The 44,374-nt window shown below is 70.2% G+C and carries 34 protein-coding genes, 1 tRNA gene, 1 rRNA gene, 1 other RNA gene and 1 pseudogene; 18 read left to right on the top strand and 20 right to left on the bottom strand.

Annotated elements, in window-relative coordinates; translation table 11 throughout:
* The 7 genes and pseudogenes from MKK49_RS06525 to MKK49_RS06495 form a co-directional block, all read left to right on the top strand.
* Positions 1-606, top strand: a pseudogene (locus MKK49_RS06525) (sugar transporter); the annotation flags it as partial.
* A 223-nt stretch (positions 607-829) separates the two neighbouring features.
* Complete coding sequence (locus tag MKK49_RS06520) at positions 830-1,912, top strand: branched-chain amino acid ABC transporter substrate-binding protein (RefSeq protein WP_244027237.1); 1,083 nt, start codon at positions 830-832, stop codon at positions 1,910-1,912.
* Positions 1,913-2,039: 127 nt separating this feature from the next.
* Complete coding sequence (locus MKK49_RS06515) at positions 2,040-3,149, top strand: TRAP transporter substrate-binding protein (protein WP_244027234.1); 1,110 nt, start codon at positions 2,040-2,042, stop codon at positions 3,147-3,149.
* 419 nt (positions 3,150-3,568) lie between these two features.
* Complete coding sequence (locus tag MKK49_RS06510) at positions 3,569-4,966, top strand: deoxyribodipyrimidine photo-lyase (protein WP_244027233.1); 1,398 nt, start codon at positions 3,569-3,571, stop codon at positions 4,964-4,966.
* A 70-nt stretch (positions 4,967-5,036) separates the two neighbouring features.
* Positions 5,037-6,359 (top strand): chloride channel protein, encoded by a 1,323-nt coding sequence (locus MKK49_RS06505; RefSeq protein WP_244027232.1) that lies wholly within the window; start codon positions 5,037-5,039, stop codon positions 6,357-6,359.
* A gap of 102 nt (positions 6,360-6,461) precedes the next feature.
* Positions 6,462-6,641 carry a DUF1328 domain-containing protein gene (locus tag MKK49_RS06500; protein ID WP_091974905.1) on the top strand — a complete coding sequence of 60 codons (180 nt, stop codon included), beginning with the start codon at positions 6,462-6,464 and terminating at the stop codon, positions 6,639-6,641.
* Between the two features lie 4 nt (positions 6,642-6,645).
* Entirely contained in the window at positions 6,646-7,530 is an 885-nt protein-coding gene (locus MKK49_RS06495; RefSeq protein WP_244027231.1) for an SDR family NAD(P)-dependent oxidoreductase, read from the top strand.
* A 291-nt stretch (positions 7,531-7,821) separates the two neighbouring features.
* Here the strand turns inward: MKK49_RS06495 and MKK49_RS06490 are convergent, their stop codons facing one another.
* On the bottom strand, positions 7,822-9,492 hold the full coding sequence (locus MKK49_RS06490; RefSeq protein WP_409565025.1) for a lysine--tRNA ligase: 1,671 nt from the start codon (positions 9,490-9,492) through the stop codon (positions 7,822-7,824).
* A 195-nt stretch (positions 9,493-9,687) separates the two neighbouring features.
* Between MKK49_RS06490 and MKK49_RS06485 the strand changes: the two genes are divergently transcribed.
* Positions 9,688-10,845, top strand: coding sequence for an MFS transporter (locus MKK49_RS06485; protein ID WP_244027229.1), 1,158 nt, complete (start codon positions 9,688-9,690; stop codon positions 10,843-10,845).
* On the opposite strand, the gene MKK49_RS06480 is transcribed toward MKK49_RS06485, so the two are convergent.
* Positions 10,832-11,761 (bottom strand): transporter substrate-binding domain-containing protein, encoded by a 930-nt coding sequence (locus tag MKK49_RS06480; RefSeq protein WP_409565024.1) that lies wholly within the window; start codon positions 11,759-11,761, stop codon positions 10,832-10,834. The genes MKK49_RS06485 and MKK49_RS06480 overlap by 14 nt on opposite strands.
* 44 nt (positions 11,762-11,805) lie before the next feature.
* Between MKK49_RS06480 and MKK49_RS06475 the strand changes: the two genes are divergently transcribed.
* Complete coding sequence (locus MKK49_RS06475) at positions 11,806-13,659, top strand: glycosyltransferase family 2 protein (protein ID WP_244027228.1); 1,854 nt, start codon at positions 11,806-11,808, stop codon at positions 13,657-13,659.
* A gap of 3 nt (positions 13,660-13,662) precedes the next feature.
* Here the strand turns inward: MKK49_RS06475 and MKK49_RS06470 are convergent, their stop codons facing one another.
* The 11 genes from MKK49_RS06470 to MKK49_RS06420 form a co-directional block, all read right to left on the bottom strand.
* Entirely contained in the window at positions 13,663-14,241 is a 579-nt protein-coding gene (locus MKK49_RS06470) for an SCO family protein (protein ID WP_244027227.1), read from the bottom strand.
* Positions 14,242-14,323: 82 nt separating this feature from the next.
* Complete coding sequence (cysG, locus tag MKK49_RS06465) at positions 14,324-15,835, bottom strand: siroheme synthase CysG (protein ID WP_244027226.1); 1,512 nt, start codon at positions 15,833-15,835, stop codon at positions 14,324-14,326.
* A gap of 39 nt (positions 15,836-15,874) precedes the next feature.
* Positions 15,875-18,550, bottom strand: coding sequence for a nitrate reductase (locus tag MKK49_RS06460; RefSeq protein ID WP_244027225.1), 2,676 nt, complete (start codon positions 18,548-18,550; stop codon positions 15,875-15,877).
* Between the two features lie 183 nt (positions 18,551-18,733).
* Complete coding sequence (locus MKK49_RS06455) at positions 18,734-20,335, bottom strand: sulfite reductase subunit alpha (protein ID WP_244027224.1); 1,602 nt, start codon at positions 20,333-20,335, stop codon at positions 18,734-18,736.
* Positions 20,332-22,119, bottom strand: a complete 1,788-nt coding sequence (locus MKK49_RS06450) for a NirA family protein (RefSeq protein WP_244027223.1) — start codon at positions 22,117-22,119, stop codon at positions 20,332-20,334. The genes MKK49_RS06455 and MKK49_RS06450 overlap by 4 nt, the downstream gene beginning before the upstream one ends.
* Positions 22,120-22,130: 11 nt before the next feature.
* The gene (locus MKK49_RS06445; RefSeq protein WP_244027222.1) at positions 22,131-23,360 is read right to left on the bottom strand and encodes an NAD(P)/FAD-dependent oxidoreductase; all 1,230 of its coding nucleotides are present in this window, start codon (positions 23,358-23,360) and stop codon (positions 22,131-22,133) included.
* 15 nt (positions 23,361-23,375) lie between these two features.
* Complete coding sequence (locus tag MKK49_RS06440; protein WP_244027221.1) at positions 23,376-24,170, bottom strand: ABC transporter ATP-binding protein; 795 nt, start codon at positions 24,168-24,170, stop codon at positions 23,376-23,378.
* Between the two features lie 10 nt (positions 24,171-24,180).
* A complete protein-coding gene (ntrB, locus tag MKK49_RS06435) occupies positions 24,181-25,047 on the bottom strand; it encodes a nitrate ABC transporter permease (RefSeq protein WP_244027220.1) in 867 nt (288 codons plus the stop codon).
* Positions 25,047-26,336 carry a CmpA/NrtA family ABC transporter substrate-binding protein gene (locus tag MKK49_RS06430; protein ID WP_244027219.1) on the bottom strand — a complete coding sequence of 430 codons (1,290 nt, stop codon included), beginning with the start codon at positions 26,334-26,336 and terminating at the stop codon, positions 25,047-25,049. Before MKK49_RS06430 ends, ntrB begins: the two co-directional genes overlap by 1 nt.
* A gap of 457 nt (positions 26,337-26,793) precedes the next feature.
* Positions 26,794-27,810, bottom strand: a complete 1,017-nt coding sequence (locus MKK49_RS06425) for a CmpA/NrtA family ABC transporter substrate-binding protein (protein WP_244027218.1) — start codon at positions 27,808-27,810, stop codon at positions 26,794-26,796.
* Between the two features lie 13 nt (positions 27,811-27,823).
* Positions 27,824-28,411 carry an ANTAR domain-containing response regulator gene (locus MKK49_RS06420; RefSeq protein WP_244027217.1) on the bottom strand — a complete coding sequence of 196 codons (588 nt, stop codon included), beginning with the start codon at positions 28,409-28,411 and terminating at the stop codon, positions 27,824-27,826.
* A 292-nt stretch (positions 28,412-28,703) separates the two neighbouring features.
* Between MKK49_RS06420 and MKK49_RS06415 the strand changes: the two genes are divergently transcribed.
* The 6 genes from MKK49_RS06415 (at position 28,704) to pgl (ending at position 38,421) form a co-directional block, all read left to right on the top strand.
* Positions 28,704-29,303, top strand: coding sequence for a hypothetical protein (locus MKK49_RS06415; protein WP_244027216.1), 600 nt, complete (start codon positions 28,704-28,706; stop codon positions 29,301-29,303).
* A gap of 143 nt (positions 29,304-29,446) precedes the next feature.
* Positions 29,447-31,333: a glycoside hydrolase family 15 protein gene (locus tag MKK49_RS06410; protein ID WP_244027215.1), complete on the top strand. Its 1,887-nt coding sequence runs from the start codon at positions 29,447-29,449 to the stop codon at positions 31,331-31,333.
* Positions 31,334-31,451: 118 nt separating this feature from the next.
* Positions 31,452-33,527, top strand: coding sequence for a transketolase (tkt, locus tag MKK49_RS06405; RefSeq protein WP_244027214.1), 2,076 nt, complete (start codon positions 31,452-31,454; stop codon positions 33,525-33,527).
* Between the two features lie 230 nt (positions 33,528-33,757).
* Positions 33,758-36,613, top strand: coding sequence for a bifunctional transaldolase/phosoglucose isomerase (locus tag MKK49_RS06400; protein WP_244027213.1), 2,856 nt, complete (start codon positions 33,758-33,760; stop codon positions 36,611-36,613).
* 64 nt (positions 36,614-36,677) lie between these two features.
* The gene (gnd, locus tag MKK49_RS06395) at positions 36,678-37,652 is read left to right on the top strand and encodes a phosphogluconate dehydrogenase (NAD(+)-dependent, decarboxylating) (RefSeq protein ID WP_244027212.1); all 975 of its coding nucleotides are present in this window, start codon (positions 36,678-36,680) and stop codon (positions 37,650-37,652) included.
* A gap of 46 nt (positions 37,653-37,698) precedes the next feature.
* A complete protein-coding gene (pgl, locus tag MKK49_RS06390) occupies positions 37,699-38,421 on the top strand; it encodes a 6-phosphogluconolactonase (protein ID WP_244027211.1) in 723 nt (240 codons plus the stop codon).
* A gap of 15 nt (positions 38,422-38,436) precedes the next feature.
* Here pgl and MKK49_RS06385 read toward each other — a convergent pair whose 3' ends face one another.
* Complete coding sequence (locus MKK49_RS06385) at positions 38,437-39,099, bottom strand: hypothetical protein (RefSeq protein WP_244027210.1); 663 nt, start codon at positions 39,097-39,099, stop codon at positions 38,437-38,439.
* 376 nt (positions 39,100-39,475) lie between these two features.
* On the opposite strand from MKK49_RS06385, the gene MKK49_RS06380 reads away from it, so the two are divergent.
* The 3 genes from MKK49_RS06380 (at position 39,476) to MKK49_RS06370 (ending at position 41,277) form a co-directional block, all read left to right on the top strand.
* Positions 39,476-39,646: a hypothetical protein gene (locus MKK49_RS06380; protein ID WP_244027209.1), complete on the top strand. Its 171-nt coding sequence runs from the start codon at positions 39,476-39,478 to the stop codon at positions 39,644-39,646.
* Between the two features lie 467 nt (positions 39,647-40,113).
* A complete protein-coding gene (locus MKK49_RS06375) occupies positions 40,114-40,500 on the top strand; it encodes a hypothetical protein (protein ID WP_244027208.1) in 387 nt (128 codons plus the stop codon).
* Between the two features lie 123 nt (positions 40,501-40,623).
* Positions 40,624-41,277, top strand: coding sequence for a hypothetical protein (locus MKK49_RS06370; protein ID WP_244027207.1), 654 nt, complete (start codon positions 40,624-40,626; stop codon positions 41,275-41,277).
* Between the two features lie 173 nt (positions 41,278-41,450).
* On the opposite strand, the gene ssrA is transcribed toward MKK49_RS06370, so the two are convergent.
* From ssrA to rrf, 6 genes are all read right to left on the bottom strand, one after another.
* Positions 41,451-41,816, bottom strand: a transfer-messenger RNA (tmRNA) gene (gene ssrA, locus MKK49_RS06365).
* Between the two features lie 23 nt (positions 41,817-41,839).
* A complete protein-coding gene (locus MKK49_RS06360; RefSeq protein ID WP_244027206.1) occupies positions 41,840-42,157 on the bottom strand; it encodes a hypothetical protein in 318 nt (105 codons plus the stop codon).
* A 7-nt stretch (positions 42,158-42,164) separates the two neighbouring features.
* Positions 42,165-42,344: a hypothetical protein gene (locus MKK49_RS06355; protein ID WP_244027205.1), complete on the bottom strand. Its 180-nt coding sequence runs from the start codon at positions 42,342-42,344 to the stop codon at positions 42,165-42,167.
* A 184-nt stretch (positions 42,345-42,528) separates the two neighbouring features.
* Positions 42,529-43,932, bottom strand: coding sequence for a DEAD/DEAH box helicase (locus MKK49_RS06350; protein ID WP_244027235.1), 1,404 nt, complete (start codon positions 43,930-43,932; stop codon positions 42,529-42,531).
* A 96-nt stretch (positions 43,933-44,028) separates the two neighbouring features.
* Positions 44,029-44,105: transfer RNA gene (locus MKK49_RS06345), tRNA-Met, on the bottom strand.
* A gap of 71 nt (positions 44,106-44,176) precedes the next feature.
* A 5S ribosomal RNA gene (gene rrf, locus MKK49_RS06340) occupies positions 44,177-44,292 on the bottom strand.
* Between the last annotated feature and the right edge of the window lie 82 nt (positions 44,293-44,374).

The raw sequence follows: 44,374 nt of genomic DNA, 5'->3' as shown, positions 1-44,374 counted from the left end.
CGCGTGCCCCTGTCCGGCAAGGGCGACCGCCTCCTCGACGTCGTCGCCACCGCCGGCGGCGTGAAGGCGCCCGTCAACGAGACCTTCGTCCGGCTCTCGCGCGGCAACCTCACCGCCACGGTGCCGCTCACCACCATCGTCTCCAACCCGCGCGAAAACATCTTCCTTCGGCCGAGCGACGTGCTGACGCTGGTGCGCGATCCCCAGACCTTCCTGGCGGTGGGCGCGCTCGGCAATTCCACCGAGATCCCGTTCCAGGCCGAGGGCATCACGCTTGCCCAGGCGCTGGCCAAGGCGCGCGGCCTCTCCGACTTCCAGGCCGACCCCGCCGGCACCTTCATCTTCCGGTTCGAGCCGGCGGCCGTGGTGCGCCGCCTCAAGCCCGGCAGCCCGCTGCTCGGCACGCCGCTGGTGCCCGTGGTCTACCGGATCAACATGCGCGACCCCAACAGCCTGTTCCTCACCCAGGCCTTCCGCATGCGCAACCGCGACCTCGTCTACGTCTCCAACGCCCCCTTCACCGAGGTCCAGAAGGTGCTGTCGGTCTTCTCCACCGTCACCGCGCCCGTCTCGGCGGGGGCCTCCCTCTACGCCACGGCGCGCTGAGCGACGGCGCCCCCGCCGATCGCCGTCCGGCGATCGGCTCTTGCGTTCTCGTGCGGCATCCCGCACGGGTCGGTCGGTCCGGGGACCAAGTGCCCCGCGTTGTCTTCGAAAGATCCGCTGAAACCTTCCTGAGGTCGAACGAGGCGTGAGACGGGGCGAGACGAGGTTCAGACGCGCGACCCGGCGCCTCGGGCTCAACGGGCGGTCGACGGCCCGCCTTCTCCTGCCGGGCCTTCTGAGCCTCGTGCCGGTCGGGTTCGGTGCCGCGCGCGCGGACGTCGTCATCGGCGTCGCCGTGCCGCGCTCGGGCGCCTACGTCGGCGTGGGCGAGCAGGTCCTGCGCGGCGTCCAGGCGGCGGCCCGCGACGCCAACGCCAAGGGGGGGCTCGACGGCCAGTCCATCGTCCTCGACGTGCAGGACGACGCCTGCGATTCCAACAAGGCCGTGGCGGTGGCCAACCACTACGCCGCGCAGGGCGTGCGCCTCGTGGTCGGGCATGTCTGCTCCAACGCCTCGCTGGCGGCCTCGGAAGTCTACGCTGCCAACGGCACCCTGATGATCACGGCGGCGTCCGTGGCCGCCAAGCTCACCGATCGCGGCCTGCCGACGATCTTTCGCGTGTGCGGACGCGACGACGACCAGGCCAAGCTCTCGGCGACGGTGCTGGCCGAGCGCTTCCGCGAGAAGCGGATCGCCATCCTCAACGACCTGACGCCGGGCTCGCGCAACCTCGCCGCCGCGACGAAGGAGAACCTCAACCGCATCGGCATCAACGAGGCGGTGGCCACCGCCTTCGCGGCGGGCGACGCCGACGACGCGGCGCTCGCCGACCGACTCAAGGAGGCCGGCATCGCGGTGGCGTATTACGGTGGCGACGCCCGCGAGATGGGGCGCCTCGTGCGGATCTCCGCCGAGCGGGGCTTCAAGCCGCAATGGTTCGGCACCTCGGCCATCGCCACCCAGGAATTCGCCACCATCGCGGGGCCGGCGAGCAACGGCGTGCTGATGACCTTCTACCTCGATCCGCGCCGCAAGCCCGAGGCGGCGGCCGTGGTCGCGGCCTTCAAGGCCGAGGGCGTCGAGCCCGAGGGCTCCACGGTCTACGGCTACGCCGCCCTCCAGGCCCTGGTGGCGGCGGGCAACTTCGCCCACAGCCAGGATTCCAAGCGCCTCGCCGCGACGCTGCACGCCGAGCGCTTCGACCTCGTGCTCGGCTCCGTCGGCTTCGACGCCAAGGGCGACGTCACGGCCCAGGGCTATGTCCTGTACGTCTGGAACGACGGCACCTTCAGCTACGCTAAATAGGGCCGCAGCGACGCCGAATAGGGCCGCCCGGGATCGTTTCGGGCGCGTCCTCGTTCGTGAACCGACGGCCGGACGGGCCGCCCGCGCCGATCCCATGGCGCGTGGATCGACATCGAAGCGAGGCGTCATGGCCCAATCTCTCCCGCGACGTGCCCTCCCGCGACGTGCCCTCCTGGCCGCCGGCCTCGGCGGTGCGGCGGCCGTCGCCGCCCCTGCCCTCGCCCAGAATGCGCCGGAGCTGCGCTGGCGCCTCGCCTGCGCCTACCCCAAGACCCTCGACATCCTGTTCGGCGGCGCCGAGACCCTGGCCCGCCTCGTGGCCGAGGCCACGGACGGGCGCTTCCAGATCGGCGTGCAGGCGCCGGGCGAGCCGGTGCCGGGGAGCGGCGTCCTCGACGCGGTGGCCGCCCGCACCGTCGAGATGGGCTACGCCTCGGCGACCCAGGGCATGGCCAGGGACCCCAGCTTCGCGCTCGCCGCCGCCGTGCCGTTCGGCCTCAACGCCCGGGGCCAGAGCGCGTGGTGGCTCGACGGCGGGGCCGCCGACCTGTTCGGCGAGATCTTTTCCCGCAACGGCCTCGTGGCGCTGCCCGCCGGCAACACCGGCGCGCAGATGGGCGGCTGGTTCCGCAAGGAGGTGAAGACGGTCGCCGATCTCCAGGGGCTCAAGCTGCGCATCGCCGGCCTCGGCGGTCAGGTCCTGGCCAAGCTCGGCGCCGTGCCGCAGGCGACCCCCGGCCCCGAGATCTACGCGGGCTTCGAGGCCCGGACCCTGGACGCCGCCGAATGGATCGGCCCCTATGACGACGAGAAGCTCGGCCTCCAGAAGGTCGCGCCGATCTATCACTATCCGGGCTTCTGGGAGGGCGGGGCGCTCCAGCACGTCTGGTTCAACGCCGAGGCGTGGAAGGCCCTGCCCAAGACCTACCAGGCGATCCTGCGGGCCTCCGCCGCCCAGGTCCACGCTGAGGTCCAGGCCCGCTACGACGCGCGCAACCCGAAGGCGCTCCGCCGTCTTGTCGCCGCCGGGGCGCAGTTGCGCCCGTTCCCCCAGGACGTGATGGAGGCGGCCCTGAAGGCCGCGACGGACGTCTACAACGAGATCGCGGCCAAGAATCCCGACTTCAAGCGGATCTACGAGGCGATGCGGACCTTCCGGAACGAGGAATACCTCTGGTTCCAGGTCGCCGAGTACACCTACGACAACTTCATGATCCGCGCCCGCGCCCGGGGCTGACGGGTTCGAAACAGAAAAAAGGCCGCTCCGAAGAGCGGCCCGAAGTCTAGGGAGGAAACGCCCAAGAAGGGCAGCGGGAGCGCGACGCCATCGCGTTCCCGCAATGCACAATCTGATCCTCCCACACGGAATTGCAAGGTCATTGGGGCAGCACCCCTGTCGCTTTTCGTGCCGGTGCGCACATTCGGACGATTCTGTATCCAAAATGACGCAGGCGCTTTCGGCTGCTCGAAGCCGGTCCCGATGCGTTCGCGGACCCGGGTGAGATGCGCGCAAAGCCTTGCGGGAGAACGATTTTCGGACGCCTGCCCGGAGACATCCCCGGATGTCCGCCGGAACGGATCTGCGGCCATCCATCACCGCCCGCGCGCGGAGCGACGCCCTACTTTTTCAGCACCACAGGAAAGCGACGGCCACCGATGGCGATACAGGCGGGACGAATCAGGGTCCTCAACGACGTGGCGCCGAACGAAGGGGGGACCTACGTCCTCTACCTGCTCCAGCAGGCGAATCGCGCGCATTTCAACCCGGCCCTGGAATACGCCGTCACGGAGGCCAACCGCCTCGGCGTGCCGGTCCTCGCCTGCTTCGGCCTCCTCGACGGGGCCAACGGCTTTCCCGAGGCCAATGCCCGGCACTACGCCTTCCTGCTCCAGGGCCTGGCCGACGTGAAGCGCGGCCTCGACAAGCGCGGGATCGGCTTCTGCCTGCGCAAGGCATCCCCGGCCGACATCGCCATCGATCTCGCCCGCGACGCCGCCCTCCTCGTCCTCGACCGGGGCTACCTCGCCATCCAGAAGCGCTGGTACGGGGAGATCGGGAAAACGGTGGAGACCCGCATCGTCCAGGTGGAAGGCGATGTCGTCGTCCCCGTCGAGGTGGCCTCGGGGAAGCACGAATACGCCGCCCGCACCCTGCGCCCGAAGCTCAACCGCCTGTTCGACAGCTACATCGTGGGCCTGTCCGAGCGCACGGTGAAGCACAGGGCCGGGCGCGGCCTGCCGGAACCTGAGATCGACATCTCCGATCCGGACGCGGTGCTCGCCGGCATGACCCTCGACCGGGACGTGCCCCCGGTGAGGCGCTTCACGGGGGGCGAGACGGAAGCGCGGCGGCGTCTCGCGGCCTACCTCGCCGGTCCGTTCGCCACCTACGGGACCGAGCGCAACAGGCCCGAGGCGGGGGCGGCCTCGCACATGAGCCCCTACCTGCATTTCGGACAGATCTCGCCCGTGGAGATCGCGCTCGCGGTGCGCGCCGCCGGGACCGGCGGGGACGAGGACAAGACCGCCTATCTCGAGGAACTCATCGTCCGGCGCGAGCTCGCCATGAACCACGTCCACTACACGAAAGGCTACGATTCCTACGCGGACGCCGTGCCCGAATGGGCGCGCAAGACCCTCGCCGAGCACGCCGACGATCCCCGGCCCCACACCTACACCGAGCGCCAGCTCGCCGAGGGCAAGACCCACGACACCTATTGGAATGCCGCCCAGGCCGAGATGCGCGAGACCGGCTACATGCACAACCACCTGCGCATGTACTGGGGCAAGAAGATCCTCGACTGGTCGCCCTCGCCCGAGGAGGGCTTCGCGCGCACCCTGCGCCTCAACAACCGCTATTTCCTCGACGGGCGCGACGCCAACTCGTTCACCAACGTCGCCTGGGTCTACGGCCTGCACGACCGCCCCTGGGCCCGGCGCAAGGTGTTCGGCACCGTGCGCTACCAGAGCGAGAACTCCTTGAGGAAATTCGACGCCAAGGCCTACCTGAAGACCGTCGCGAACCTGTGCGCGGCCGAAACGAAGGAAGGGTGACGACGCGCGGCCCGGCACCGGGTATGCGCCTTGCGTGAGACGCCGTCAGCGCCGTCGCCGGAACCCGATCATGCAGCCCCGCCTCCGCGACCGCCCCGCCATCCAGCGCCTGCGTGGCGGGGCGGCCGACGCCTTCGCCCTCTGGCGGCGGCGGCTCATGTTTCTTCTGGGCGGCATCGGGGTCGGCCTCGCCGCGGTGGGGATGGCCAAGCTCGCCGATGCGGCGCAGGAGGGGTTTCGCGCGGCCCTGTCCCTGTCGCCCTGGGTGGCCCTCGCGGTGACGCCCCTGGGCTTCGGCCTGTGCACCCACCTCGCCCGCACGGTGTTCCCGAATTCGCAAGGGTCGGGCATTCCCCAGGTGATCGCGGCGCGCCACACCGCGAACGTGTCCCTGCGCCGGGCCCTGGTCTCCCTGCGCACGGCCGCCGGCAAGATCGTGGTGATGGCGCTCGGTCTCCTGTTCGGTGCTTCCACGGGGCGCGAGGGGCCGACCGTCCAGGTCGGCGCGGCGATCATGGCCGCCGTCGGCCACCTGACCCCGCACCGCCAGCCCGGCCTCATCCTCGCCGGAGGGGCCGCCGGTGTCGCCGCCGCCTTCAACACGCCGATCGCCGGGATCGTCTTCGGCATCGAGGAGCTCGGGCGCGCCTACGAGGCCCGGACCGGCGGCCTCATCGTGGCGGCCATCGTGGCGGCGGGCCTGACCGCCCTGGCGATCACCGGAAACTACACCTACTTCGGCACGTCGGGCACGACCCTGCCGTTCGGCCCCGGCTGGCTCGCCGTGCCGGTGCTGGGCGCCCTCGGCGGACTGGCGGGCGGCCTGTTCGCCCGCATCGTCATCCTGTTCGCGCGCGGGCTGCCCGGACGCCCCGGCGCGATCATCGCGCGCCGGCCCGTCGCCTTCGCGGTGGCCTGCGGCCTCGGCGTCGCCCTGTGCGGCCTCGCCTCGGGCGGCGCCGTCTACGGCACCGGCTACGAGGAGGCCCGCGCCCTCCTGCACGGGACGGGTGGAGGGACCCCCGACTTCGCGCCCCTGAAGTTCCTCGCGACCCTGTTCTCGGCCGTCAGCGGCATTCCGGGCGGCCTGTTCGCCCCCTCCCTCAGCGTCGGCGCCGGGCTCGGGGCCGCAATCCAGGGCCTGTTTCCGGGGGTGCCCGTGGCCGCCCTCGTCCTCGTCGGCATGGTCGCCTATCTCACCGGCGCCCTCCAGGCGCCCATCACCGCCTTCGTCATCGTCACCGAGATGACCCAGGACCACGCCCTGATGATTCCCCTGATGGTCGCTGCCCTCATCAGTGACGCCGTCTCGAAATCCGTGTGCCGGGAAGGGCTTTATCACGCCCTGGCGGAGATCCTGCTGGCGCGGGCAGAACGCCGCCCGACGCCCTGACCCTCCGGAAAATCGGCGCGCGGGACACGATCCGCGAGCTTGGCGGGAACGGAAGCGTGGCCGCGGGGTTATCGCTCGATTCCGCGTGCTGGAGTGCTGCGCATGACCCTGTTGAAATGGGCCCTCATCTGTTTCGTGATCTCCCTCATCGCGGGTGGTCTCGGCTTCACCGGCATCGCCTCGGGCGCCGGTTCCCTCGCCCGCATCCTGTTCGGCCTGTTCCTCGTGGTGGCGATCGTCATCGTGGTGGTGGCCTTCGCCGTCGGGCAGGCGGTGTTCTGACGCCATGACGTCCGAAGCCATGACCGAAGGGGTGCCGCGACGGGTCAGGATTGGCCTCGTCACCGGCGCCACCTCCGGCATCGGCTTCGAGACCGCCCTGGGGCTCGCCCGGAAGGGCGCCCGGGTCGGCCTCGTCGGGCGCGACGCCACGCGGACGCGGGCCGCCGCCGAACGCATCCGGGCCGCCGTCCCGGGGGCGCGGATCGATCCCTTCGTCGGGGATCTCGCCGTGCAGGCGGAGGTCCGGCGCCTCGCCGGCGAGGTCCGGGCGCTCTATCCCCGCCTCGACGTGCTGGTGAACAATGCCGGCGCCATCTTCGACACGCATCGGCTAACCGCGGACGGGATCGAGCGCACCTGGGCCCTCGATCACCTCGCCTACGTGCTCCTGAGCCTCGAACTCCTCGACCTGCTGAAGGCGAGCGCGCCCTCGCGCATCGTCAACGTCGCCTCTGCGGCGCACACCCGCGGGCGCATCGCGCTCGACGATATCGGCCACGCCCGCCGTTTCTCCGCCATGACGGTCTATTCTCAGGCCAAGCTCGGCAACGTGCTGTTCACGGGAGCCCTCGCCCGCCGGCTGGCCGGCACAGGCGTGACGGTGAACGCCCTGCATCCCGGGGTCATCGCGAGTGGATTCGCCGCCGGCACCGGGGGCTGGTTCGGCCTCGGCTGGCGCCTGATCAGGCCGTTCATGACATCGCCGGTCGAGGGCGCGGCCACCTCGATCCACGTGGCCAGCGCGCCGGAACTGGACGGGGTGACGGGGCTCTACTTCACCCGCTCGCGGCCGGTGGCGACCTCACGCCGGGCCGCCGACCGCGCGCTGCAGGAGCGGGTCTGGGACCTGAGCCTCGACCAGCTCGGCCTGCCACCGACGGCAGGGTGATCCCGCACCGGCGTGACCCTGGAACCGTTTCAATGCGTTTCACGCATGCCCCCTCCCCCATTCGGGGCATTGTCGGGTGCAGTGCAAAATGGCATTTCATTCTCATGCACCGCAGCGATGGCGTCGCCGCGGTGTGCCCTTCTTGGGCGTTTCCTCCCTAGACTTCGGGCCGCTCCCTCACCGGGGCGGCCTTTTTTCGTCTTCGGTGAGGCAGGCTTCTAGCTCTCCGCCCCGGCAACGACAAGCACAATGATGCGCCGATCGGCCGGGGTGTGGGTTTTTGTTGCCGTCTCAGGCCGCCGGGGAGACGAAAGCGCCCGAAAGAGCCTCTGCGATGAGCGCCCGGGTCTCGGCCACGCCGTAGAGGGCGACGAACGAGCCGAAGCGGGGGCCGCGCGCCTCGCCGAACAGCACGTTGTAGATCGTGGTGAACCACGCCTGCGACACGCCGGGGCGCCCGTCCGGGCTCTTGGCCTTGCCCGAGAGGTCGGGGAAGTGCCGGCGCCCGACCTCGTAGACGACGGCCTGAAGCCCCTCCGGATCGGTCGAGCCCTCGTGCGCCGCCAGGGTCTCGGACAGGTCGGCCAGCGCCGCCGCTTCCGCCTCCGTCGCCACCCGGTAGGTCTTCTGCGGCCGCACCACTTCGCGATAATAGGCCAGCGCATGGCCGACGAGCCGGGCCAGCACCGGATGGGTCTGCGGCCCCACGGCCGGATCGTAGCGGCGGATGAAGCCCCACAGCACGGCGGGGTCCTCGGTGTTGGCCACCGCCGCGAGGTTGAGGAGCATGGCGAAGTTCAGGGCGCCGCCCTTGCCCACGGCCTCGGCCGCCGGCGGCTGGCCTGCGTGCAGGTGCCAGACCGGGTTGCCGAGCTGCTGGGCCGGCGCCTGGCCGGGATACTTTTCGAGGAAGCCCAAGTAATCGTCGACCTGGCGCGGGATCATCTCCACGAACAGGCGCTTGGCCTCGCGGGGCTTGTTGTACATGAATAGCGCGAGGCTGTCGGTGGTGCCGTAGACGAGCCAGTCGTCGATGGACAGGCCGTTGCCCTTCGACTTCGAGATCTTGCGGCCTTCCTTGTCGAGGAAGAGCTCGTAGTTGAACCCCTCCGGTGGCTCGGCCCCGAGCGCGCGGGCGATCTCGCCCGAGAGCTTCACGGAATCGATGAGGTCCTTGCCCGCCATCTCGTAATCGATGCCGAGCGCCACCCAGCGCATGGCCCAGTCGGGCTTCCATTGCAGCTTGGCGTGGCCGCCCGTGACCGGGGTCTCGTAGGCCTCCCCCGTCTTCGGGTCGCGCCACACCAGGGTGCCGGCCGAGACCCGCACCTCGTCGATGGCGACCTGCATCACTTCGCCGGTGACCGGGTGGATCGGCAGGAACGGCGAGTAGCTCGCCGAGCGCTCGGCGCGCAGGGACGGCAGCATGATCGCCATGACGGCGTCGTAGCGCTCCAGCACCGTCAGCAGGGCCGTGTCGAACAGGCCGGCCTTGTAGCATTCGGTGGCCGAGCGGAACTCGTAGTCGAAGCCGAAGGCGTCGAGGAAGCGGCGCAGCTCCGCGTTGTTGTGCGCGCCGAAGCTCTCATGTGTGCCGAACGGGTCCGGCACCCGGGTCAGGGGCTGGTTCAGCGCGCGGATCAGCATCTCCTTGTTCGGCACGTTGTCCGGCACCTTGCGCAGGCCGTCCATGTCGTCCGAGAACGCGATGAGCCGCGTCGGTACGCTGTCCTTCGTCAGCACCCGGAAGGCGTGGCGGACCATGGAGGTGCGCGCCACCTCGCCAAAGGTCCCGATATGCGGCAGCCCCGAGGGGCCGTAGCCGGTCTCGAACAGCACCTCGCTCTTGGGGCTCCGCTCCAGCCGCGCCACCAGCTTGCGCGCCTCCTCGAACGGCCACGCCGTGGCGGAGGCGGCGGCCTCGATGAGGGCGGGGTCGAGGACGAGCGGGGCGGACGACATCGGGGCGGGCGACAGGGAGGCGGACGACATGGGCACAGGGTCAGTTCTGGCAAGGTTTTGGGGAAGGCCGGCACCCTAGGCAGCGCGTTCCGGAGGGTCAACGCATGGAACGACCGGACCCGGCTTCACACGTTCGCCGCGTCGCCCTGCGAGGATCATGCGACGGCATCGTCCGATCCTGTCCGAAAAGGCCCCATGACCACGATCGTCGCCCTCGACACCCAAGCCGGCGTCAACGCCGAAATCCGCTCCACACGCCTGCTGTTCCTCATCGTCGGCTTCGGTGTCGCCGCCTGGGCGCCCCTGGTGCCGTTCGTGGCGGCGCGGGCCGGCCTCGACGCCGCGGCGCTGGGCGGGCTGCTGCTCTGCCTCGGCATCGGGTCCCTCGTGGCGATGCCCGTGGCCGGCGTCCTGGCGGGGCGCTGGGGTGCCCGCACCGTCCTCGCCGCTTGCGTCGCCACCGTCTGCGCGGCCCTCGCTATCCTGTCCACGTCCGGGACCGTCCCGGTCCTGGCGCTGGCGCTGCTCGGGCTCGGGGCGGGGCTCGGCGGCCTCGATTGCCTCATGAACCTCCAGGCCGTGGCCGTGGAACGCCGGTCGGGACGGCCGATGATGTCGGGCTTCCACGGCCTGTACAGCCTCGGCTGCATCGGGGGCGCCGCCGGTGTCGCCGCGCTGCTCGGTCTCGGCCTGACGCCCGCCCTGGCGACCCTGGCGGTCGTGGCCGGCATCCTGGCGGCGTTCGTGGGCGCCCTGCCCGGTCTCCTGTCCGTCGAACCGGGGGGCGGCCCGGCCTTCGCGGTTCCGAGGGGGCCGGTCCTCGGGATCGGCCTGCTGTGCTTCGTGGTGTTTCTCACCGAGGGCGCGGCCCTCGATTGGAGCGCGGTGTTCCTCGTGCGGGAGCGCGGGTTCGATCTCGCCCAGGCCGGGCTCGGCTACGCGGCGTTCTCCCTCACCATGACCGTGGGGCGGCTCACGGGCGACGCCCTCGTGCGCCGGATCGGCCGGGCCCGCATCGTCGTGTTCGGCGGCCTGACGGCGGCGGCGGGCCTCTGCGTCGTCACCCTCGTGCCGGGGTGGCCCGCCGCCCTCCTCGGTTACGCCCTGGTGGGCGCGGGCTGCGCCAACATCGTGCCGGTGCTGTTCACGATGGCCGCCCGCCAGGGCGCGATGCCCGAGCGCCTCGCGATCCCCGCCGTCACGACCCTGGGCTATGCGGGCGTGCTCACGGGGCCGGCGGCCATCGGCTTTCTCGCCCATGCCACGGGCTTGACCACGGCCTTCCTGGTGATCGCGCTCCTGCTGGTGGGCGTCGCCCTCGGCGGGCGCCGGATCGACTTCAGAACGGGCTGACGGGGAAGAACCGCAGGTAGAGTTCGGCGTACTTGCCGTCGTCCCACACCCGCTGGAGCGCGTCGTCGAGGGCGCGGGACAGGGCCACGTCGTCGGGCCGGGTGACGAGGCCGATCCCCTCGCCGAAATAGCGGTTCTCGAGATAGTCGCCGCCGATGAGCGCGCAGCACCGGGCCGATTCGATGCCGCCGACCCAGAGGGCGAGGTTGAGGCCGTCGGCGAAGACGTAGTCGACCTCGCCGCGCCGCAGGGCGCCCTCGGCGGCGGCGAGATCGGTGAAGTCCCGCGCCACCGCCTTGGGGAAGAACGCCGCGCGGTAGGCCGCGTGCGCGCTGCCCGCTACGACGCCGACGCTGCGCCCGGCGAGCGCCGCGGCCGATGGCGCGGGCAGGCCCCTGTCCGTGCGGGCCACGAACCGCCCCGGCCAGCGGAAATACGGCCGCGTCGCCAGGAACCGCGCCCGCAGGGCCGGCGTCAGGGGAATCGCGGCGGCGACCACGTCGCCCTGCTTGTCGGCGAGGGCGTCGAGGAGAGTGTCGAAGCGCCGCGCCTGGACCGTGCAGGTCAGGCCGAGCTTCTCGCAGACGGCGCGAGCGAGCTCGACGGAGAAGCCCGTGGGCGTGCCGTCCGCCCCGGGGAAGTGCAGGGGCGGGAACTCGTCGTCCGTGAGGAAGCGGACCGTGCGGCCCGTCTGGGGCGTGTCCATGCGTTCCTGTCGCGCGCGTGGGTTCCAGAAATTGGGGATCGCGACCCCCTGCCCCGCCGCCGCAGGTGTCTGCGCCAGCGCGGCGCCGCTCCACAGGCCTACCGCCAAGCTCATGGCCAAGCCCAGAGCCGCCGGGAGAATCCGGCGCGGCCTTGACCCGAGGGTTGTATTCGTGGTGCGCTGGTTGTGCATGGAGGTGGTCTGGCTCACGCCGCCTCCCTAGCACGTTCTCGAGCCGCCGGGAGGCGCTCCCGTTGTCGATCCTCGGTTTCCCGTGGGCCTTGCGGGCCGGCGCCCTGCCGCTGCCGCCCGACCTCGCCTTCCTTCTGGGGCACGGCGTCGCTCCGGCCACCCTGGCGCAAGCCGCCGACCGGGCGGGGGCCTGGGGCACCGACGGGGCGAGCGCCCTGCTTGCCACGGGCGGGATCACCGAGGAGGCCTATTACCGGGCGCTGGCGGCGGAACTCGGCACGTCCTTCCTCGCCGGTCCGATTCCCCTGGGGCCGGGTGCGCGCTACCCCGAGAGCGTGATCGCCGGCGTGGCGCCCCTCCGTCCGGGCGCGCCGGCCGCCTATGTGCTGGCGCCGCGCGGAGCCGCCATCGCCGAGCTCCTGCGCGGACGCAGCCCCACGGGGCGGATGCCGGCGCTCACGACCCCGCGCCTCCTGCGCGAGGCGGTCTTCTCCGCCAACCCCGCCGGCATCGCCGCCTGCGCGGCGGATGCCCTTCAGATCCACCGGCCCGACTGGGCCCTGAAAGCCCGGCCCATGGGACCGACGCTGGCCATCGGCGGCCTGATCGCCGGACTTGTCGTGGTCGCCATGGTCGAACTCCCACCCGCCCTGGTCCTCGGCCTGTGGACCCTCGCGCAAGCCGTGCTCCTCGCCATGGTGACCCTGCGGGTCGCCGCGATCAGCGTCGAGGGCGACGGCGCGGCGGCATCCGAGCCCATGAGCGATGCCGATCTGCCGATCTACACGGTGTTCGTCGCCCTGCACCGGGAGGCCGCCGTGGTGCCGCGCCTCGTCGCCGCCCTGTCGGCCCTCGACTACCCGGCGGCCAAGCTCGACATCAAGTTCGTCATCGAGGCCCACGACACCGGGACCCTGGCCGCCCTGGAGGCCGCCACCCTGCCGCCGGGGGCGGAGATCGTGGTGGTGCCGCCCGGCCTGCCGCGCACGAAGCCGCGCGCCCTCAACTGCGCCCTGCCGCTCGCCCGCGGCAGCTGCCTCGTGGTCTACGACGCCGAGGACGTGCCCGATCCAAGTCAATTGCGCAGCGCCGCCGCCTTGTTCGCCCGCAGCGACCCGAACACGGCCTGCCTCCAGGGCCGCCTCGTCATCGACAACCAGCGCGACGGCCCGCTGCCGAAATGCTTCGCCCTCGAGTATGCCGCCCTGTTCGACGTGCTGATTCCGGCGCTCGCCGCCTGGAACGTCCCGATCCCGCTGGGCGGCACCTCGACGCATTTCCGCACCCACATCCTGCGCGCCGTGCACGGATGGGATGCCTGGAACGTCACCGAGGATGCCGATCTCGGCCTGCGCCTCGCGCGGGCGGGCTACCGGGTGGGGGACCTGCCGAGCAACACCTTCGAGGAGGCCCCGGCGCGGGTCGGCGCGTGGCTGCACCAGCGCGCCCGCTGGATGAAGGGCTTCATCCAGACGAGTTTCACCCATGGCCGTCAGCCGGCACGGACCGCGCGTGAACTCGGGGCCCTCGGGACCCTGGCCGCCGTCGCCCTGGTGCCCGGCACCGTCGTCTGCGCCCTCGCCTACCCGTTCCTGATGGGGCACGCGGCCTACCGGTTCCTGTTCGCCGGGGTCGAGCCCCTCGACGGCTTCTGGATCAACCTGCCGAACGGTACGGCGATGACGGTGTTCGTGTCCGGCCTCCTCGCCATGCTGCTGCCGGCGGCTTTGGGCTGCGTGCGCCGGGGCTGGTGGGACCTCCTGCCCTACGTGCCCCTGATGCCCGCCTACTTCCTTCTCGTCAGCCTCGGCGCGTGGCTCGGCCTCATCGAACTCGTCCTCGCCCCCGACCGCTGGAACAAGACCGAGCACGGCCTGTCGCGCAGCTCCCGCAGCGGGGCGCTGAACCGCGCTTGACGATCACAGCATCTTGGCGAGGTCGGCGGCGGCCGCCTCCGGCGGGCGTGTCAGGTTGAGGGCGTTGAGGAAGCGGTTCTGGCCGTCCATCACGTAGACCAGGGCCGTGTGCTCCATGGTGTAGTCGCCGTCCTTCGTCGGGACCTTGCGGATATAGGCGCGGTAGCCCTTCACGACGGCGGCGATCTCCTCTTGCGTGCCGGTCAGGCCGACGATGCGCGGGTCGAAGCTCGCCAGGTAGGTCTTCAGGGCGGCGGGCGTGTCGCGCTCGGGGTCGACGGCGATGAACAGGGCCTTGGTGTCCCGGGCCTTGGGTCCGAGGGCTTGGAGCACGTCGCCGATCTGCTGGAGGGTGGTCGGGCACACGTCGGGGCAATGAGTGAAGCCGAAGAACACCAGATGGGTCCGGCCCGCGAAATCGCGCTCGGAGACGCGCCGCCCGTCCTGGTCCGTCAGGGTGAACGGCCCGCCGACGGCGCTGATCGTGGCCACGTTGGCTTTCGGCACCAGCACGGTCACGGCGGCGATGCCAAGGGCGACGAGGCCGATGGCGAAGAAGATGAGCGGCAGGGCACGACGCATGAAAAGCCTCGAGGCTGAGAACCTGCGCGTGCAAGACCATGCGGGGCGGGGCGGGGCAACCCCGCACGCCGTCGCCCCGGGATCAGATCGCGAGCTTGTCCGGCTCGATCGCCGTGAGGGCGGCCCCAGCACCCGTCCGGCGCAGGGCTTCGCCGACCATGAGCAGCGCCGGCCCCTCGAAGCCTGAGGCCTCGACCCGGTCGGCGAGGTCCACGGCGCTCGCCTCCACCACCCGCTGGTTCGGCCGGGTGGCGTTGAAGACGAGGAGCGCCGGGGTGCCGGGTGCCAGCCCCTCGCTCATCGCCCGCTCCAGCAGCACGCGAAGGGTCTTCTTCGGCATGTAGACCACGGTGGTGACGCTCGGATCGGCGAGCGCGCCCCAATTCAGGTCCTCGGGGAGCGCGCCGCGCCGGTCGTGGCCGGTGACGTATTGCAGGCGCCGCGCGGCGTCGCGGTTGGTGAGCGACACGCAGAGGGAGGCCGCCGCGCCCTGTGCCGCCGAGACGCCGGGCACGATGGAGACGGGAATGCCGGCAGCCCGGCAGGCGTCGATCTCCTCGCCGGCCCGGCCGAACACCAGGGGGTCGCCGGATTTGAGGCGCACCACCTGCTTGCCGGATCTGGCGAGCTGCACCATCAGGGCGTTGATATCGTCCTGGCGGCAGGACGGGCCGTGCCCGGTCTTGCCCACCAGCATGGTCCGGGCCTCGCGGCGCGCATAGTCGAGGATCTCGGGGGCGACGAGATCGTCGTACAGGATCACGTCGGCGTTGCGCAAAGCGCGCAGGGCCTTGAGGGTGAGGAGCTCGGCGTCGCCCGGCCCGGCGCCCACCAGGGTGACGGCCCCGCCCTTCGGCGCCGCCTCGGTCTCGCCGAGCAGTTCGGCGAGGTCGGTCGCGGTCGGGACCCGGTCCGGCTCGGCGAAGGCCCGGTCGGTGAAGCGCTCCCAGAAGGCGCGCCGGTCCGAAAAACCGTGGAAGCGCGCGGTGACCTCCTCGCGCCAGTCGCGGGCGGCGCCAATCCAGGCCTTGAAACCGCGCGGTAGCATGCCCTCGATGCGGGCACGCACGGTCTGGCCGAAGACCGGGGCGGCGCCCTCCGTCGAGATGCCCACCACCATGGGCGAGCGGTTGACGATGGCGCCGAATTTCACGTCGCAGAGATGCGGGCGATCGACGGCGTTGACGATGGCGCCGGCCCGGCGCCCGGCGGCGACGAAGGCGATGCAGTCGGCCTCGTCCTCCATGGCACCGATGACGAAGGCCGCGCCCCGGAGGTCGGCCTCCTCCCACTGGCGCTCGTGCAGGGTGACGGAGCCGGCGACGATCTCGCCCGGCACGGCGCGGAGTTCCTCGCTGGGTTCGGGCGCGTAGACGTCCACGTCCGCCCCTGCGGCGGCCAGCAGCTTCACCTTCCACGGTGCGCCGCCGTTGGAGCCGGCCAGCACCGCGCGCTTGCCCTGGAGCGGCACGAAGACCGGCAGGACGGCCAGGGGTTCGAGGCCGGCCGGATGATCCGGCCCTGCGGGAGCTCCGCCGCGGGCGGTGTCGGGGCTGGCGGGGCGGGTTTCGCGGGGCTGGCGAGGTGTGCTCATGGAACTCGAAAATGGGCTCTTCCTGCCCACAAGGTGAGCCTATGCTGCGTTGCGCGCAAGCACCTGCGGCAGCAGCTTGCGGATCTCGGGGATGCACGAGCCGCAATTCGTGCCGGCCTTGCAGGCGGCACCCACGGCCTCGACGGAGCCGGCGCCTGCGGCGATGACGCCCGTGATCACGTCGAGCCCGACGCCGTGGCAGGCGCAGACCGTGGGGCCGGCCGACGCCGATTCCGCCCGGCCCGAGAGCAGGGCGCGGCGGGCGGCAGGTTCCAGCTCCTCGGCCGCGAAGTACGACTTGGCGGCCTCCCAGCCCGGACGGGCCTCGCTCGGGGCGAAGGCGAGGCAGGCGACGAGGCGCACCCCGTCATAGACGGCGCAGCGATAGTACCCCCTGGCGTGGTCGGCGAATTCGGCGAGTTCCAGGCCCTGGAACAGGCCGCGCATGGTCAGAGCGACGGCGCGCGAGCTCTTCTGGGTGGCGAATTGCAGGCCCGATCCGCCCTCCACCGTGGCGCGCGCCCACCACCAGCCAGCCGGCGGCGTGTGGTCGGTGCGGGTCAGGAGGAAGCCGCGATTGCGGTAGGGTGCGGGCGCGAGGGCGGCCGGCGTCGCCTTGAGCTCGGGCTGGCCCGAGACCGGGTCCGGCACGCCGCGCACGAGGGCGCCGACGCGGGCATCCGACGCCGTGGCGTCGCTCCAGTGGAAGGCGGCGAACAGGTCGCCCCGGCGCACGCCGTCGGTGACCATCGCTTCCAGAATCGTGGTGCCGTGCGGAGTCGAGACCCGGGCCAGATCCCCTTCCGCGACACCGAGGCGGGCGGCGTCGTCGGGGTGGATCTCGACGAAGGGCACGGCGCGGTGGGCCGAGAGGCGCTGGCTCTTTCCCGTGCGCGTCATGGTGTGCCAGTGGTCGCGGACCCGGCCGGTGTTGAGGACGAAGGGGTGCGCCTCCGTGACGGGCTGCGCGAGCGCCGGGGCCTGCACGGCGACGAAGCGCGCGCGCTTGTCGAAGGTGTAGAACTGGCCGTCGGCGAACAGGCGCGCCCGGCCCTTGCCGCGCTTCGGCAGGGGCCATTGCAGGGGCGGCGTGCTGGCGTAGGCCGCGTCCGGCATGTCGCTGAGCGCGCCGATGTCGAAGTCGCGGGTGCCGTTGTTCTCGTAGGCCGACAGGGCCGCGTGTTCGCGGAAGATGGCGGCGGCATTGGGATAGGCGAAGGCGTCGCCGTGGCCGAGGCGGCGGGCGACGTCGCAGACGACCGCCCAGTCGGCCCGCGCCTCGCCGGGGGCTTTCAGGAAGGCGCGCTGGCGCGAGACCCGGCGCTCGGAATTCGTCACCGTACCGTCCTTCTCGCCCCAGGCGAGGGCCGGGAGCAGCACGGTCCTCTTGCCCGTCGCCCGCGCCGTGTCGCTGTCGGCGACGGCCTCGGAGACCACGTAGAGGTCGAGGCCCTTCAGGCTCTCGCGGATGGCATCGGCCCGGGGCATGGAGACGACGGGATTGGTCCCCATCACCCACAGGGCCTTGATCTTGCCGCGCGCCACCGCCTCGAACAGGGCGACCGCCTTCATGCCCTCGCCGGTGATGATGTTGGGCGCCTTCCAGAACCGGCGGACGCGGTCCACCTCCTCGGGGGCGAAGTGCATGTGGGCGGCCAGCATGTTGGCGAGCCCCCCGACCTCGCGCCCGCCCATGGCGTTGGGCTGGCCGGTGAGGGAGAACGGCCCCGCGCCGGGCAGGCCGATGCGGCCGGTGGCGAGGTGGCAGTTGATGATGGCGTTGCCCTTGTCGGTGCCCTGGGCCGACTGGTTGGCCCCCTGCGAGAAGGCGGTGACCACACGGCTGGTGCCGGCGAACAGGGCGAAGAAGGCGGCGACGTCGGCCTCGGCGAGCCCCGTGGCGGCGGCGGTGGCGGCGACGCTCGGGGCGATGGCGGCGGCGCGCTCCAGGGCGCCGTCGAAGCCGCTGGTGTGGTCGGTGACGTAAGCCGCGTCGACGGCGCCCGTGGCGGCGAGATGGACGAGCAGGCCCGAGAACAGGGCGGTGTCGGAGCCGGGCTTGAGGCCGAGGAACAGGTCGGCCTCCTCCCCCGTCTGGGTGCGGCGGGGATCGACCACCACGAGTTTCGTGCCGCGCTTCGTGCGCGCGTCGACCATGCGGCGGAACAGGATCGGGTGGCACCAGGCGGTGTTGGAGCCGACGAGCACGATCACGTCGGCCTCGTCGAGGTCCTCGTAGCAGCCCGGCACCGTGTCGGAGCCGAAGGCGCGCCGGTGCGCTGCCACCGCGCTCGACATGCACAGGCGCGAGTTGGTGTCGACGTGGGGCGTGCCCAAAAAGCCCTTCGCGAGCTTGTTGGCGACGTAGTAATCCTCCGTGAGCAACTGGCCCGACAGGTAGAAGGCGATGGAATCCGGCCCGTGCTGCTCGGCGATCTTTCGCAATGACCCCGCGACGGTGCCCAAAGCCGATTCCCAGCTCGTGCGCGCACCGTCGACCTGCGGGTGCAGCAGGCGGCCGTCCAGGGAGACGGTCTCGCTCAAAGCCGACCCCTTGGAGCAGAGGCGGCCGAAATTGGCCGGGTGCGCGGTGTCCCCGGCGATGCCGACCCCGCCCTGTCCGTCCGGCGTGGCGAGCACGCCGCAGCCGACCCCGCAATACGGGCAGGTGGTTTTTACGGGGGCGGGCATCGGTGCCTGGACGTGCGCGTTCATGGCGTGAGCCTCGGCGGATTCTTTTGTTGTGGCATCGGGCAGCAAGAGTTGGGCCGACAGTTCCCCTCCCCCTTGCGGGGAGGGGTTAGGGGTGGGTGTGGCTCAGAAGGCACCGCCGAGGTCCGTTCGGAACCACCCCCACTTCCGGCTCCTCCCCGCAAGGGAGAGGAGAGCAGCGTCAGTTCAATACACGTCGGCCTGATACCGGCCGGTCTTCTTGAGATGGGCGAGATAGGCCACGGCCTCGTCGGGGTTCTTGCCCCCATGCTGGCCGGCGACATCGATGATCGCCCGCTCCACGTCCTTGGCCATGCGCTTGGCATCGCCGCAGACGTAGAAGTGGGCGCCGCCCTCGAACCACTTCCACAGTTCCGCGCCGCTCTCGCGCATGCGGTCCTGCACGTAGGTCTTCTCGGTGCCGTCGCGGGACCAGGCGAGCGACAGGCGGGTGAGCACCTTCCTGTCCTTCAGGCCGTTGAGCTCGTCCCTGTAGAAGAAGTCGGAAGCCTGCTTCTGGTGGCCGTAGAACAGCCAGTTGCGGCCCGGCGCCCCTGTCGCGTCGCGCTCGCGCAGGAAGGCGCGGAACGGCGCGATGCCGGTGCCGGGGCCGACCATGATGACGTCCTTGGACAGATCGTCGGGCAGGGCGAACCCGTGCGCCTTCTGGAGGTAGACCTTGACCGTCATGCCCTCGGGGATGCGCTCGCCGAGATGGGTCGAGGCGACGCCGAGGCGCAGGCGCGAGCGGTGGTTGTAGCGCACCGCGTCCACCGTGAGCGAGACCCGGCCCGGATCGGCCTTCGGCGAGGACGAGATCGAGTAGAGCCGGGGCTGCAGCTCGTCGAGGGCTTCGAGGAACACCTCGGCGTCGGGCCGCGCGCCGGGGAACTTGTGGAGCGCGCCGAGCACGTCGAGATGGGCGGCATCCCCGTCCGGGTCCTCGCCGGCGGCGAGCGCCTGCGCCTTCTTGCGGGCCTCGCCCGAGGTGAGCAGCGAGAGGAGCTGGTAGAGCCCGTCCGGCGCGCCGCCCAGCGCATAGTCGGTCATCAGGCGGTCGCGCAGGGTCTTCCCCCCGATCCTGCGCTCGGGGCGGGCGCCGAGTTCGGCGATGACGGCATCGACGAGCGCCGGGGCGTTGGCGGGAAACAGCCCGAGGGAATCACCGACCACGTAGTCGATGGGCGTGCCGGTCAGGTCGATCTCGACGTGCCAGGTCTCCTTCTCGCCCCCGGGCGCGTTCAAGCGGAGCCGAGACAGGAACGTCGCCTCCACGGGGTTTTCGCGACAGAATCCGAGGGGGCCGAGGGTCGGCTCGGCCTTCGGCGCGGCCTCGCCGGCGGCCTTCGGGGCGACGCCACCGCCGGCACCGAACTCCTCGTCGAGCTTCTTCAGCATCCGGAGCGTGTCCTTGCCGCCGGGCTGGCACAGGTTCAGGCGCTCCTCGCTCTTGAGGAAGATGGCATTGGCGTAGTCGGCGCAGTTGTAGCCGCACTGGCCGCAATCCTGCTGGGCCATGGCGGCCATGAGCTTCTGCGCCTCGGGCCGGTCCTTCGCCATCTCCATCCGGTCGGGCAGCGGCATCGACGGGTCGTGCCACGGCGCGTCGTCGTTGTCGGCGAGTTTTTGGCCGCCGCCGGGCATGTCGCCGGGGGCCAGCGCCGTGGCGCCTTCGACCGCGGGGCCCAGGAGGGCGGCGAAGTAGCCCGACAGCCACGAGCGCTGATCGGGGCTGAAGGGGGCGTTCTCGGGGATGAGAACCAGCGGGGGCGTGACGTGCTCGCTCATGCTGCGGCCTTCAGGACGGGTTGCTCTTCGGCGCTGCTGCGCAGGGATTCGGGGCCGGTGCGGGCGGTGAAGGCCTGGAAGCTCTCGTCCGGGCCCTGGCGGCTGCCGAGATAGCTGCGCAGGAGCGCCTCGATCCGGGCCGGGCAATCTTCGGCCTTCACGGCCTTCCAGATCTCGGTGCCGATCTTCGGGGAATCGCCGAAGCCGCCGCCGACGACGATGTCGTAGCCCTCCACCGTATCGCCCTCCTCCGAGACGACGACCTTGGCGCCGATGAGGCCGATATCGCCGATGTAGTGCTGGGCGCAGGAGTGGTGGCAGCCGGTGAGGTGCACGTTCACCGGCACGTCGAGTTCCTTGAGGTTGGCCTCGATATAGTCGGCGATGACGAGGGCGTGGCCCTTGGTGTCGGAGGCGGCGAACTTGCAGCCCTGGTTGCCCGTGCAGGCGACGAGGCCGGCGCGGATGCTGGAGGCCTCGGTGGTGAGACCCAAGGCGGCGACCCGCGCCTGGACCTCGGCGACCTTGGCGTCCGGCACGCCCGAAAACAGGAAGTTCTGCCAGACGGTCATGCGGATGGCCCCGTCGCCGCATTCCGAGGCGATTTTCGCCAGATCCCGCATCTGGGCGGTGGTGAGCTTGCCGACAGGCAGGATCACGCCGATCCAGTTGAGGCCGGGCTGCACCTGGGGGTGGACGCCCACATGGGCGAAGCGGTCCATGGGGCCGCGCGGGGCGACGTGGGCGGGATCGACCCGGTCGAGTTTGCGGCCGAGTTCGTCCTCGACGGCGGCGAGGTACTTGTCGAAGCCCCAGGCGTCGAGGACGTACTTCATCCGGCTCTTGTTGCGATTGGTCCGGTCGCCGTTCTTGATGAACACCCGCAGGATGGCGTCCGCCACCCGGTTGCAATCCTCGGGCTTGAGGACGATTCCGGTGTCGCGGGCGAGGTCGCGGTGGCCGGAGATGCCGCCGAGCACGAGGCGCATCCACACGCCGGGCTCCACGGCGGCGCCGTCGAGGACCCGGATCGCCTGGAAGCCGATATCGTTGGTTTCCTCCAGCACCGGCATGACGCCACCGCCGTCGAAGGCGACGTTGAACTTGCGCGGCAGGCCGAACAGCGAGCGGTCGTTGAGGATGTGGTTGTGCCAGGATTTGGCGAGCGGCCGGGTGTCGAGCAGTTCCTGCGCGTCGATGCCGGCCACGGGCGAGCCCGTGACGTTGCGGATGTTGTCCGCGCCCGCGCCCCGCGCCGTGAGACCGAGATCGATCAGCCCGTCGAGGAAGGGCTGGCCGTGCTCGGGTGTGATCTCGCGGACCTGGAGGTTGGCGCGCGTCGTCACGTGGCTGTAGCCGCCGCCATGGGCGTCGGCCAGATCCGCGATCCCGGCGAACTGCCAGTGGTGCAGGATGCCGTTGGGGATGCGCAGGCGGCACATGTAGGAGTTCTGCGCCGGGGCCACCCAGAACAGGCCGTGGTAGCGCCAGCGGAAATTGTCCTCGGGTTTCGGCGCCTTGCCGGTGGCGGCCTCCGCGATGAGGCGGTTGTGGCCGTCGAAGGCGCTCTCGGCCCGCTTCCACTTCTCCTGGTCGCAGAGCTTGCCACCGGCCTTGATGGTGGCGTCCTGGGCCTTGATGTGGATGGCGTCGGGCCCCGTCGGTTCGGCCGGGGGGGCGGCACCCTGACCGAGGGCGAGGCCGCCCGTCAGGCGGGCCGCGGAGATGCCGGAGGCGAAACCTTCGAGGTAGCGCTTCTGCTCGGCGTTGAAATCGTCAGCCATGAAAGCCTCCGTCACGCTGCGAGGGGTTGAGGGGCGAGGGGAGAGGAGGCTTGACGCCCGAACATGAGGTCGTCGCGATGGCCGCCGATCGAGGCGCCGGTGCGGATCAGCTCCTTGCACCAGCCCTGCTCGGCGATGTCGCCGACGAAGACGGCGCCGAGCAGCCGGTCGTCGGCGACGATGAGCTTGCGGTAGAGGCCGAGGCCGGGATCGCTCATGAGAATCGTCTCCGAGCCCTCCGGCGCCTCGATCGCCCCGGCCGAGAAGACGGGAAGCCCCGAGACCTTGAGGCTGGTGGAGAGGGTGGTGCCGAGATAGGCCGCGTCCTCGCCGACGAGGTGGCGGCTCAGGGTTTCGGCCTGCTCGTAGGCGGGCTCGACGAGGCCGTAGACCTGGCCCCGATGCTCGGCGCATTCGCCGAGGGCGAAGATGCGGGCATCCGAGGACTGCATCCGGTCGTCGACCTTGATGCCGCGTCCCGTCTCGATCCCGGCGCCCTGCGCCAGGGCGACGTTGGGACGGACCCCCACCGACATCACCACGAGGTCGGCGGGCAGCACGGTGCCGTCGGAGAGGATCAGCCGCTCGACCCGGCCGTCGCCCTCGATGGTGGCGGTGTCGGCCTTGAGCAGCACCCGGACGCCGCGCGCCTCCATGGCGCGCTTCACGAGGCCGGCGGCGGTATGGTCGAGCTGGCGCTCCATCAGCCGGTCCATGACGTGCAGGAGGGTGGTGTCGACCCCGAGGCGCGCGAGGCCGACGGCGGCCTCCAGCCCGAGCAGGCCGCCACCGATGACGATGGCGCGCGCGTGCTCCACCGCCGCCTGGCGGATGGCGGCGACATCCGCGAGATCGCGGAACGTGAGGACGCCGGGCAGATCCATGCCGGGTTTGGGCAGCCGGATCGGCACCGAGCCCACGGCGAGGACGAGCCGGTCGAACGGCAGGACGTGGGTCTCGCCCACCATCACGAGGGCGTTCTCGCGGTCGATCTGGGTCACCGGCGCCCCGGTGATGAGGCGGATGCCGTGGCTCTCGTACCAGTCGAGCCCACGGAACGCGCAGCCGGCCTCGTCGACCTCGCCGCCGAGCAGCGAGGAGAGCAGGACGCGGTTGTAGGCCGCCTGCGGCTCGGCGCCGACGACGGTGACGTCGTAGGCGCCGGGCGCCCGCTCGGTGAGGCGTTCGAGAAACCGCAACGACGCCATGCCGTTGCCGATGACGACCAACCGTTCCTTCATCGCGAGCCGCCCTGCTCAGGCCGCCATGGCCGGCTTGGCGTGCCGGGCATAGAGGAACTCGAGGACCGCGGCGCGGGCGTGGGTGTAGGTCGCGTCCTCGACGAGATCGAGGCGCCGGCGCGGGCGTTCGAGATCGACGGTGAGGATCTCGCCCACGGTGGCGGAGGGGCCGTTGGTCATCATCACGATGCGGTCGGAGAGCAGCACCGCCTCGTCGACATCGTGGGTAATCATGATGACGGCGTTCTTGAGCCGCGCATGGATGTCCATGAGCGAATCCTGGAGGTGCGCGCGGGTCAGCGCGTCGAGGGCCCCGAACGGCTCGTCCAGCAGCAGGACCTTCGGCTCCATGGCGAGCGCCCGTGCGATGCCGACGCGCTGCTTCATGCCGCCGGAGATCTCGCTCGGGCGCCGGTCGGCGGCGTGGGTCATGTTCACGAGCGACAGGTTGTGGTCGATCCAGGCCCCACGCTCGGCGCGGGACTTCTTGCCCTTGAAGACCTTGTCGACGGCGAGCGCCACGTTCTCGCGCACGGTCAGCCAGGGCAGGAGCGAGTGGTTCTGGAACACCACGGCCCGGTCGGGGCCGGGGCTGTTGACCTCTTTTTCCTCCAGGAGGACACCGCCGGTCGAGGCCTTGAGCAGGCCGGCGACGATGTTGAGCACCGTCGACTTGCCGCAGCCGGAATGCCCGATGAGCGAGACGAACTCGCCCTTGTCGATCTTCACGCTGACGTCGCGCAGGACCTCGTTGGTACGGCCGCCGCGGGTGAAGGAGATGCCGACGTTCTCGATGCTGAGATAGGTCATGGGATGATCCTCAGGCCGTCGCGGTGCCGCGGGTGACGAGATTGCCGACGAAGGCGACGAAGCGGTCGAGGATGAAGCCGATGACGCCGACATAGACGAGGGCGACGATGATCTCGGAGATGTGGGAGGAGTTCCACGCGTCCCAGATGAAGAACCCGATGCCGACGCCGCCGATGAGCATCTCCGCCGCCACGATAGCGAGCCAGGACAGGCCAACGCCGATGCGAAGCCCCGTGAAGATGTACGGCGCCGCCGAGGGCAGCATGATCTTGGAGAAGAACTCCAGCGGATTGAGGCGCAGGACCGCCGAGACGTTGCGGTAATCCTGCGGGATGTTGCGGATGCCCACCGCCGTATTGATGATGATCGGCCAGATCGAGGTGATGAAGATCACGAAGATCGCGCTCGGCTGGCCGTCCCGGAAGGCGGCGAGGGAGAGGGGCAGCCAGGCGAGCGGCGGGATGGTGCGCAGGACCTGGAAGATCGGATCAAGTCCGCGCATGGCCCACTCGGACTGGCCGATCAGGGTGCCAGTGAGGATGCCCGCCACGGTGGCCAGCGCGAAGCCCAGGGCGACGCGCTGGATGCTGGCGGAGATGTGCCAGAACAGGCCCTTGTCGGTGCCGCCGTTGTCGTAGAACGGATGGGCGATGATATCCCAGGCCTCGGTGACGACGCGCGAGGGCGGCGGCAGGCCGGCGCCCGGGCGCGAGCAGAGCAGTTCCCAGATCACCAGGAACGCGATGAGCACCACCACCGGCGGGATCAGGTTTTTCGCGATGGTGTTCAGGGTCGCCAGGGTGACCAGCGGAGCCCGCTTCGGCTTGGCCGGCACGGCGACGGTGCGGCTTGCGGCGATGGTGGAGGTGTTGGCCATCACGCGGTCCTCTTGATGCCGAGGCTGGACAGGTAGGCGGCGGGATCGGCCGGATCGAAGACCTTGCCGTCGAAGAAGGTCTCCTTGCCGCGCGAGGTCGAGGCCGGGATGGCGGTGACGCCGAGGGCTTTCGCCGCCTCGCGCCAGAGGTCTTCGCGGTTCACCTTGGCGATGAGCGCCTTGGTGTCGGTCTGTGCGTCGAACTTGCCCCAGCGGATGTCCTCGGTGAGGAACCAGAGGTCGTGGGACTGGTAGGGGTACGACGCGTTGTCGTCCCAGAACTTCATGACGTGCGGGCTCTTCTCGACCACGCGGCCGTCGCCGTAATCGATGGTGCCCTTGATGCGGCCTGCGACGTCCGAGACCGGGACGTTCATCCACTGGCGCTTGGCCGCGATGGCGGCGACCTCTTCCTTGTTCTCGGGCTTGTCGCACCACGCCTGCGCTTCCAGCACCGCCATCAGCAGGGCCTTGGTGGCGTTCGGATACTTCTCGGTGAAGGAGGCTCGCATGGCGAAGGCCTTCTCGGGGTGGTCCTTCCAGAGTTCGCCGGTGGTCAGTGCGGTGTAGCCGAGGCCCTGCTGCACGAGCTGCGCGTTCCACGGCTCGCCGACGCAGAAGCAGTCCATGGTGCCGACCTTCATGTTCGCCACCATCTGGGGCGGCGGCACGACGATGGTCTCGATGTCCTTGTCGGGGTCGATGCCGCCGGCGGCCATCCAGTAGCGAATCCAGAGGTCGTGGGTGCCGCCCGGGAAGGTCATGGCCGCCTTCACGGACTTGCCGGCGGCCTTCTTCTTCTCGATGGCCGTCTTGAACACCTTCGCGTCGAGGGCGACCTTCTGGTCGAGGTATTCCTTGGCGACCGAGATGCACTGGCCGTTGACGTTGAGGCGCGCCAGGATGTGCATCGGCACGGGGACGTTGTTCTGCGTCACCCGTCCGGCCGAGATCAGGTAGGGCATCGGCGTGAGGATATGGGCACCGTCGATGCCGTTGCCCTCCGAGCCGAGCACGAGGTTGTCGCGGGTGGTGCCCCAGGACGCCTGCTTCAGCACCTCGACGTCGGGCATGCCGTGTTTCGCGAAGAAGCCCTTCTCCTTGGCGACAAAGAGCGGGCTCGCGTCGGTGAGGGCGATGAAGCCGAGCTTGGCCCCCTTTACTTCGGGGCCGGTCCCCTGCGCGAAGGCGCCGCCGGGCAGGGCCGTGCGGGCGAGCGCCGCCAGGGAGAGGGTCGCGGCGGCCCCCTTCAGGACGTTGCGCCGGCTGTTGGCAAAACCATCACTCATCGAAACCGGAATCCTCGCGAGGGCTACAGCCCGCCGAAACAAAAAAACCGCCGACCAAGCACTTCCGTCGGACGCAGGACGATGCGTGCCTTGGGGGAGACTCGGGTCAGCGGCTCTGCCGACGGATGGGGCTCGTCTTCGTTGACGAGCCCTCACCTGATAGCAGGAGGCATGCCAAGGCTCGGATCACGGCTCGGACGCCCCTGCGGCCCGTGGGGGGCGGGAGGCGAGGCGCCGGCCTAAGTGAATGAACTGTCTGGAATTTGTCCAAAACGCCTCAGGGCATTCCAACGGGGAAGCGCGGCCGGGCCTGCGGTCCGCACGGCGTCCCGCGCGCGCCCTTCGCCGCCGCCTGACGCGGAAAGCGCCATTCGACGGCTCCGCTCCCGCGCTGCACAATCCGCATGCAGAATGCCGGTGGCACGGGCACGTCTCCCGTCAATCCACCTGAATCCCGTCAATCCACCAGGGCGGTCTCGTACAGATCCGGGCGGTAGAGGGCGCGGGCGCGCTCGGTCACGGCGGGCGTCGGGACGACTTGGCCGGCCGCCGCCATCTGGCCGAGGAGCCAGTCGACCTGGGACGGCCTCGGCCGCTCGACCGTCGCGCCGAACATCACGAAATCCGGTGCGTTCCGCCGCGTCCCGTCCGGATCGACCACGACCGTGCCGGCGAGGGCGCGGCGGATGAGGGCCGGCGCGATGCCCAGGTGGTCGGGGCTGGCCAGCAGGCGGGCGAGCTCGCCGTGGTTCTCGGCCCGCGCGCACCAGTGGCCGGCCCGGCGCACCGCCCGCACCAGCGCTCCGCTGGCCCGCGCGGCGTCGGCGGGCAGGGCCAGCACCTTTTCCGGGCAGTCGGGCGCGAGTTCACAGCCGAAGGCCGCGATCCGGCCGTAGCCTTCCTCGACCGCGAGGCTGTTCCACGGGCTGCCGGCGCAGAAGCCGTCGATATGCCCGGCCCGCAGGGCCTCGGCGATCCGCGGCGGCGGAATCACCACCATCCGGGTCGTCCCGTCGAGGTCGAGGCCGCCGCGCGCGGCGAACAGCCGGAGCTGGTAGGTGTGGCTCGAGAACGGATGCACGGTGCCGAGGGTGAGCGGACGCCCCTGCCCCGCCCGCTCCTGTGCCACCCGCGCGAAGGCGCGGGCCACCGTATCGGCATCCTCGCCCTCCGGCATCATGGCGGCCCAGAGCGGGCGCGAGACGGTGACGGCGTTGCCGTTGAGGTTGAGGGCGAGGGGCACGGCGAGCCGGGTCTCGGGTCCGCTGATCCCGAGGGTGCTGGCCAGCGCCAGCGGCGCCAGCATGTGGGCGCCGTCGAGGTGGCCGAGCGCGAGCTTGTCGCGCAGGGTCGCCCAGGAGGGTTCGCGCACGAGATCCACCGCCAGCCCCTCGGCCGCGGTAAACCCGCCCTCCACGGCGACGATGACGGCCGCCGCATCGACGAGGGGCACGTATCCGAGCGCAAGTCTCATCTCAACACAGCTCTCATCCGAGCAGATCCGCCGCCGTGACGATGGCCCGGGCGATGTCGGCGATCTTGCGCTTCTCGTTCATGGCTTTGCGCCGCATCAGCCGGTAGGCCTCCTCCTCGGGCAGGCCCTTGGCCGTCATCAGGATACCCTTGGCGCGCTCGATGAGCTTGCGGTCGGCGAGTTCCCCGCGCGCCTCCAGCAATTCGCGCTGCAGCCGCGCGAAGGCGTTGAAGCGCAGGATCGCCACGTCGAGGATCGAGCGGATGCGCTGGGGGTGCAGGCCGTCGACGACGTAGGCCGAGATGCCCGCATCTACCGCCGCCTGCATCATCGGCACGTCGGAGCGATCGACGAACATCGCCACGGGCCGCTCGACGTGGCGCGACAGGCCGGACATCTGTTCGAGGATGTCCCGGCTCGGGCTCTCGAGGTGGATCACCACCACGTCCGGGTTGAGGGCGGCGACCCGGGCCGGCAGGTCGGCGGTGTCGGGCAGGATCACCACGCGGGCGATGCCGGCCGCCGCCAGCCCCTCTTCGAGGATCGCGGCGCGTGCCGGGCTGGGGTCGATCACGGCGACGGTGAGGGACGGCTCGGTCATCGGGATCCGAAAGGCAGGGCCGGGGGTCCGACAGGCGGGAAGGGCCGCCGCCCGCTGATCGCACGGCCCCGCGATTCTCGACAAGGCGAGGTTTTGGGCAAGGCCAGGTTTTAGGCAAAGCGGGGTTTTGGGCAAAGTGATTCGGCGCGTCGTCGGGCGGACGTGCCGTCGAGGGGAACGGGATGCGTCGAGCGCGGCGCGGTTTACCTTCGCGAAAGGAAATAGCCCAGCTTCCGCCGCAAACGACCGTGCTTATGGGCGTGGGGAAGCGATGGATTGCGAGGATGCCGGCATGACGGAGCGAAACCAGTGCGGATGCGCCGACGAGGGCCTCGGCATGGATGCGACCTCCGGCGTGACGCCGCCCCTGCTGCCCACGCTCCTCATGGCCCTGGTGCTCGGCGCGGGCTCGCTGCTCTGCCGCGAGCCGGACGCGCCCGCCCCGGCCCCCACGGCCCTCGCGGCGCAGATCGCTTCGGCGCCCGCGACCCTGGTGGCCGAGGCCGTACCCACAACGCCGTTCGTGCCCGCCGCCCTCGCCTTCCCGCGTCAGTTCCCCCTTGCGGTGGCGGCGCAAGCCGGCGCTCCGATGCCGGTGATCGCGCAGCACCGGCCGGCCGGCCCCCGTGTCGCCTCCCTGCGTCGGGTCGCGCCCCCCAAGGCCGCCGTCGCCCCCGAAATTCCGCGCGTGGACCCGGTCGCGAGCGTGGCGCGGGCCGAGGTGCCCGTCGAGGCGGACGATTTCCTGCCCGATCTCGCCCTGCCCTTCGCCCCGGCGATCCAGGCCGTCGGCCGGGCCCGCGATTTCGTCGGCGTCCAGGGCGCGGCGGCGCGGACGCAGGCCTCGGCGCTGGGCGGCGCGGTGGTGGATTTCGTCGGTACCCTGCGCTGAACGCAGCCCTGGTTTTCGAGACGGCTCGGTTTCTCGCCCCGCGCGCCCTGGACCCTGCCCCCTCGGGGGACTAGGTGGACGCCATCGACGATGCGTTGCCGCGAGGCGGAGCGGATCGCGGGCTTTCCGGGACGAGGGCGTGAATGGCGGGACGGATCGAGGATTACGCGCTCGTCGGCGACGGCCGCACCGCCGCCCTGATCGGGCGCGACGGCAGCGTCGACTGGCTGTGCTGGCCCCGCTTCGATTCCGCCGCGTGCTTCGCCGCCCTCCTCGGCACCGAGGATCACGGCTTCTGGAAGCTCGGCCCCGCCGACCCGGCGGCGAAGACCTCCCGGCAGTACCGGACCGGCAGCCTCGTCCTCGAGACCCATCACGAAACCGGGACCGGATGCGTCCGGGTGACCGACTACATGCCGGCCAACGATGGCTCGCACCTCGTGCGCATCGTCGACGGCCTGAGCGGCGAGGTCGCCATGCGGATGCATCTCGCCGTGCGCTTCGATTACGGTCTGGCCGTGCCGTGGGTGTCGCACAACGAACTCGGGGATCTGCGCGCCATCTCGGGCCCGCACAAGGTGGTCCTGCGCACCCCGGTGCCGCTGCACGGCGAGGGCCAGACCACGGCGGCCGATTTCTCCGTCGCGGCGGGCGAGAGCGTCGCCTTCACCCTGAGCTACGGCCCCTCGCACGAGGACGATCCGCCGCCGGTGCAGCCGCGCAAGGTCCTGTTCGAGACCGACCGCCACTGGCGCGACTGGTCGAACCGCTGTGCCCGGGGCACGCCCTGGGACGCCATCCTCCAGCGCTCGCTCCTCACCCTCAAGGCGCTGATCTACCAGCCCACCGGCGGGATCGTGGCCGCGCCCACCACCTCCCTGCCGGAGGATCTCGGCGGCGTGCGCAACTGGGACTACCGGTTCTGCTGGCTGCGCGATTCCACCTTCACCCTCATCGCGATGATGGATGGCGGCTACCTCGACGAGGCCCGCGCGTGGCGCGACTGGCTCGTGCGGGCGGTGGCCGGCAACCCCGAGCAGGCCCACATCCTCTACGGCATCGCCGGTGAGCGCATGCTGCCCGAGATCGAGCTCGACTGGCTGCCCGGCTACGAGAACTCGAAGCCCGTGCGCATCGGCAACGCGGCCGTCGAGCAGTTCCAGCTCGACGTCTACGGCGAGATCTTCGACGCCCTCTACCAGGCGCGCCAGCGCGGTCTGCTCGGCGATGCCGATGGCTGGCGCGTCGGCCAGGCGCTTCTCCGCCACCTCGAGAAGGTGTGGAGCACCCCCGACGAGGGCATCTGGGAGGTGCGCGGCGGGCGGCGCCACTTCGTCCATTCCAAGGTGATGGCCTGGGTCGCCTTCGACCGGGCGATCCGCTCCTACGAGGAGGGCGAGCCCTTCGGCGCCCCGGTGGACCGGTGGCGCACGATCCGCGACGAGATCCATGCCGAGGTCTGCGAGAAGGGCTTCGACACGGAACTCAACAGCTTCGTGCAGTCCTACGGCTCGAAGCGCCTCGACGCGAGCCTGCTGCTCATCGCCCATATGGGGTTCCTGCCCCAGACCGATCCGCGCGTGGTCGGCACCGTCGAGGCCATCGGCCGGACCCTCATGCGCGACGGCTTCGTCCTGCGCTACGACACCGAGGACCAGACCACGGACGGTCTGCCGGGGGATGAGGGCGCCTTCCTGCCGTGCAGCTTCTGGTATGCCGACAACCTCATCGGGCTCGGCCGCTGCGAGGAAGCCCGCGCCCTGATCGAGAAGCTCATCGGCGTGTGCAACGATGTCGGCCTCGTCTCGGAGGAATACGACGTCAAGGCCAAGCGCCTCGTCGGCAACTTCCCGCAGGCGTTCAGCCACGTCACATTGGTTAACACCATCCTGAACTACAGCCGGGCCAACGGGCCGGCCCGGGAACGGGGCGCGGGCGCCGAGGACGGAACCGGAGCGGGCGGAACCGAGTACGAGGGCGCATGCCTCCGGGCGGACCGGACGGCCGAGGCCGAGACCACGCCGGCCTGACGGTCGACACGACAGGAATCGAGGTGGGCGGGGCCGGCATCGCGTCGGCGACCCCCCACGGGACGAGGGCCGGACCCGCGGCGCGGGCGGCCCAGGCGACACGAAGGAAGACGAGACCATGAGCGGAGCCGACACCAAGCCGAGCGAGGCCCTGAGCGCCATCGACAAGCTCAGCATCGACACCCTGCGGACGCTGGCGATCGACGCCGTGCAGAAGGCCAATTCCGGCCATGCCGGCGCGCCGATGGCGCTCGCCCCCGTGGCCTACACCCTGTGGAACCGGTATCTCCGCTACGACCCGGCCCACCCGCACTGGCCCAACCGCGACCGCTTCGTGCTCTCGGCCGGCCACGCCTCCATGCTGCTCTACGGCCTGCTGCATCTGGCCGGCGTCGCCCAGACCGACGGCGGCAACGAGCCGGCGGTCTCCCTCGACGACATCAAGAACTTTCGCCAGCTCGACAGCCGGACGCCGGGCCACCCGGAATACCACTTCACCACTGGCGTCGAGACCACCACCGGGCCGCTCGGCCAGGGGGTCGCGAACTCCGTCGGCATGGCCATGGGCGGGCGCTTCCTCGGCGAGACCCTGAACCGGCCCGAGCTGCCGCTGTTCGACTTCAACGTCTACGCGATCTGCTCGGACGGCGACCTGATGGAGGGCGTCGCCTCCGAGGCCGCCTCCATCGCCGGGCACCTGCGCCTGTCGAACCTGTGCTGGATCTACGACAACAACACCATCACGATCGAAGGGCATACGGAACTGGCCTTCTCCGAAGAAGTCGCGACGCGCTTCCTCGGCTACGGCTGGCAGGTGCTGCGGGTCGCCGACGCCAACGACGTCCACGCGATCTCGAGCGCCCTGGAGACCTTCCTCCAGTCCAGCGACCGGCCGACGCTCATCGTCGTCAACTCGATCATCGGCTTCGGCGCGCCGAAGAAGCAGAACACCTCCAAGGCCCATTCGGACGCGCTCGGCGAGGAAGAGGCCAGGGGCGCCAAGCGCGCCTATGGCTGGCCCGAGGATGCGCAGTTCCTCGTGCCCGAGGGGGTCCGCGAAAACTTCCAGGCTGGCATCGGCGAGCGCGGTGCGGCGCTCTTCGCCGATTGGGAGCGGTTCATGGGCGAGGCCAAGGCCGCCGAGCCGGCGCTGGCCGAGGAGATCGACGCCCTGCACGCGGGTCGCCTGCCCGAGGGCTGGGACCGCGACATCCCGGTCTTCCCGGCCGACGCCAAGGGCATGGCCACCCGCGAATCCTCGGGCAAGGTTCTAAACGCCATCGCGAAGAACGTGCCCCACCTGCTCGGCGGCTCGGCCGATCTCGCGCCGTCGAACAAGACCAAGCTCGAATTCGAGGGCGCCGGCACCCTGTCGCCGTTCGATCCGGGTGGGCGCAACATCCATTTCGGTGTGCGCGAACACGCGATGGGGTCGATCGTCAACGGCCTCGGCCTCGTCGGCCTGCGCGCCTACGGCGCCACCTTCCTGGTCTTCGCCGACTACATGCGCCCGCCCATCCGCCTCGCGGCCCTGATGGAGCTGCCGGTCTTCCACGTCTTCACCCACGATTCCATTGGCGTCGGCGAGGACGGGCCGACCCATCAGCCGGTGGAGCAGCTCCTGACCCTGCGGGCGATTCCCGGCCTCGTCACCCTGCGCCCGGCCGACGCCAACGAGGTCGCGGAAGCCTACCGCGTCATCATGGGCCTCAAGGACCAGCCGGCGGTGCTGGCCCTCTCCCGCCAGCCCCTGCCGACCCTCGACCGCGAAAAATTCGCCAGTGCGGCCGGCGTCGCAAAGGGCGCCTACGTGCTCGCCGACAGCGACGGCACGCCCGACGTGATCCTCATCGGCACCGGCTCCGAGGTGCAGCTCTGCGTGGCCGCCTACGAGGCGCTGACGGCGGAGGGCATCAAGGCCCGCGTGGTCTCGATGCCGTCCTGGGACCTGTTCGAGCGCCAGGACGAGGCCTATCGGAACTCGGTCCTGATCCCGGACGTGCTGGCACGCGTCGCCGTCGAGCAGGGCTCGGTCATCGGCTGGGACCGCTACGCCGGTTCGGCCGGCGCGATCATCGGCATGCACACCTTCGGCTCCTCGGCACCGATCAAGGACCTGCAGACGAAGTTCGGCTTCACCCCCGAGAAGGTGCTCCAGGCGGCGCGCGACCAGATCGCACGGCACAAGAAGTAGGGTTCGGGGGTTCTTGAAGAGCGGAACGCGCGTCCCCCTCCCCCTTGTGGGGAGGGGCTAGGGGTGGGGGTGGCTCCGCTGGCCGCCGCAGGCCGAGGGTCACCCAACCACCCCCCCCTCCAACGCCTCCCCACAAGGGGGAGGAGAGGCGCGTTTCCGAAGGACGATGGTTGAACGGCGCCGCCCTCGTGCGCGCTACTCACGACGACGGACGACTGGGAGATATTCGCATGAACCCGCTCAAGGCTCTCTTCCCCGAACAGGGCCAGGCCGTGTGGCTCGATTTCGTCGCCCGCGGCTTCGTCCTCGACGGCAAGCTGAAGGCGCTCGTGGACGAGGACGGCCTGCGCGGCGTGACCTCGAACCCGTCGATCTTCGAGAAGGCCATCGGCGGGTCGGCTGAATACGATGCCGCCCTGAAATCCGTGATGGACGCGGGCGACGCCCGGGTCATCGACCTCTACGAGGGCTGCGCCATCGCCGACATTCAGGCGGCGGCCGACGTGCTGCGCCCGGTCTACGAGGCGAGCGACGGCGCCGACGGCTACGTCAGCCTCGAAGTCTCGCCCTACCTCGCCCTGAACACCGAGGAGACGCTCGATGAGGCCCGGCGCCTCCACAAGACCGTGGCCCGCGACAACCTGATGGTGAAGGTGCCGGCGACCGCCGAGGGCATTCCGGCGATCCGGGCGCTCACCGCGGACGGCATCAGCATCAACGTCACCCTGCTGTTCTCCGTCGAGACCTATGAGGCCGTGGCCCGCGCCTTCATCGACGGCCTCGAGGCGTTCGGCGCCAAGGGCGGCGACGTCTCGAAGGTGGCGAGCGTCGCGAGCTTCTTCATCAGCCGCATCGACGTCGCCGTCGACAAGGCGCTGGACGACCGGATCGCCGTCACGGAGGGCGCCGACGAGAAGGCGGCCCTGGAGGCCCTCAAGGGCAAGGTGGCCATCGCCAACGCCAAGCTCGCCTATCAGCGTTTCAAGGCCGTCTTTGCCGAGCCGAAATGGCAGGCGCTCGCCGCCCGGGGTGCCAAGGCGCAACGCCTGCTCTGGGCCTCCACGGGCGTCAAGAACAAGGCCTATTCCGACGTGCTCTACGTCGAGGAGCTCATCGGCCGCGACACCGTCAACACCATGCCGCCGGCCACCATGGACGCGTTTCGCGACCACGGCACGGTGAAGGCCGCCATCGAGACCGACCTCGACGGAGCCAAGGCCGTGATGGACGGGCTGGCCCGTGCCGGGATCGACATCGAGAAGGTTGGGGACCAGCTCGTCGACGAGGGCGTGCAGCTCTTCATCGACGCCGCCGATAAGCTCCTCGGCGCGGTTGCGGCCAAGCGCATCGACTTCCTCGGGCCCAAGCTCGACGGCCAGACCCTGGTGCTGCCCGAGCCCATCGCGGCGGAAGCGAAGAAGGCCGTCGAGGCCTGGCGCGCCTCGGGTGCCATCCGCCGCCTGTGGGCCCACGACAAGACCGTGTGGTCGAACGCCGATGAGGACACGTGGCTCGGCTGGCTGCGCATCGTCGAGGACGAGCTCGCCCACGTCTCGGACTACGCCACCTTCGCCGACGACGTGCGCCAGACCGGCTTCACCGACGTGGTGGTGCTCGGCATGGGCGGATCGAGCCTCGGCCCCGAGGTGCTGGCCGAGACCTACGGCCCGCGCGAGGGCTTCCCGAAGCTGCGCATCCTCGATTCCACCGATCCGGATCAGGTCCGCGAGACCGAGGCCGCCATCACCCTGGAGACGACGCTGTTCATCGTCGCCTCGAAGTCGGGTTCGACCCTCGAGCCCAACGTCTTTCGCGATTACTTCCTCGGCCGGATGAAGGCCGCCGTCGGCGAGCGCGCCGGGGCGCATTTCGTCGCCGTCACCGATCCTGGCTCGGCCATGGAGGCGGCGGCCAAGGCCGACAACTTCCGCAAGATCTTCTACGGCGTGAAGCAGATCGGCGGCCGCTACTCCGTGCTCTCGGCCTTCGGCCTGGTGCCGGCGGCGGCCTCCGGCATCGACGTGGAGGCGTTCCTCGACACCGCCCGCACCATGGTCCGCTCCTGCGGCCCGGCCGTGCCGCCGGCGCAGAACCCCGGCGTGCTCCTCGGCACGGCCCTCGGGGCCGCCGCCCTCCATGCGGGCCGCGACAAGGTCACGTTCATCGCGTCTCCAGGCATCGACACGTTCGGTGCCTGGGCCGAGCAGCTCATCGCCGAATCGACCGGCAAGGACGGCAAGGGCCTGATCCCCATCGACGGCGAGCCCGTCGACGTGCCGGCCGTCTACGGCCTCGACCGGTTCTTCGTGTACCTGCGCCTCGACGGCCGCGCGGATGCCCGCCAGGACGAGGCCGTGCGTAACCTTGAGCGCGAGGGCCATCCCGTCGTCCACATCACCCTCGCCAACGAGGAGCAGCTGCCGCAGGAATTCTTCCGCTTCGAGATCGCCACGGCGGTGGCCGGCGCCATGCTGGGCATCAACCCGTTCGACCAGCCCGACGTGGAAGCGAGCAAGATCGAGACGAAGAAGCTGTTCGACGCGGCCGAGGCGAGCGGGTCCCTGCCCGCCGAGACGCCGCTGTTCTCCGACGAGACCATCGCGCTCTACGCCGACCCGAAGAACGCCGAGGCCCTGCCCCAGGCTCACGAAGGGCTCGACGCGGCCCTCACGGCGCACCTCGCCCGCGCCAAGGCCGGCGACTACGTCGCCCTGCTGGCCTATGTCTCGCGCAACGCGGGCCATCACGCCATCCTGCAGGACGCCCGCGTGGCCCTGCGCGACAGGACCCGGCTCGCCACCTGTCTCGAATTCGGCCCGCGCTTCCTCCACTCCACGGGGCAGGCCTACAAGGGTGGTCCCGACACCGGCGTGTTCCTCCAGATCACCGCCGACCCGTCGGAAGACCTGTCGATCCCCGGGCGCACGCTCGGCTTCGGCACCGTGGTGGCGGCCCAGGCGCGCGGCGACTTTTCGGTCTTGGCCGAGCGCGGACGACGGGCCCTGCGGGTCCACATCAAGGGCGGCGACGTCGAAGCCGGCCTGAAGCGCATCGCCGCCGCGCTCAAAGCGGCTTTGGCCGAATAAGGCCGGCGTGAACGACGGCGCCGGGCTCCCGGCGACTTCTGGAATTCCAGCACGGAGATCACCCATGCAACTCGGCATGATCGGCCTCGGCCGGATGGGCGGCAACATCGTCCGCCGGCTTCTGCGGGACGGGCACACGGCCGTGGTGTTCGACCAGAGCCCGGAGGCCGTGGCGTCCCTCGTCGCCGAGGGCGCCATCGGGGCGGCGAGCCTTGAAGAGTTCGTGGAGACGCTCGACGCGCCGCGCACCGCCTGGGTGATGCTGCCGGCCGGCACCATCACGGAGGGCACCGTGGCGAAGCTCGGCGGGCTGATGGCCGCCGACGACGTGATCATCGACGGCGGCAACTCGTTCTACAAGGACGACATCCGCCGCGCCGCCGAACTGAAGCCGAAGGGCATCCATTACGTCGATGTCGGCACGTCCGGCGGCGTCTGGGGCCTGGAGCGCGGCTACTGCATGATGATCGGCGGCGACGACGCGGCCCTCGCGCGCCTCGACCCGATCTTCAAGACCCTGGCGCCGGGCATCGGAACGATCCCCAGGACTTCCGGCCGCGAGGGTCGCGATGCCCGCGCCGAGGAGGGCTACATCCATGCCGGACCGAGCGGGGCCGGCCACTTCGTCAAGATGATCCACAACGGCATCGAGTACGGCCTGATGCAGGCCTATGCCGAGGGCTTCGACATCCTCAAGCATGCCAACTCGCCGGATCTCCCCGAGGGCCAGCGCTTCGATCTCAACATCGGCGACATCGCCGAGGTCTGGCGGCGCGGCAGCGTGGTCTCGTCCTGGCTCCTCGACCTCACGGCCGGGGCACTCGCCGGCGACGAGAGCCTTGCCGATTTCTCCGGCTTCGTCGCCGATTCCGGCGAGGGCCGCTGGACGCTCAATGCGGCCATCGAGGAATCCGTGCCCGCCAACGTGCTCTCAGCCGCCCTCTACGCCCGCTTCCGCTCGCGCGAGGACGCGAGCTACGCCGACAAGCTGCTCTCGGCCATGCGCAAGGGGTTCGGGGGCCATCAAGAGCCGAAGTAGCGCTTCGCCCATCCCGTCAGACCACTGCGACACCGAGGGTTACGCGATGATCCCGCTGCCGGGAAATTCAGAAATCCTGCCCGATGCCGAGTCCGTGGCGCGGGCGGCGGCCGACCGGCTCGTCGCCCTGTGCGCGGCTGCCCCGGACCGGCCCATCGCCATCTGCCTCTCGGGCGGGTCGACCCCGAAGCGCCTCTATGCCCTGCTGGCCGGCCCGGACTACCGCGACGCCCTCCCCTGGGCGCGCCTGCACTGGTTCTTCGGCGATGACCGCCACGTGCCCTGGGACGATGCGGCGAGCAATGTCCGGATGGCGCGCGAGGCTTTTGCGGCGGCGCCGATCCCCGTGGAGAACCTCCACGGCATTCCCACGGACGGGACCCTGGAGGCGGATGCGGCGGCGTATGCGAAGGCCTTGAAGGACTTCTACGGCGCCGACCGCCTTGATCCAGACCGGCCCTTGTTCGACCTTGTCCTCCTCGGCCTCGGCGAGGACGGCCACACCGCTTCGCTGTTCCCGGGAAAGCCTGCCCTGGACGAGACCACGGCCTGGGTCGCTCCGGCGCCGGAGGCGGGGCTCGCCCCGTTCGTCCCGCGCATCACCCTGACGTTCCCGGCCCTCGCCTCGGCCCGCAGCATCCTCTTCCTCGCGACGGGGGAGGCCAAGCGCGTTCCACTGGAACGCCGGGCCGGAGGCGAGGCCCTTCCCGCGTTCCACGTCACAGGTCCCGTCACATGGCTCGTGGATCGTGCCGCCGCCGGACTCTGACCGTTGCGAACAGGATCAGTTCGAGGCGGCGACGGTCCAGGGCATGATGACCCGCATGGACGCGGTCTCGGCCTGAACCGGCGCGACGCTGGCCGGCAGGACCTTGCGCGCCCTGGCCGCCATCCGCCGTGCCTCGTCGGCTGGGATCGCCCCGACGGGCATCACCATCGCCGACAGCAGGGCGCGGGTGTGCCGATCGACGAAGGCCGAACGGCCGACGCTCTCGAAATCGCGAACCGCGTGCCGCTTGTCCGGGTTGCCGGTGAACACCTTCACCCCCTCTTTGAGCACGACGATGTCGCCGGGCCGCAGGGTCTCGTCTTTCATGAAGGCGGCGGCCGGTCCGGCGCTCATGTCGAGGGGGGCCTGACGATCCGTGACCCGGATCTTGAGCGGCTCGGCCTTCGGCAGGGCGACGTAGCGCATGTTCGGCCGGGGGCGGGCGTTCAGGGCTCGCGCCGCGCGGCGAACATTCATCTGCCGTTGGGAGGACCAGGCGCGGTCGTCCGGAGCCGGGGCCGGTTGCATCGCCACGGGCTGGCTCGGCTGGAACAGCCGCTGGAACAGGCCGCCGAGCCCGTCATCGGCCGCGAAGGCTTGGCTCGGGACGGTGAAGCTCAGGGCGGTGAGAAGCGAGACGGCGACACCGCCGCGCACGAAAGACCGGGCTCGGGTCATGGGAAATCGGCTCTCGTTGTCAATCCCCGCCGCGCGCTGGGATGTCCCTTTAACAAAGGCTCAACCTGAACAGTTCCCACAGGGTCATAGGGTTTGTTGGGAGGGCCCCCGCTTCTTCTGTAAAGAGCCGCGCGAATTGATTGCACATGATCGAATGCGGCTGCCCGCCCCGTGGCGGCCGGATGCGAAATCCGTTCGGCACGTCGCGTCCTCGCCCGGTCTGGCGAACCGAAACGGTGGTTCTTTCGCCACGCGGGATGCAATTTCATGAACAAGAGGGAAACGATTCGCCTCTGGCGACTTAACCGTCCCTGCGATTCATCCCGGAAGCGAACGGGCCGCCGACGTCGGGGTGATCGCCTGGAGCCTTTGAGCCGTGACCGAAACCAGCCATCTCATGCCCTCCGGCGACCTCCCCCTCGATCCGGTGGTGTACGGTGTCGCCCAGGGCCTCTCGCAGCTGTTCCCGCCCGTGGAGCACCCGGATGGCATTTTCACCGACGAGGTGTCGGAGCAGGATACGAATCACACGGGCGCGAGGGCCTGAGCCCTCGGCTCGATCCCGGAAAGTCGAAAAGGGGCCGTCCCGGCTTGAGCCTTGAAGATCTGGGCCTCAAAGATCGGGACCTTGAAGATCGAAGTCGGCGTCGCATCCATCGAACCTTCGCGAGAGACCCGGGTTCGCGCGGCATCCGTTCCCTCCTCGCGTGTCGGAAGCCCCGTCATTATCAGTCTCGGCGCGCACCTGCCTCGCATGCTTGCCGCATTCATTGATTTGCCGTCTGAGCAATATATTTTCCGTGTGCGAAGCGCATGATGGAAGAAGTAGATCAGTCAAGGTTCTCAAGCGCCAAGCTTTCGCGATTATGGGAGTTTGTTGGATAGGGTGATCCGGCAAATCAGGTTGGGCGCGGTCCCCTGTCCGTCATGGCAGAGACTGATCCACCGTCACGGAAAGCGGAACGATCCGACGATCTCAGAGATTGAATGGGTCCTCAGTCGAAGGAGAATACCGTGAACCGGACCCTGCAAACCCTCGCCATCCTGACGGTCCTCGGCGCTGGCCCGGCCCTCGCCCAGACCACCGTGACCGGAACGCCCGCCCCCGACGCCAAATCGAGCGCCACGTCCGGTGGTCAGGAAGCCGTCACCCGGCCCAACACCGATCGGCCGGATGCGGCGAAACCCGGCACCGCGCATGCCGCCACGGGCGCCAAGCTCGAAGAGGGCGCCAACAGCTTCACCGAAGCCCAGACGCATCACCGCCTCACCGAGGCCGGCTACAAGGACGTCAAGGGACTGACCAAGGACGACAAGGGCATCTGGCGCGCCGATGCGATGCTCAACGGTAAGCCGGTGAAAGTCGGCATCGATTTCAAGGGCAACGTCGCCGCGCAGTGAGCGTGTCCGGCGAAGAGTCCCCCGCCGCCGGGGTGCCCTTCGCCAGGACCGAGCGGCCCACGGGGTTCCGTGAGCGCTTCGCCGATCCCGAGTACGCGTTTCAGACCTGAACAGGAGTCCACCATGGCCCAACAGACCATTACGGCCCTCTACGACAATTACGACGATGCCAGCGCCGCCGTCGCGAAGATCGAGGCCCTCGGCGTCCCGCACCGCGACATCAGCATCGTCGGCAGCAACGAAGGCGACCGCCACGCCGGGCGCGTCGCCACACCGGCGACCACCCACGACCACACCGACACCGCCGAGAGCACCGCGACGGGAGCCGGCACCGGCGCCACCGTCGGCACGGTTCTCGGTGGTGCCGCCGGCTTGCTCACGGGCCTCGGCCTGATGGCGATCCCCGGCGTCGGTCCCGTCGTGGCGGCCGGTTGGCTCGTCGCGACCCTCACGGGTGCCGGCATCGGCGCGGCGGCGGGCGGTCTCGCCGGCGGTCTCACCGGTGCGGGCCTGAGCGAGACGGACGCCCATGCCTATTCCGAGGGTGTGCGCCGTGGCGGCACCCTTGTGACCGTCCGTGCGGACGAAGCCCGCGCCACCGCGGTGATGGACATCCTCGAGGAGCACGGCTCCATCGATCTCGACGAGCGGGCCCAGGGCTGGCGCGCCGAGGGCTGGACCGCCCCGCAGGCCGCCGCCGCGCCCGACCCGGCCGTCCTGTCCGGCACGCCGGATGGCCGCGCCCGCGTTCGGTCCTACCCGTCGAACCCGGTCTGACGCCCGGCATCCTCGGCGAGCGTCACCCGCCCGAAATTCTGCGCCCCGCGACCAATCGCGGGGCGTTTGCGCGAGTCCGGTCCGCCCGTCACGAGCACGCAGAAATACCGGCCTCGCGCGCCGCGCGATCCGGTTCACTCGATCATGATGGGGAAAGTGGGTCCCGGGGCCGAAGCCCCGGGTTCTGTTTCGACGGTTACCCTACCGCAAGATGCTTACGCCGCGAGGCGGGCATCCATGACAACGTTATCGTTGGCATTTAGAGTTTTGGTCAGATGCCTGGAATAGGGGTTGCCTACGCCAAACCGGTCGAAACCTTACCGACAGTCGCATCGTATCCCACCGAAGTGAGACTGAACTCGCGATCCCTTTACCGCCCAGTCGATCCTATTTCGCCCCCATCAGAAACCCACCTTCGAAGGAGGATGGGTTTTTGGTGGAGGCGCCGGAGTACTGCCCTCCGGGTCCTGAAACGTTATTATGAACCGGTCATCAACCGCACCTGGAATATAGGGGATGCCCCGCCCGGGGTCCAGTGCGGCGAATCGCGGAAACGACACCGTCAGGCGTCCTCGGACTGCTCCGCGTACCAGTCCGCATAGGGGGTGTTGCGCGCCATGCGGCGGTTGAGGTCCGGCGCGCCGTCCGTCCACCACACTGGCCCGCGTTCACCCAGGCCCTGTTTGGCCCGCTCGACGACGGCCCGCGCCCGCGCCACGGCGTCCCCATCGTTGGCCTTCCGGCCGGCCTTCACCGCACGTCGGGCATCCATGAGGTCGTGGACGAGGCCGTCGCGGACGTCCGATGCCAGATCCGGCCGGGCGCGCCGCCAGAGCCGGCCCCGCACGACGATGTAGCGCCCGTCCGGGGTTTCGAGCATGGCGCGGTCAGGCTCGGGCGTGACGTTGCTCGTCGATGAGGGCTTCGACGGCCGCGATGCTGTTCTCGAGGTCGGCGATCCGCCGCAGCATGCTGTCGGGCGGCACCATGGCGACCTTCGCCGCGTCGAGGATGAGATCGCGCTGAGCGTTCTTCAGGCGATCGAGGAGCGTTTCCAGGTCTGACATGGCCCTCGCCTTACGGCATCGGCCATGAAAGTGGAATCCGGTTTCCGAGAAAGCCGTTGGGGAAACAAGAACCTACGCCCGTCTCCCGTTCCGTCCTGATCGATGCCGGACAAGGACGGAACGGGAGATGGACAGCGCGATGGGGGGATCGCGCAACGCCCGCCCGAATGTCGGCACACCGGTGTCAGGGATCGGGAAGCGTGGGCGTTCCTTCGATGAGGGCCGCGATGGCGTCGAGGAGGGCGGTGTCCTCCCCGGCCATGGCCTCCATGGCGGTCATACGGCGCAGGACTGTGGCGGTGATGGCCTCTTCCACCGTCCCTTCCGCGAAGGCGTAGTAGATCGTCGCCTGCTCGCCGTCGCGATGGCAACGGCCCTCGATCTGTGCCAGCTGGATCGCGCTGTGGCGCATGTCGTGGATGACGAGGGCCCGCACCGCCTCGCCGCCCGGCATCTCGTTGCGGTGGAGCGAGATCGACTCGGTCACGGTGAAGATCACCACGTCGCGCGCGCCCGTCTGGAACGCCACCCGTTCGGCCTCGTTTGCGGTGTCGGCCCGTGTCCCGTCGATGGCGCCCGTGCGCCAGCCGCGTCGGGTCAGGGTCTCGGCCAGCGCCGCACCCGTCTCGAGAAAGGCGACGGAGATTGCCACGGCCTCGCCGGATTCCAGCAGCGTCTCGACGAAATCCGCCGTGCCGGCGACCCGGAGCAGGCTCGCCTTCTGGCGAAAGCGCAGGTCGGCGGCCCAGCCGGCCGGGCGTCGGGCGCTGCCGCCGAGCAGTCCCCAGCTCCGGCGGAACTCCCGCCAGTTGGCGTCGTAGAGCCGACGCGCCGCGGGATCGAGGGCGGTGGCGGCGAGTTCGCGCTGGACCTCCGGCCAGCCGGCGATGTCACCCGGCCTGCGGCGCAGGCCGATGGCGTCCGGTCCGGCATAGAGCAGGTCCGCCATCACGGCACAGTCGCGAGCGTTGGCCGTCCAGCGCCAGTTGGCCCAGCGGCCCTTCGCTCCGCCGATGCCGAGGCGCCGCAGGAGATCGCGAAACTCCGCGAGGGTCTCGCACGGCGCGCCGGCCGCCGCCCCGAGCAGACGTCCGAGGTAGGACAGCTCGTGCGGGGCCTGGCCGGCGGTGGCGCTGAGATAGACCGTGAACCGCGCGGCCTGGGCGATCTGCCGGCAGACAAGGGTCTGCTGGGCCGTCGGATTGCGCAGGCGATGGCTCTCGTCGAAGGCGACCAGCGACCAGATCCGCTTCAGCTGGCCGTGCTTGGCGAGTTCGTTGTTCTTCGCCCGGGTCGAGCGGCGGGTGCTCACTTTTGGCGGCGCCATGAGCGATTTGGTGCGCTCGTAGTTGAGCAGAGTTACGGATTTAGCCGGCAGGCCGGCCTGCGCGATGGTGCGCCGCCATTGCGGCATCGCTCCCTTGGGGCAGACGATGAGGATGTCGGGCTCCGGCATCCGCGCCAGGGCGGTCCAGACCGACAGGGTCTTTCCCAGGCCCGTCATGTCGCCCAGCAGGAATCCAGCCTTTCCGTCCGTCCGCGCCGTGAGGATGGCCCGGGCGGCCTCGTCCTGATGCGGCCTTGGGATGAGGACGGTCGGGGGCTCGGCGATCGGAAGGGCTCCGCTGGACAGCAGAAAGCCCCCGACCGTTTCGGATCGGGGGCTTTTTGGTGTTGGTTTTTTTGGTTGCGGGGACAGGATTTGAACCTGTGACCTTCAGGTTATGAGCCTGACGAGCTACCGGGCTGCTCCACCCCGCGCCAGGGTGTTTTGCCGTTTCGGGCAAGTTCGGATCGTTGTGAGGGAATGTTGCTTGTGATGTGCTGTGCAGGTCTGGCGGCGACCGACTCTCCCGTGTCTTGAGACACAGTACCATGGGCGCTGGTGCGTTTAACGGCCGAGTTCGAGATGGGATCGGGTTCTGGGCACACCGCTCAAACCACCAGACCGGCGCAGCACATCAATCACAAACACTCCCTCCAGACGATCACCCCCGAAACAGGCCGCCCCTCAACAGGGCGGCCTGTTC

The organism is Methylobacterium sp. J-090 (assembly GCF_022829345.1).
Classification (GTDB): domain Bacteria; phylum Pseudomonadota; class Alphaproteobacteria; order Rhizobiales; family Beijerinckiaceae; genus Methylobacterium.
Note: the sequence above shows the minus strand (reverse complement) of the source record. Positions and strands in the feature narration are given on the sequence as shown.

Excerpts from the sequence above, each read along its gene's own strand:
- MKK49_RS06515 (WP_244027234.1), top strand. The coding sequence starts at position 2,040 with ATGGCCCAATCTCTCCCGCGACGTGCCCTCCCGCGACGTGCCCTCCTG.
- MKK49_RS06510 (WP_244027233.1), top strand. The coding sequence starts at position 3,569 with ATGGCGATACAGGCGGGACGAATCAGGGTCCTCAACGACGTGGCGCCG.
- MKK49_RS06505 (WP_244027232.1), top strand. The coding sequence starts at position 5,037 with ATGCAGCCCCGCCTCCGCGACCGCCCCGCCATCCAGCGCCTGCGTGGC.
- MKK49_RS06500 (WP_091974905.1), top strand. The coding sequence starts at position 6,462 with ATGACCCTGTTGAAATGGGCCCTCATCTGTTTCGTGATCTCCCTCATC.
- MKK49_RS06495 (WP_244027231.1), top strand. The coding sequence starts at position 6,646 with ATGACGTCCGAAGCCATGACCGAAGGGGTGCCGCGACGGGTCAGGATT.
- MKK49_RS06490 (WP_409565025.1), bottom strand. The coding sequence starts at position 9,492 with ATGTCGTCCGCCCCGCTCGTCCTCGACCCCGCCCTCATCGAGGCCGCC.
- MKK49_RS06485 (WP_244027229.1), top strand. The coding sequence starts at position 9,688 with ATGACCACGATCGTCGCCCTCGACACCCAAGCCGGCGTCAACGCCGAA.
- MKK49_RS06470 (WP_244027227.1), bottom strand. The coding sequence starts at position 14,241 with ATGCGTCGTGCCCTGCCGCTCATCTTCTTCGCCATCGGCCTCGTCGCC.
- cysG (WP_244027226.1), bottom strand. The coding sequence starts at position 15,835 with ATGAGCACACCTCGCCAGCCCCGCGAAACCCGCCCCGCCAGCCCCGAC.
- MKK49_RS06460 (WP_244027225.1), bottom strand. The coding sequence starts at position 18,550 with ATGAACGCGCACGTCCAGGCACCGATGCCCGCCCCCGTAAAAACCACC.
- MKK49_RS06455 (WP_244027224.1), bottom strand. The coding sequence starts at position 20,335 with ATGAGCGAGCACGTCACGCCCCCGCTGGTTCTCATCCCCGAGAACGCC.
- MKK49_RS06450 (WP_244027223.1), bottom strand. The coding sequence starts at position 22,119 with ATGGCTGACGATTTCAACGCCGAGCAGAAGCGCTACCTCGAAGGTTTC.
- MKK49_RS06445 (WP_244027222.1), bottom strand. The coding sequence starts at position 23,360 with ATGAAGGAACGGTTGGTCGTCATCGGCAACGGCATGGCGTCGTTGCGG.
- MKK49_RS06440 (WP_244027221.1), bottom strand. The coding sequence starts at position 24,170 with ATGACCTATCTCAGCATCGAGAACGTCGGCATCTCCTTCACCCGCGGC.
- ntrB (WP_244027220.1), bottom strand. The coding sequence starts at position 25,047 with ATGGCCAACACCTCCACCATCGCCGCAAGCCGCACCGTCGCCGTGCCG.
- MKK49_RS06430 (WP_244027219.1), bottom strand. The coding sequence starts at position 26,336 with ATGAGTGATGGTTTTGCCAACAGCCGGCGCAACGTCCTGAAGGGGGCC.
- MKK49_RS06425 (WP_244027218.1), bottom strand. The coding sequence starts at position 27,810 with ATGAGACTTGCGCTCGGATACGTGCCCCTCGTCGATGCGGCGGCCGTC.
- MKK49_RS06420 (WP_244027217.1), bottom strand. The coding sequence starts at position 28,411 with ATGACCGAGCCGTCCCTCACCGTCGCCGTGATCGACCCCAGCCCGGCA.
- MKK49_RS06415 (WP_244027216.1), top strand. The coding sequence starts at position 28,704 with ATGACGGAGCGAAACCAGTGCGGATGCGCCGACGAGGGCCTCGGCATG.
- MKK49_RS06410 (WP_244027215.1), top strand. The coding sequence starts at position 29,447 with ATGGCGGGACGGATCGAGGATTACGCGCTCGTCGGCGACGGCCGCACC.
- tkt (WP_244027214.1), top strand. The coding sequence starts at position 31,452 with ATGAGCGGAGCCGACACCAAGCCGAGCGAGGCCCTGAGCGCCATCGAC.
- MKK49_RS06400 (WP_244027213.1), top strand. The coding sequence starts at position 33,758 with ATGAACCCGCTCAAGGCTCTCTTCCCCGAACAGGGCCAGGCCGTGTGG.
- gnd (WP_244027212.1), top strand. The coding sequence starts at position 36,678 with ATGCAACTCGGCATGATCGGCCTCGGCCGGATGGGCGGCAACATCGTC.
- pgl (WP_244027211.1), top strand. The coding sequence starts at position 37,699 with ATGATCCCGCTGCCGGGAAATTCAGAAATCCTGCCCGATGCCGAGTCC.
- MKK49_RS06385 (WP_244027210.1), bottom strand. The coding sequence starts at position 39,099 with ATGACCCGAGCCCGGTCTTTCGTGCGCGGCGGTGTCGCCGTCTCGCTT.
- MKK49_RS06370 (WP_244027207.1), top strand. The coding sequence starts at position 40,624 with ATGGCCCAACAGACCATTACGGCCCTCTACGACAATTACGACGATGCC.
- MKK49_RS06360 (WP_244027206.1), bottom strand. The coding sequence starts at position 42,157 with ATGCTCGAAACCCCGGACGGGCGCTACATCGTCGTGCGGGGCCGGCTC.
- MKK49_RS06355 (WP_244027205.1), bottom strand. The coding sequence starts at position 42,344 with ATGTCAGACCTGGAAACGCTCCTCGATCGCCTGAAGAACGCTCAGCGC.